Source organism: Paenibacillus sp. 7516 (genome assembly GCF_002272715.1).
Taxonomy (GTDB): Bacteria; Bacillota; Bacilli; order Paenibacillales; family Paenibacillaceae; genus Paenibacillus; species Paenibacillus illinoisensis_A.
Map to the genome: position 1 here is coordinate 57,672 of NZ_NPBI01000036.1, position 46,729 is coordinate 104,400.

Annotated in this window: 47 protein-coding genes (1 of these 47 running past the window's edge); 38 read left to right on the plus strand and 9 right to left on the minus strand. The window is 47.3% G+C overall.

The features are described 5' to 3' along the window. The 6 genes from CHI14_RS25145 to CHI14_RS25170 all read left to right on the plus strand — a co-directional run. Nucleotides 1-101: the end of a DUF6138 family protein gene (locus CHI14_RS25145; protein ID WP_095292293.1), read on the plus strand. It extends 1,597 nt beyond the left edge of the window; only the last 101 of its 1,698 coding nucleotides appear in the window; the start codon falls outside the window, past its left edge; it ends in the stop codon at nt 99-101. A gap of 48 nt (nt 102-149) precedes the next feature. After that, nucleotides 150-1,193 (plus strand): hypothetical protein, encoded by a 1,044-nt coding sequence (locus CHI14_RS25150; protein ID WP_095292294.1) that lies wholly within the window; start codon nt 150-152, stop codon nt 1,191-1,193. 252 nt (nt 1,194-1,445) lie between these two features. After that, the gene (locus tag CHI14_RS25155; protein WP_095292295.1) at nt 1,446-2,273 is read left to right on the plus strand and encodes a hypothetical protein; all 828 of its coding nucleotides are present in this window, start codon (nt 1,446-1,448) and stop codon (nt 2,271-2,273) included. A gap of 38 nt (nt 2,274-2,311) precedes the next feature. Continuing rightward, the gene (locus tag CHI14_RS30570; protein WP_246058541.1) at nt 2,312-3,274 is read left to right on the plus strand and encodes a hypothetical protein; all 963 of its coding nucleotides are present in this window, start codon (nt 2,312-2,314) and stop codon (nt 3,272-3,274) included. Next, nucleotides 3,275-4,012, plus strand: a complete 738-nt coding sequence (locus CHI14_RS25165) for a hypothetical protein (protein WP_095292297.1) — start codon at nt 3,275-3,277, stop codon at nt 4,010-4,012. 17 nt (nt 4,013-4,029) lie between these two features. Further along, the gene (locus tag CHI14_RS25170) at nt 4,030-4,296 is read left to right on the plus strand and encodes a DUF4176 domain-containing protein (protein ID WP_095292298.1); all 267 of its coding nucleotides are present in this window, start codon (nt 4,030-4,032) and stop codon (nt 4,294-4,296) included. 88 nt (nt 4,297-4,384) lie between these two features. On the opposite strand, the gene CHI14_RS25175 is transcribed toward CHI14_RS25170, so the two are convergent. The 3 genes from CHI14_RS25175 to CHI14_RS25185 all read right to left on the minus strand — a co-directional run bounded on the left by CHI14_RS25175 (nt 4,385) and on the right by CHI14_RS25185 (nt 6,688). Then, nucleotides 4,385-4,660: a WXG100 family type VII secretion target gene (locus CHI14_RS25175; protein WP_095292300.1), complete on the minus strand. Its 276-nt coding sequence runs from the start codon at nt 4,658-4,660 to the stop codon at nt 4,385-4,387. A 198-nt stretch (nt 4,661-4,858) separates the two neighbouring features. Then, nucleotides 4,859-5,965 carry a stalk domain-containing protein gene (locus tag CHI14_RS25180; RefSeq protein WP_249281234.1) on the minus strand — a complete coding sequence of 369 codons (1,107 nt, stop codon included), beginning with the start codon at nt 5,963-5,965 and terminating at the stop codon, nt 4,859-4,861. Between the two features lie 516 nt (nt 5,966-6,481). Next, nucleotides 6,482-6,688, minus strand: a complete 207-nt coding sequence (locus tag CHI14_RS25185) for a hypothetical protein (protein WP_095292370.1) — start codon at nt 6,686-6,688, stop codon at nt 6,482-6,484. 335 nt (nt 6,689-7,023) lie between these two features. On the opposite strand from CHI14_RS25185, the gene CHI14_RS25190 reads away from it, so the two are divergent. From CHI14_RS25190 to CHI14_RS25210, 5 genes are all read left to right on the plus strand, one after another. Then, the gene (locus CHI14_RS25190) at nt 7,024-8,658 is read left to right on the plus strand and encodes a copper amine oxidase N-terminal domain-containing protein (RefSeq protein WP_095292372.1); all 1,635 of its coding nucleotides are present in this window, start codon (nt 7,024-7,026) and stop codon (nt 8,656-8,658) included. A gap of 195 nt (nt 8,659-8,853) precedes the next feature. Then, nucleotides 8,854-9,306, plus strand: coding sequence for a disulfide oxidoreductase (locus tag CHI14_RS25195; RefSeq protein WP_095292301.1), 453 nt, complete (start codon nt 8,854-8,856; stop codon nt 9,304-9,306). Nucleotides 9,307-9,323: 17 nt separating this feature from the next. After that, the gene (locus CHI14_RS25200) at nt 9,324-9,782 is read left to right on the plus strand and encodes a FixH family protein (RefSeq protein ID WP_095292303.1); all 459 of its coding nucleotides are present in this window, start codon (nt 9,324-9,326) and stop codon (nt 9,780-9,782) included. A 298-nt stretch (nt 9,783-10,080) separates the two neighbouring features. Beyond that, nucleotides 10,081-11,526 carry an alpha/beta hydrolase family protein gene (locus CHI14_RS25205; protein WP_095292304.1) on the plus strand — a complete coding sequence of 482 codons (1,446 nt, stop codon included), beginning with the start codon at nt 10,081-10,083 and terminating at the stop codon, nt 11,524-11,526. Between the two features lie 22 nt (nt 11,527-11,548). After that, on the plus strand, nt 11,549-11,947 hold the full coding sequence (locus CHI14_RS25210) for a MerR family transcriptional regulator (RefSeq protein WP_095292306.1): 399 nt from the start codon (nt 11,549-11,551) through the stop codon (nt 11,945-11,947). Nucleotides 11,948-11,995: 48 nt separating this feature from the next. On the opposite strand, the gene CHI14_RS25215 is transcribed toward CHI14_RS25210, so the two are convergent. The 4 genes from CHI14_RS25215 to CHI14_RS25230 form a co-directional block, all read right to left on the minus strand. Further along, nucleotides 11,996-12,673 carry a succinylglutamate desuccinylase/aspartoacylase family protein gene (locus CHI14_RS25215; protein ID WP_095292307.1) on the minus strand — a complete coding sequence of 226 codons (678 nt, stop codon included), beginning with the start codon at nt 12,671-12,673 and terminating at the stop codon, nt 11,996-11,998. Nucleotides 12,674-12,767: 94 nt separating this feature from the next. Further along, a complete protein-coding gene (locus CHI14_RS25220) occupies nt 12,768-13,736 on the minus strand; it encodes an ABC transporter ATP-binding protein (RefSeq protein WP_095292373.1) in 969 nt (322 codons plus the stop codon). A gap of 20 nt (nt 13,737-13,756) precedes the next feature. Then, complete coding sequence (locus CHI14_RS25225) at nt 13,757-14,557, minus strand: ABC transporter permease (RefSeq protein WP_095292309.1); 801 nt, start codon at nt 14,555-14,557, stop codon at nt 13,757-13,759. Continuing rightward, the gene (locus CHI14_RS25230) at nt 14,554-15,330 is read right to left on the minus strand and encodes an ABC transporter permease (protein ID WP_095292310.1); all 777 of its coding nucleotides are present in this window, start codon (nt 15,328-15,330) and stop codon (nt 14,554-14,556) included. The genes CHI14_RS25225 and CHI14_RS25230 overlap by 4 nt, the downstream gene beginning before the upstream one ends. A gap of 305 nt (nt 15,331-15,635) precedes the next feature. On the opposite strand from CHI14_RS25230, the gene CHI14_RS25235 reads away from it, so the two are divergent. The 10 genes from CHI14_RS25235 to CHI14_RS25280 all read left to right on the plus strand — a co-directional run bounded on the left by CHI14_RS25235 (nt 15,636) and on the right by CHI14_RS25280 (nt 24,692). Next, nucleotides 15,636-16,478, plus strand: a complete 843-nt coding sequence (locus CHI14_RS25235; RefSeq protein ID WP_095292313.1) for a DegV family protein — start codon at nt 15,636-15,638, stop codon at nt 16,476-16,478. A 218-nt stretch (nt 16,479-16,696) separates the two neighbouring features. After that, the gene (locus CHI14_RS25240) at nt 16,697-17,365 is read left to right on the plus strand and encodes a response regulator transcription factor (RefSeq protein ID WP_481856454.1); all 669 of its coding nucleotides are present in this window, start codon (nt 16,697-16,699) and stop codon (nt 17,363-17,365) included. Continuing rightward, complete coding sequence (locus CHI14_RS25245) at nt 17,365-18,294, plus strand: sensor histidine kinase (RefSeq protein ID WP_212677027.1); 930 nt, start codon at nt 17,365-17,367, stop codon at nt 18,292-18,294. Before CHI14_RS25240 ends, CHI14_RS25245 begins: the two co-directional genes overlap by 1 nt. Before the next feature lie 125 nt (nt 18,295-18,419). After that, the gene (locus tag CHI14_RS25250; RefSeq protein WP_095292317.1) at nt 18,420-19,343 is read left to right on the plus strand and encodes an ABC transporter ATP-binding protein; all 924 of its coding nucleotides are present in this window, start codon (nt 18,420-18,422) and stop codon (nt 19,341-19,343) included. Continuing rightward, entirely contained in the window at nt 19,336-20,034 is a 699-nt protein-coding gene (locus CHI14_RS25255) for an ABC transporter permease (protein ID WP_170948270.1), read from the plus strand. Before CHI14_RS25250 ends, CHI14_RS25255 begins: the two co-directional genes overlap by 8 nt. A gap of 105 nt (nt 20,035-20,139) precedes the next feature. Beyond that, nucleotides 20,140-20,952, plus strand: coding sequence for a bifunctional hydroxymethylpyrimidine kinase/phosphomethylpyrimidine kinase (gene thiD, locus CHI14_RS25260; RefSeq protein ID WP_095292321.1), 813 nt, complete (start codon nt 20,140-20,142; stop codon nt 20,950-20,952). Nucleotides 20,953-21,190: 238 nt separating this feature from the next. After that, nucleotides 21,191-21,871: a response regulator transcription factor gene (locus CHI14_RS25265; protein ID WP_095292323.1), complete on the plus strand. Its 681-nt coding sequence runs from the start codon at nt 21,191-21,193 to the stop codon at nt 21,869-21,871. After that, nucleotides 21,868-23,625 carry a sensor histidine kinase gene (locus tag CHI14_RS25270; protein WP_095292325.1) on the plus strand — a complete coding sequence of 586 codons (1,758 nt, stop codon included), beginning with the start codon at nt 21,868-21,870 and terminating at the stop codon, nt 23,623-23,625. The genes CHI14_RS25265 and CHI14_RS25270 overlap by 4 nt, the downstream gene beginning before the upstream one ends. 21 nt (nt 23,626-23,646) lie before the next feature. Then, nucleotides 23,647-24,192, plus strand: coding sequence for a CDP-diacylglycerol--serine O-phosphatidyltransferase (pssA, locus tag CHI14_RS25275; protein ID WP_095292327.1), 546 nt, complete (start codon nt 23,647-23,649; stop codon nt 24,190-24,192). A 14-nt stretch (nt 24,193-24,206) separates the two neighbouring features. Beyond that, the gene (locus CHI14_RS25280) at nt 24,207-24,692 is read left to right on the plus strand and encodes a DedA family protein (protein ID WP_095292328.1); all 486 of its coding nucleotides are present in this window, start codon (nt 24,207-24,209) and stop codon (nt 24,690-24,692) included. A 715-nt stretch (nt 24,693-25,407) separates the two neighbouring features. Here the strand turns inward: CHI14_RS25280 and CHI14_RS25285 are convergent. Continuing rightward, on the minus strand, nt 25,408-26,598 hold the full coding sequence (locus CHI14_RS25285) for a cation:proton antiporter (protein WP_095292330.1): 1,191 nt from the start codon (nt 26,596-26,598) through the stop codon (nt 25,408-25,410). 406 nt (nt 26,599-27,004) lie between these two features. Between CHI14_RS25285 and CHI14_RS25290 the strand changes: the two genes are divergently transcribed. From CHI14_RS25290 to CHI14_RS25305, 5 genes are all read left to right on the plus strand, one after another. Further along, nucleotides 27,005-27,559: a DUF420 domain-containing protein gene (locus CHI14_RS25290; RefSeq protein ID WP_095292377.1), complete on the plus strand. Its 555-nt coding sequence runs from the start codon at nt 27,005-27,007 to the stop codon at nt 27,557-27,559. Between the two features lie 69 nt (nt 27,560-27,628). Then, on the plus strand, nt 27,629-28,372 hold the full coding sequence (gpmA, locus tag CHI14_RS25295; protein WP_095292332.1) for a 2,3-diphosphoglycerate-dependent phosphoglycerate mutase: 744 nt from the start codon (nt 27,629-27,631) through the stop codon (nt 28,370-28,372). A 206-nt stretch (nt 28,373-28,578) separates the two neighbouring features. Beyond that, the gene (locus tag CHI14_RS30215) at nt 28,579-28,746 is read left to right on the plus strand and encodes a hypothetical protein (protein WP_153980001.1); all 168 of its coding nucleotides are present in this window, start codon (nt 28,579-28,581) and stop codon (nt 28,744-28,746) included. Nucleotides 28,747-28,896: 150 nt separating this feature from the next. Then, the gene (locus CHI14_RS25300) at nt 28,897-29,805 is read left to right on the plus strand and encodes an aldo/keto reductase (RefSeq protein WP_095292334.1); all 909 of its coding nucleotides are present in this window, start codon (nt 28,897-28,899) and stop codon (nt 29,803-29,805) included. An 85-nt stretch (nt 29,806-29,890) separates the two neighbouring features. Beyond that, entirely contained in the window at nt 29,891-30,217 is a 327-nt protein-coding gene (locus tag CHI14_RS25305) for a thioredoxin family protein (RefSeq protein ID WP_095292336.1), read from the plus strand. Between the two features lie 71 nt (nt 30,218-30,288). On the opposite strand, the gene CHI14_RS25310 is transcribed toward CHI14_RS25305, so the two are convergent. Continuing rightward, complete coding sequence (locus CHI14_RS25310; protein WP_249281236.1) at nt 30,289-31,077, minus strand: undecaprenyl-diphosphate phosphatase; 789 nt, start codon at nt 31,075-31,077, stop codon at nt 30,289-30,291. 241 nt (nt 31,078-31,318) lie between these two features. Between CHI14_RS25310 and CHI14_RS25315 the strand changes: the two genes are divergently transcribed. The 12 genes from CHI14_RS25315 to CHI14_RS25370 all read left to right on the plus strand — a co-directional run. After that, nucleotides 31,319-31,951 carry a TetR/AcrR family transcriptional regulator gene (locus CHI14_RS25315; RefSeq protein WP_095292339.1) on the plus strand — a complete coding sequence of 211 codons (633 nt, stop codon included), beginning with the start codon at nt 31,319-31,321 and terminating at the stop codon, nt 31,949-31,951. A 131-nt stretch (nt 31,952-32,082) separates the two neighbouring features. Continuing rightward, entirely contained in the window at nt 32,083-32,910 is an 828-nt protein-coding gene (locus tag CHI14_RS25320) for a substrate-binding periplasmic protein (RefSeq protein WP_481856455.1), read from the plus strand. Nucleotides 32,911-32,940: 30 nt separating this feature from the next. After that, complete coding sequence (locus tag CHI14_RS25325) at nt 32,941-33,585, plus strand: amino acid ABC transporter permease (RefSeq protein WP_095292343.1); 645 nt, start codon at nt 32,941-32,943, stop codon at nt 33,583-33,585. Between the two features lie 16 nt (nt 33,586-33,601). Further along, complete coding sequence (locus CHI14_RS25330; protein WP_095292344.1) at nt 33,602-34,348, plus strand: amino acid ABC transporter ATP-binding protein; 747 nt, start codon at nt 33,602-33,604, stop codon at nt 34,346-34,348. 55 nt (nt 34,349-34,403) lie between these two features. Further along, nucleotides 34,404-34,826, plus strand: coding sequence for an OsmC family protein (locus CHI14_RS25335; RefSeq protein WP_095292346.1), 423 nt, complete (start codon nt 34,404-34,406; stop codon nt 34,824-34,826). Nucleotides 34,827-35,132: 306 nt separating this feature from the next. Next, nucleotides 35,133-36,923, plus strand: a complete 1,791-nt coding sequence (locus tag CHI14_RS25340) for a sensor histidine kinase (protein WP_095292348.1) — start codon at nt 35,133-35,135, stop codon at nt 36,921-36,923. Then, a complete protein-coding gene (locus tag CHI14_RS25345) occupies nt 36,916-38,505 on the plus strand; it encodes a response regulator transcription factor (protein WP_170948271.1) in 1,590 nt (529 codons plus the stop codon). The genes CHI14_RS25340 and CHI14_RS25345 overlap by 8 nt, the downstream gene beginning before the upstream one ends. A gap of 189 nt (nt 38,506-38,694) precedes the next feature. After that, the gene (locus CHI14_RS25350) at nt 38,695-41,577 is read left to right on the plus strand and encodes a glycoside hydrolase family 2 protein (RefSeq protein WP_095292351.1); all 2,883 of its coding nucleotides are present in this window, start codon (nt 38,695-38,697) and stop codon (nt 41,575-41,577) included. Nucleotides 41,578-41,856: 279 nt separating this feature from the next. Next, nucleotides 41,857-42,840: an ABC transporter permease gene (locus tag CHI14_RS25355; RefSeq protein ID WP_095292353.1), complete on the plus strand. Its 984-nt coding sequence runs from the start codon at nt 41,857-41,859 to the stop codon at nt 42,838-42,840. A gap of 15 nt (nt 42,841-42,855) precedes the next feature. Then, complete coding sequence (locus CHI14_RS25360) at nt 42,856-43,758, plus strand: carbohydrate ABC transporter permease (protein ID WP_095292355.1); 903 nt, start codon at nt 42,856-42,858, stop codon at nt 43,756-43,758. A 186-nt stretch (nt 43,759-43,944) separates the two neighbouring features. Then, entirely contained in the window at nt 43,945-45,633 is a 1,689-nt protein-coding gene (locus tag CHI14_RS25365; RefSeq protein WP_095292357.1) for an ABC transporter substrate-binding protein, read from the plus strand. Between the two features lie 382 nt (nt 45,634-46,015). After that, a partial coding sequence (locus CHI14_RS25370; RefSeq protein ID WP_141236729.1) for an extracellular solute-binding protein occupies nt 46,016-46,729 on the plus strand: 714 nt, incomplete at its 3' end.

Consider the following 46,729-nt stretch of genomic DNA (forward strand, 5'->3'; position numbering starts at 1 on the left):
CGATCTGGGGCAAGGCGGAGAAGCTAGCAGGTCTGGCCCGCAAGGCAGAAGGGAAACGGAAAGAGCTGCTGCTAGAGCTCCTGCAGGCTGCAGGTAAATAGGAGCTTAGCCATCAAGGGGTGAAAGAGCATCTGGAAAGGTGGAGAGCCATGGAAGCACTGACTCGTGCCATATGGGCAGGGTTATCTGTTCAGGAAAAAGAAGAGCTGCTGCATGGGATGATTGCCTTATGTCCGGCGGGTATGGAATACATCGGTGTAAGAACGTTTGAACGGTTCGGTCAGCGAACTGAAACGGGGGTATTTATGCATGCTGGGCGAGAGTTTGTGTTTGTACCTGGAGACCATGCGACCTTAGGGTGGAGTCAGTGGCAGGATGGTATGAATGAGGAGACTTCGGCAGATCTATCTGAGGCGGTAAGTGAGTATGGCGTAGAGGACGTGGATACTTTTCTGGCGAGCCAGATGTCACCGGTGAGAGAAGCAGCTATTGCTCCCATGCTGGTGGAGTGCCATATACAATCACTTGGCTGGATTGAAGCTACCGAAGAAGAAGCATTTACAAGGCATGGATCTGAGTTTGCAGCAGAGCTTGAGCGATTCAAGCATTCTGATCCTAAGGCATTGGAGCAGTATCAGACATTTCGCCTGGAGCGTCAAGGTGAGGATGTCCGCATACAGCTATACAACGAGGAGCTTACAATTGAAGCCTTGCTGGAGGAACAAGCTGAAGCGGGTTTTGGTTTGCTCACCGAGGATGAATGGGAGTATTTGTACGGGGGAGGCTGTCGTACGTTATTTCCCTGGGGCGACAGTTTCGATTATACGATGAAGTTGAAGCATTTTGGACGCTTGGAAGGGCTGAGTGAGATCGTCGGTGAATCGGTCGAGACGGATCCGTCGCTCGTTGAAGAGGATGAAATGCCTTATGATTTGGAGCAGCCCAATTTTTTTGGACTCCAGTTTGCCGGAGATCCGTACAAAGTTGAATTGACGATGGATTGTTCTGGAGGAGTATTGCCCAAAGGCGGCGATGGCGGCGAGATGATCTGTGGCGGCATGGGTCCTTTGGTTGGTTATCTTCCTGCGTCTGCTGCATATTATCGTAACAGCAATGCTAGTGAACTGGACTGGGAAGATTGGATGGATTCCATGTATTATAGAAGAGTTATTCGTTTAACCGATCCGACCTGAAGACGATAAGAAGCAGCAGGGAATATTCGGTCCTTGCTGTTTTTTTGTTTGTAGCTTCTCATTGAAATTTTAAAATTCTGAAGTGATTCAACCCTGTGCGGTTCCACAGCTTAGTGGGTAAATATAATCAGGTTGAACGTCCCAAGAACAGGAGTGGGGGCGCATTGAGCCTGAATGCCTATCCTTTTACAATAAACAGATAGGCTCTTCCATTGGAGTTTGATAGATAAATCATGGAAAAGAGGAATGACTGTGCCTACATATACTTCATTTACCTGCTCTGGCCGGGAGGCTCTGTTTCTGTTTCAGATCATGAATATCCCGGAAGCTGAAGTACTCTTCGCACATCTGAATGATGCTGCATTACAGGGTGAGCAGGCCCGACGTACATTTGAAAAAATAAAAACCGATCTGATCAAGGATGGCGTTATTGAATCTGAAGATAATGACATTACCATACATCCGCAAGTCCATCAGCTGCTCCAGAGCTGCAAGCTCAGCAGCGCAGTGATGAAGCTTCATCTGAAGACATCAAGCTCAGAACAGCGTGGATCAACTCTGACCTATGGCTTCATTTCCGGAACAAACATCGTTGAATGGCTCTGGGATCCTGAACGGGATCAGGTGACCCTGACTTCATTCGAAAGCTTGCAGGACTTGCTTCGTATTATGGGCAATCGGATTGAATTGCCTGACTCTGCCGAGGAATCCATCCATACCCCTATTCAGAAGCACACACTGCAGCAGCTGCTGACGCTGGATAACGAATCAGGCATCGAAAGGGTAACCTACACCTTACGCCAGGACCTGCATGCACATTCGGCTGCAATTCACGAACTGGCCCAAGCGTTTGTTAACATCCAGAAACAAGGGCAGTTTGAGGTGTCCACCCGCGGAATGCAGAACAAGCCACAGACCATTTATTTTATGGGTAGTTGTGCAGGTAATTGGCTGTTCATCGAAGACAAGGAAAATGAAAGAAAAGAACGATGTACAGCATTCAAGATAACAGAAGAAGAGCTGATCCAGAGCCTTTTTTTGCTAACGACGCGTTCGTTGTCCATTTTGCCTGCAGTTTAATCCCATAGAACGCAGGTATGCTTAAGGGGGAGAATAAGTTGACCAAGATTATTATGAAATCGGAGTACCTGAACTCGCTGGCACAGCAGATTGAACAGGTTACTGCACAGCTGCAGCAGGTAGATGGTGTTCTCCAGCGCTCCATTCAGGGAGCGGCTTGGCAGTCGGGGAACCGGCAGACCATTATCGGCTTGTATCAGTCGCACCAGCAGCGGTTTCAGACTGCCGGACAGAGCATGCAGCAGCTGGCTGCATATGTGAAAACCACTCGTGAGCGAATGGAGCAGGAGGATCAATCCGGGGGTACTTTTGGGCTGACGGGCATTAATCTACTGGCACCATTCGATGGGCCTGGCAGCACGGTAGGGACGCTGACTGCTGCTGCGGCTGTTGCCAAACTGGGGTATCGAGTCAGAAATGGTTATATGGTGAAGCAGCAGCTTGATCGGAATACGCCGCGAATTTTGGTTCGTGAAAGCTATGATTCCGTCAAAAATAATCCAGTAGTCAATGGCAGACCCCGTGACTATAAAATTCATTATGTTCGTGACATTGAAGCCAAAATAGCCAACGGAACAGCCACACCTCAGATTAAGGAAATCGCCTCGATGATCAAGCCAGGTTATGCGGTCAGGTCAGCATTGACGGATAAACTGGGCTGGGCCAGCGTCGGCATTGATGTGTTTACAGACACACAGGAGAACATCAGTCAGAACGCATCCACTGACAAAATTGCCGGGGATATCATCGGAAACGTTGTTGTTGGTGGGGCAACGACAGTAGGAGCAACCCTGCTGACCGCTGCGATTCTGCCTGCGGCGGCACCCGTACTTGCCGTTGGTGCGGTTGGTTTGGGCGTATCCGTAGGTTTGACGTATCTCGCAGAAGGGGTAACCATGAACATGGATCTGGATGGCGACGGGCAGGATGATTCCGTGAAAGACGTGGTGAAACACGGAGCGAAGAAGGCCTGGTCTACCGTATCAGGATGGTTCAAATAGATGGCACGTCAGAAACGTTCCACATCATCTACGAACAATCCAGTTGCAACAAGTGTAGAAGGAACCTCTTACCACCCGGACGCGTTTGAAAATTATCTTGCGGTATATGCATCGGATGGAATTCGTTTCAGCGCAGGTACACTGGTGCTCTTTTTTCTGAACGTCTTCCTGCTCATCCCGGTTTTTAGTATCCCGTTCCAGTCTTTATATGCTTATATTCTGCTGCCTCCTCTGGCAGTCATGAATGTATGGGCCGTAGCCCTGATTGCGGCACCGCGCAGACTGCAGCTGAATTATGTTTTGTTCCGCGGCGTATTTGGAATTGTCTGTTCTTTGGGATTCATGATCATCGTGCAAAAGTTCGCTTATGGCATGCTTGGACTGACAACCCCATGGTATGCGATCGGGTCGTTTGCAGTATACGGTTTCGCCTTGTATCAGTATGCCAGGTTCCATCTTCGTAAGCTGCAGCAGCCTCCACATCGACCAAAAGCGGGTACAGGCTCACGTATGCCTGTCGCGACGCTGACCATGCTGACTGGCGCCGGTTATCTGGTGGCCAATCTATCATTGGCCTTTGTCACGCAGCAGACGGTTGCGGTGGTCCTGATGTGTGTCTATATTATGCTAGCTTTTGTTGTATTTCACTTTATCATGGATGTGCATCGGTATTACTGGTTGCGCCGGGTACTGCATGCCCCGAAGGAAACCAATGCCCATAAAGCGCAGAATAGTTGAAGGAGGTTACATACCATATGGAAAAAGATACATTGACTTTACTGCCCAACGGCTCCGTGATCCGGCTGAAGGAAGGCACCAAAAAGCTCGTCATTTATGGACGCAAGCAGATGTTAATGACAGAACCGCCTCGTCAGTTCGATTACATTGGATGTTTGTACCCGGAGGGATATATTAATCCGGATTATACGTATGTATTCAATCATGAAGATATCGAAGAGATTATTTTCAGAGGGTATGTGGATGAGGAAGAAGAAGCATTTGCTGGGAATCTGAATGATTAAATCATGGGTTTGATTTGAAAAAAATAAATATGAACGTTGCAGAAATATGCAAAGTGAAAATACAACCTTAACGGATAACGGATCAGTCCTAGCGTGACTGATCCGTTTCACGGAAGCGGGTTGCCGTCTGCTGCAGACTGGTGCTGGTCTCCTGCAAACCAAGCAGATAATTGCTGATCGATGTCATACTGTCGTTGATCCGCTGCATGAATTCACGCTGCCGTTCACCTTCCCACTGGCCTTCGGCTTGATCCACCATCGTTCTCAGCTGTGCCAAAATATCATTACCGTTCTGGGAAGCCTTGCTGAATTCACCTGCCAGCTGCTGCAGCTCCTCAGGCGAAAGATCTATTCGCTGGTTCATTGTTTTTCCCTCCCTATCTGTTCATGGCTCTATTTAAATGTGCATATACCATTCATTATAACCGTATCTTGAGCGAATTGAAGCTGGACGAAAGCCTTGTTTTCATAACAGCCATACTGTCTGGACTAGGACAAAACACACATCAAAGCTGCCCCCGTTAATAGGAGCAGCATGATGTGTGTTTTGGTATGTTTCGTTTTATTTCAGTTTTTGCACGGACACGGCCATTTGTTCCAGCTGGGTGTGTGTCAGTGCATTATTTGGTGAGCTGAGCGTAACATAGCGATCATCCAGTTGGAATGTCAGCATATCCGTTTTGTCCGGTGTATACCACTTGGCATTTACGCCGTTAGACAGTTTGACTTCTTTGCCATCATAGCTGAACGAGTAGTCTTTCGGCGATACCGTCACATTCATATGGCTGAATACAAAGTTAACGCCATCACCGCCGGCATTCACACTTTGGAATGCATCTCCGGCAATCATGTGCTGAGGCGCGTAAGCCGTCTCAAAGCCATCGAATTTCGCAAATTCTTTACGAATGGTAGCTGTTTGTTCCTTGGTGTAATTTACATTGGCAAACCCGGTGATGCCTTGATCGTTGTTATTCACCTTTTGGACAGATACGGCCACCTGAGCAAGCTGTGCCTGAGTCAACTTATGGTCAGGGGAGCTAAGCGTTACATAACGATCATCCAATGGGAAGGTCAGCATGCCCGTTTGATCCGGCGTGTACCATTTGGCAGTTACGCCATTGGACAATTTCACATCTTTGCTGTCATAGCCATCCGAGTAATCACGTGGAGATATGCTTACTTTCATATGGGTGAAGACAAAGCTCACACCATCGCCCCCGGCGCCAACGCTTTTAAACGTATCACCTTGGATACTTTGCTGAGGTGCATAGGCTGTTTCAAAACCATCGAACTGTGCAAATGCTTTTTGAATTGCTTCCTTTTGTGCTGCACTATAGGTTACATTGGACAGGGCAGAAGGATTGCTAGCTGCTTCCCCGATGATAACCTGACCTTTTTTGCCGTCGTACGATACAGGAACATGCAGCGCATCCGCAATGGCACGTACAGGCAGGTAGGTTGAATTGTTGTAAGTAATCGGTGCAAGTTTATTCCCATTGCCATCCGTTGGAGTATAAGCTGCTCCGTCTACATTGAAGCTGATGCCATGATTAAGATAAGCGGAGATTTTCTCCAGATGAGTACCGGCAAATACACCAGCAGCTCCTGTTAATGTCATGCCAAGTACCATCATCGCTGCAGCAGATTTCTTCAGGTTTTTTTTCATCATGTATAACTCTCCTTTAGGCTCAGTGTATAAGTTGATCTGATAGAATTTACACTTTACCACTTCGATTGCAGTACCATCTTCCGATCCCTCTTATCCCCAGATTTGTTGACTTATTTTAAAAGGGTAAATCCGGTGATAAAGGTGACCGCTTCGCTTCTTCAGATTGGTTCTGCACTCTATGTTACCGTGTGAAATGTCAGGATCAACTTATATGATTGTCATTTGTAGGGCTCGCTGTCCCTTATGGCTTTATATTAAACCCGGAAGTTATCCATAATAATTCTGAATTATCTCCAACTTGTAAACATTGCAAATCTATTTAGGTGAAAAGAATAAGGAACGGAGAGAGGAGTTATGACTGACATTCACTTTGATTCGGAGATTTGAAGTATGTGGTGTACATGGGGGCGGTGTTCAGGGAGAGGGGAATGGATTCCCCAGCCATCTTATATGTAGAACGAACGATTGAAATGTTGAACAGATATAAAGTCATACTTGATTGAACCCGGAGGTCGTTTAGTTTACAAGGTAAAGGATCAGTCCGCCCATGCCAAGCACGATGGCACCAACGTATACATAGGTTAACCGGCTCAAATTCTGTTTGGTTCGGCGGTCGTATTCGGGGTTGCTGGTCTGATTGGCTTTGGAATTTCCGATGATCAGGGTGGCAATGCCGCCGAACAAGGCAATACCAATAATTAAAATATAAGGCAGCCAACTCATGAGTGAACCTCCTTCAAAAGGCATATAATCATCTCCTTTATTGTACCCCAGGATCACCTGGGATGTAAGGTTTTATTTGAGAGAATAAGGGAAAAAAGCAGATGACTTACAGTGGGTATACTCAATTCCAACAAGAGATCACAATAAATTTAAATCATTTTGAGCATGAAAAAAACCAGTAGTGATGCGGATTCGCGGCTCTTCCAAACGGAGGCCGTGAATTTTTTTTGCCTATGGGGTGATCCAGATTGGGGATCCCTGCGTTACACCCTTTGAAAACGACGACGAGGAAACAAAGCATACAAATTATATGGAGGAGTGAATACGTAATGAAAATGAAAATGAAGAAGTTTATCGCACCCATGCTAAGCTTGACGCTCTTGATGCCGGGAATCGCAGGGGCTGCTTCCGCGCCAAAGACACCAATGACTACGATGAAGGCATCCGTGAACACACCTGCTGCTGACCTTAGAGCCAACTTGGATCACCTACTTTCGGAACATTTTGCACTGGCGGTAACAGCTATGGCTAAAGCATATGACGGAGCAAAGGATGCAGACGCAGCTTACAAGGCACTCGACCAAAATGCCCTGGATATGCAGCCGGCTATCGCCTCCCTGTACGGTGATGCAGGTGCGAAGGAATTCGAACGCATCTTCCGTGCTCACAACAAGTACACCGACGATCTGGTGAAAGCAACGAAAATGGGTAACCAGGCTGGCATCAAACAAGCACAGGATAACATCAATGGATTTGTCGATGAGTTCTCCACATTCCTGAACACCGCAACAGAAGGCAAATTGCCAAAAGCGGCAGCCAAAGAAGCACTGAAGGTACATGAAGATCTCGTGCAAAACGTATTCGATGAATATGTAGCCGGAGATTACAGCGATGCATACAAGGCGTACCGCGAAGGTTTCAAGGAGATGTTCGACGTAAGTAAGGCGCTCTCCACGGCAATCACGACACAAATGCCTGAAAAGTTCGAGAACACCAAAGCCGATACGAAAGCAGCCGATCTTAGATCCGCTCTGAATCACCTGGCCTCCGAGCACTTTGCGCTGTCTGCCCTGCAAATGCAAGAGGAATACGATGGACGCACAGCAGCCTCGAATGCTCTAGTTACAGCTGAAGCTGGGAACACAGCTGATTTCAAAGCAGCCATTGCTTCCATCTACGGTAATGACGGGGCCAACGCTTTCGAGAAAATTTGGGTAACCAATCATGTTAATGCACAGAGTGACTATGTAAAATCTGTTAAAAACAATGACGCAGCAGCTCGTGCAGCGGTGGAGAAGCGTATTGATGGTTTCACCACAGAATTCGCTGCATTCCTGGATTCGGCAACAGCAGGCAATCTGCCTAAGGCAGCCGGACAAGAAGCACTGACTACACATGAAGAGCAAGTACAGAAAGTTCTCGACCAATATGCAGCCGGCAATTATGATGCTTCGTATACAACGAATCGTGAAGGTTTCAAAGTGATGTTTGGTGTAGGTCAAGCCCTGGGCAATGCGATCGTGACTCAGAACAATGACAAATTTCAGGAGCCGATGACACCTGCCCCAACACCAACGCCAGCTCCGGATATGACCACTGTTTGGATGAAGCTGAACAGCAAAATGCTGAAAATTAACGATAAAACGACCAACATGGACACTACACCCGTGCTCTGGAAAAACACGACGTACATTCCACTTCGTTTCCTGAGTGAAGGAATTGGCGCAACGGTGAAATGGGACAAAAAAGCCCAGGAAGTTACGGTTATGGCTGGTGATGATACCCTCGTATTCTGGGTGAACAACAAAGTCATGGAAGTGAACGGTATGAAGAAGAACGTAGGCTCCACCGTGTTTGTTAACAAAGATGGACGTACCCAAGTACCCCTGCGTTTCATTGCTGAACTTCTGAACTGGGACGTAAAATGGGCTCAAAAGGATGGTTCCATCACATTGACCAAATCGATGTAATCGTAGGAAGTCGACCAACGAACAACCAGAAAGAAGCAGGAGGGCTGCCCGAAAGGCAGCTCTTTTGTGTTTCACCAATTTATTCAAATATTTGGTATAATGATCATCATGTAACACCCTACATAACGGCTTGAATAGCCCTTGCGTCATGAATGAGGTATTATGATATTTCAAAATGCAGAGGAGGCCAGATGAATGAGTGCATCATCAAAACCTGAGCGACCGGCGAGACATGTGGATACCCGGCTGTTTATTGCTTGGGCCGTATCCGTCATCGCGACGGGAGGAAGTTTATATTTCAGCGAGATTAAGGGATATATCCCTTGTGACCTGTGCTGGTTCCAGCGAATCTTTATGTATCCACTGACCATAGTGCTTGGGATCGCCTATTTCAAGGATGATGTAGGGATCACCAAATATGTGCTTCCGCTTAGTTTCATTGGCGGTGGAATCTCGTTATACCACGTTACGATTCAGCGGATCTATTCGGCTACTGGCAATTCCGTCGCTTGTGGGCAGATTCCTTGCTATACCGACTATTTGAACTGGTTTGGTTTCATCACGATTCCATTGCTTGCGCTGATTGCGTTTATCATCATTATTGTAATGTTGTGGGGAATTGGCAAAACACCAAAATCTTCTTCATAAGAAAGGACAGATGATGGATGAGTGGACAAGTCCGTTGGTTCATGCCGTTAATTATCATTCTGCTCCTTACGACTGTGGGCTGCTCTAACGATGAGCCATCCCAGAGTACGGATACGCTGGAGATGATTAAGGTGCAGCTCATGGTACCGGATAAGGTGTCCATCCAGGATGATGTTGCCCTGCAGATTAAACTGACGCAGGGTGGTCAGCCCGTGGATGATGCAGACCATGTGCAATTTCAGGTATGGAATGAAAAAGATGAACCAGCAGCATCTGCTGTGGATCAAGGAATGAATCCTGAGGATCTAGAAGCTCAGGGAGCGATTACGGCCCAATCCACAGGGGATGGAATTTACGAGGCCAACTATGCGTTCGAAGAAACGGGCGTATATGTCGTACAGGTCCATGTAACCGCTGGGGCCATGCATGCGATGCCGAGAACCAAGGTAACTGTAGAGAGCGCTTCAGGCAATTAAAAAAGAATGCTCAGTTGAACATGAAAACCCGCCAGACGAGGTACAAGCCAATCACAGGGCTGCTGTACCACGTATGACGGGTTTTCTAATGATGACTGTTATTGGCTGCTTCATGACTACTGATATGTTCTGCTTAAATATTCTAGATATTGCTTGCGTGTAAGACCTTCAGCACGTTCCCGAGCTGGAAGAGATCATATCAGCCCCTTTATGATATAATTCGAAAGTTTAACCTTGACCTTGAAGTATGCTTCAAGGTTTATCCTTGTTGTATTACAGAGATGTTGGAGGTTGAACGATGAGAATATTGGAATGGATTTTAGTACTTGTAACGGTTGTGGTCGCCATATTGATGCTGGTTCGTCCGAGGCGGGGGATGAGGATGGCTATGATATCTGCTTTGGTTTTGTTTACTGCGCTGCACGGTGTAATAGAGCAGTTTCGAGTGCAAATGCTGCCTACATATCTTTTGGTCCTGGTTCTTTTGGTTATGATCGTTGTTCGCCAAAAGAATCACAGATCATGGATCAAAGCCACGCTTTCTTCTATCATGGTATTGGTACTTAGTGCTGGTTCAGTGGCACTGACCTGGTTACTTCCGGCTTTTACAATGCCTGAGCCAACCGGCCCGTATGCCATAGGTACATTCCAACAGCAGCTCGTGGATGAATCCCGTGAAGAGACGAAGTCGGCTGAGCCAGGAGACAAGCGGGAACTTATGATCAATGTCTGGTATCCAGTGGATCACGAAGCTGCCAAGGGACTTCCGCTGGAGCATTACCCCGCAGAGCTGGGTGAAGCCATCAGCCTTGTGTTCGGTATTCCACCACAGGTGTTTAGCTATCTGGACACGATTCCTACACATGTGGTCACGGGTGCAAAGGTATCGGCCGCAGAGAGCAACTATCCTGTGCTGCTCTTCTCGCCAGGGGTTCGTTCTGCCCGTTTCCAAAGTATGACCGCTATTGAAGAATTGGTTAGCCATGGGTACATTGTTGTGGGGATAGACCATCCGTACACATCAGCACAAGTTACGTTTCCGGACGGACATGTCGTGGCGTATGAAGCTAATCCCGAATTCGATACGTCAGAGGAACTGTATCAGTATAATGTCCAAGGAGTAAGCATTCGTGCTGCAGACGCAAGCTTTGTGCTGGATACACTTACATTATGGAATAGTCATGATCCGAACAGGCTGCTCGAAGGCAAGTTGGACCTGGATCGTGTAGGCATTTTTGGTCACTCTTACGGCGGGGCAACCACAGCGGAGGCTCTGGCTCAGGATGATCGGTTTAGCGCAGGGCTTAGTCTGGAAGGCGGTTTTTGGGGTGAAGTGTCCAAGGCCGCTCTGAAACAGCCGTTTATGTATATCATGTCAGGTGAGACAGCCAAAAGTTTTGCACCGGATGCCACCGAAAAAGACAACGTGTTTTATCCGGAGTTTGAACCGGATTTGGATCATGTCATGACACATAGCTTGAATGATACCTATTACCTGACTGTGGATGGTTTTTTCCACCAGAGCTTCACAGATATCTCGTTGATCTCGCCTCGAATGTTTGCCAGGGGGATGACGCCCGAGCATAATGTGGATATCACGAGATCATACACGCTGGCATTCTTCGACCGCTATCTTAAAGGAGAGCAGCCGGTGCTGTTGGAAGGACCATCAGACCGGTTCCCGGAAGCAGCATACGATACCAAATATACAAGCATAGGTCATAAACAGGTGAAACAACATTAAGAGGAAAGGTGGGACAGGCTTTATGGGTACCATGACGAGAGGCGAATTGGCGAAACGGACAGGAATAAGCATGGCAGCCATCCGTTATTACGAGAACAGTGGCATACTGCCTGCTCCCCGCCGGGCATCTAACGGATATCGAATATATACAGAGGATTATCTGGTCAAAATCAAATTTATTCAGGATGCACAGGCACTGGGATATTCGCTAAAAGAGATTCAGGAAAACTTGCAGCTGCTTAGCCAGGAGGATATGGAAAGTGAGCAGCTGAAAATGCTGGTACGCGACCGAATCAAAGACATTGAGAGTCACATCACGAATCTGCAGCGTATGCAAACGTTCCTTGAAGCCCTGCTCATGACATCGGAAAAGGATATCCATAACTACATTCAATCTTTCCGTAATAATAAAGACGAGTAATATAATAACCTCCCTTCCACATCAGATGGAATTGGGAGGTTACTTATTTCATATAAACCCTGCTTCCCGCAAAAAGTGGTGTACAATTCTCGTCTGGTACTTGATCCGTACGGATCGCTTCAGGCTCCAGCAGGTTTCAACGGTGACGGAACGAGCCTGCAGCAGTCTGGCGGCAGCTGTCCGGGCAGATCCGGGAAGCTCATGCTGCTTCAGGTTGAAATGCCGATCACGAATGGCGATGGAACGATTCATGTGTTCAATAATTCTTCTGCATGCCGGAACGGCACGGCTTCCGGGATTGGTGATCAGGGTTTGCCCCAATACACGGGAGCTAAGCTGGGACAATCCGTTAGCCTCGTGCAGGTCGATCCACCAGTCTGGCCCATGTTCACGTGCCAGACGAAAGACGGCAGAAGCAAGTGGATGCTTCGCTTTGGCAGATAAGCGAAGGGGAAATGTTCTGTTCAGATCGGGATTGCCCCTGATTTTTTTGTCATAAGCCTTCTGGTTCACTCTTGGAATAATAATGAGAAGACCGCGCTGAATGGATAGTCGTCCTGCTGCGCAATCGTCGGCGAGTTTTTGCGCAGCAGCCATGCTTGCGGTTTCGTTTCCATGAATGCCGGAAGTGACAACCATCACGGGGCCAGACGCTGCACCACGCACCATGTAGTAGGGAGTAGAGTATGTGCTGGACGCTGTCAGTACATGTTTAGTGACAAGCATGAACCTCACCTCCGTTACCACAGTACGTCATGTCCTTCTTGCATGTAACGGCACCCGAACAGGCCCTCATCCAGATCTGTCCAAAATGGGCCAATCAGTATACCTGGTGGATAATATCTTCGAAATCAGGTTCCTGCATCTCCACATCGATAATCTCGCCCCATTGTTCCAGCAGCTTCAGAATATTCATCGTACTCCATTCTTTCCGGTTCACTTGTACAGTAACGACCAGTCCGTCCACACCTGTAATCTGGATGGCAGGAGGTATGGTTTCCGGAATATGAAACTCCCCTCGGTAAGTCACCCGGATAATCGTGGGCAGACCAATCGTGTCCCGCAGAGAGGAGATCGTACCGTCATATGTGAGCCGCCCATGATTAATGACCATCACCCGGCTGCATAACTGCTCGATATCATCCATATCATGCGTCGTCAGCAAAATGGTTTTGCCAAACTCTTCATTTAATGTCCGCAGAAACTGGCGTATGTTCCGTTTGGCGTTCACATCCAGCCCAATTGTGGGTTCATCGAGAAAAAGCAGTTCCGGATCATGCAGCATGGAAGCTGCCAGATCTGCTCGCATCCGCTGTCCAAGTGAGAGTTTACGGACAGGAGTGGCCCAGAAGGATTCAAGGTCCAGCAGTTCGGCGAACTGGGACAACCGTTTCCTTTTGAGTTCAGCAGGTACGCCGTACATTTCAGCCAGAATATCATACGAATCCTTCACAGGCAGATCCCACCAGAGCTGGCTGCGTTGACCAAACACTACCCCCAGTCGTCTTACCGTTTGCAGCCTTTCCTGATGCGGGTTCATGCCGGCTAACCTTACCTCCCCGGAAGTCGGGTGGAGGATGCCAGTCAACATTTTGATGGTGGTCGACTTGCCGGCACCATTCGGCCCGATGTATCCAACGAACTCTCCTTGTGGAATGTCAAAACTGATGTCACGTACGGCCTCTTTGGATACGTATTCGCGTGAAAATAGCGTCCGAAGTCCGGAGAACCGGCCTTCCCGAACGACAGGCGTTTTAAATTCCTTCTGCAGTTGTCTCGCTGTGATCATGTTCATGGTAAGATCCCTCCTTAGCTTCCCGTGCTTTGATATTTGGTGATACCGTATTTCCAGAAGCGCAGACTGGCAGCCAGACACAAAGCAGCTACAGCCGCAATCGCTGCAAGCACCCATGCTCCTCCTTGACCCCGCAGTAGATACAGGGAGGGGATGTAGTTGACGAATCCAACCGGGATGACCGTCAGAAGAATGCCGGACATCCACTTGGGATATAACGTTAGCGGATATTGGGCAGCCGTACGGGCTGCATCTTCGGTGATTGTCTGCAGTTCCTCAATCCGTGTGGTCCAGAATCCCAGCGTCGCTGTAGCCAGTCCAATGGAGAAGAGGATGATGGCTCCAGTCAGAATAATCAGGAGAGAGAGGGGAATGACCGTCCAGCCAATCTGCCCGCTGTGCATCATGCCTGCCAGAGACCAGCATAGAATGAATCCTCCCTGAAGCACTTCGCCGACCATGATGCGGAAATTTTGCGGCAGCAGGGCAAGTAATACGGGCATGGGCCTCGTTAACAGTTGATCCAGTTCGCCGCCGACTAAATATTTCTCCAGATGATGAACCTCATTGCCGAAGGTACGGTACAGTGTTTTGGATAACGTCATGATCGCGAACAGATAACCGATCTCATGGAGAGACCAGCCCTTAATCGCACCAAACTGATGCAGCACCAGCGCAACCATGAGAAATTCGGAGATCTGAATCAGTGCGGCCAGAACGGAAGCCAATATAAAATTGAACTTGTACTGCATCCGGCTGCGGATGCTCGTTCGAATCAGTATTTTATATAGATGGTACCAGGAAGTTCGCTTCATCCGCCCTGCACCTCCACTTTGCGGCGCATCACACGGGTGATGACCAGACAGATCAGGGTCATAAGCACACACCAAAGCAAGGTTCCCCAGAGCAAGGAGCCAACTTCAAAACCGAGATAGATTCGGGTAGGAACATAGAGCAGAAAGGGATAGGGTGATAACCAGGCCAGACGTTCGAGCCAGTCAGGCAGCCATTCGAGCGGGATGAAGAAACCAGCCAGCAAATTCATCAAGGCATGATTGCCCCAGTGAAGCCAGGATGATTCGGTCGTCCAGATGGCAGTAACCCCAATGATGTAATTCATGCAGATGGATAAGTAGGATGCGCCGGCAAGACCAAGCGCTGCAAATAACAGGGTTGAGACCTCCGTAGGCCATTGCAGGGAAAAAACGATAGAGAATAGCAGGTAGATTGGAATGCTCTTGTACACGAACTGGTAGGCAATCTGTCCCCATTCGCGTGCCATAAGGTGAGTAAACAGATGCACCGGCCTCATCAGATCCAGCGCGATCTGCCCTGTCCTGACCGTAAGGGGAATTCCGAGCCCATTGGTGAGAAAACCCGAGATCCAGAGAGAGGATTGCGTAAACGCAATGTAACTGACCATCCCCTGTGTCCCGTATTCCCCGAGAGAGTGATCGGCCCCGATGCCGATCCAGAGGCAGGCATACATGTAACCGAACATGGCGCTTGCCAGGTTATGTACCATGTGTGCCCCGCGGTATTGCAGATTCCGGGCGTAGGCTTTGGAAGCCAAAGTGAGATAAAGCATTTGACACCTCCGATAAGTGGATTGAACGGCGGTCCCGTTCACTTCAGTCAAGGCGAAAAAGAGAGAAGGACAACAGCATACCAATTTATTCCTTCACAGGCAAGACATTTTTTTGGGATATCCCGGAAGAAACAGGGCTGTTCAATAATGCGCCACAAGACAGCGGTTCGCCCGGTCCTTTATAATTAAGGAGTAATGACGTAAACGTTTACAATATGAGCTATTCAAATTTAAAATAATCCGCCGGGCATGTGCCTGACGATGGAGGATACAGCTTCAACAATCCGGCAAGAGAGAAGGTTGGAATGAAAAAAATTGCATGGGTTACCGACAGTACCAGCACACTCGACCCACTGTTTGCAGAGCAAAATCACGTATACATTGTACCGCTGCGCGTTGTATTTGGAGAGGAATGCTACCGGGAGACCGAGGACATCTCATCCGAACAGTTCTATGAGAAGCTTGCAGAGGCTGCAAGGGCAAGCAGCTCTCAGCCGCCTATAGGTGAGTTTATCGAACTATATGAATCGCTAAAAGGTCAGTATGATGAGATTATTACCATTCACTGCTCAACTGCACTTAGCGGAACGCTGCATACTTCAATGCAGGCAGCAGAGATTGCTGGAGTATCGATAACGGCAATTGATTCCAGAGCGGGAGCCTACCCGCTGCGGGAGATGATTTTGCAAGGCGTGGAAATGCAGAAAAAGGGATGTTCAATATCCGAAATCAAGCTTCACATCGAACAGATGATGGATAACATGTCCTTTTACCTCATTCCGGCCAGTCTTCAGCATCTTCACCGCAGTGGGCGCGTGTCAGGCACACAGCTAGTTCTCAGCCAATTGTTGAAAATTCACCTGCTCTTGCGGTTTGAAGAGGGCAAGGTCGTCGTAAACGAGAAGATTCGTACCTTCAAGCGAGCCAAACAGCGCATGTTAGAGGTGCTGAAGGTCGACATGGAGAAAGTAAAACATGTGTGTATCATGCATGCCGATAACCAGGAAGAAGCCATCACCATCAAGCAGCAAATTGCCGATTTGCTGCCCCGATTGAAGACGGAAATCATGCCTTTTATCCCTGTGGTAGGTATTCATGCAGGTGCAGGTACGATTGGTCTGTGCTGGATACGCAGTGAGACGACATAGATGGATTAATGATCGAAAAGGTAGGGGAGTCACCTCGTGTACAGGTGGCTTCCCTGCCTTTTTTGTACCTATTTTAGATGACGTTCGAAGAAGTGGCGCTTCCGCATTGCCAATTTAGGTGAACTGTGAGGTAATAAAAGAAAACAAAGAAGTTGGGGGAAAATCACGTGTCGAGTTACCGTTTGCTGCTTGTGGAAGACGATCATTCAATTAGTGAGATGGTTGGACCATATCTGGAGAAAGAGGGCTACAGCGTCACGTACGCATATGACGGATTAGAGGCAGAGCACAAGTTTCAACAAGCGGATCCTGCGTTTGATTTGATCATTCTGGACCTCATGCTGCCGCACCGAAGCGGCATGGACGTACTGCAGACCATCAGAGCTGCCAGTCTTGTCCCTGTCTTAATATTATCTGCAAAGGATGGGGAAGTGGACAAGGCACTGGGGCTTGGTTTCGGTGCAGACGACTATTTGAGCAAGCCGTTCTCCCTCATCGAATTGACCGCGCGAATCAAGGCGGCAATTCGCCGCGCCAACTATACGGTACCGCCGGTTACCTCGACACCAGCCAAGGATCAACGGATTGAAATTGGCGGGCTGGTGGTGGATATGGAAACCTATGAAGTGGAGCGGGAAGGCACCCCTGTAAGACTGACATCCAAGGAATTTGGCATTCTTAAGTTGTTTGTTACGCATCCTGGCAGAGTGTTTACGAAGGCACAGATTTACGCATCTGTCTGGAACGATCCGTATTATGGGGACGAAAATATCATTAACGTACATATGCGGAGGCTGCGCGAAAAGATCGAGACAGATCCATCGAATCCGCAGTATATCAAAACGTTGTGGGGGATCGGTTATAAGCTGGAGGTGGAGCCCAAGTGATCATCCTATTGGCCATCTTAACCGTTGCTCTCCTCATGCTTGTCATTTTACTCGCTGTGAAGCTGAATAAGCGCAGCCGGCAATTGGCATATATTCATCAGAAGCTCGGAGGCATTCTGGAAGAGGGGACATATGAGCGTTTGCTGGTCTTTAGCAGCGATGCACAGATTCGCCTCCTGCTGGGGGATATCAACGAATTGCTGGATTACGCACACCGAACCGGTGCCCGTTATGCCAATCAGGAGAAGGAGATCCGCAATATGCTCTCCAACATCTCCCACGACTTGAAGACCCCTCTCACGGTAGTGATGGGTTATAGTGAAACGCTGCTCCATAGCTCTTCATTAACCGATCAGGAACGGGAAGGTATGATCAGCAAGATTCAGGATAAAGCGCAGGAGGTGCTGCGTCTGATCCATTCCTTCTTTGATCTGGCGAAATTGGAGTCAGGGGATACCGAGCTTGCATTGACTCGAATAAATCTTAGTGAATTATGCCGGGTGAAGATGCTCTCCTTTTATGAAATGTTAACGAATCAGGGTCTGCAGGTGGAGCTGTCCATTCCTGAGAGTGATCTCTTCGTGACCGGCAATGAGGATGCACTCGACCGGGTGCTGGATAATCTGATTACTAATGCGATGCGGTACGGGGCGGACGGTAAGGTATTGGGTCTGCTGCTTGAACCAACGAATCATGGAGAGGTCATGCTGCAGATTTGGGACAAGGGTAAAGGCATTCCGGAAAAAGAACAAGCCCGTGTTTTTGAACGCATGTATACGCTGGAGGATTCCCGTAACCGTCTCTATCATGGAAGCGGGCTTGGCCTCACCATCACGAAGCGACTTGTCGAACGGATGGGGGGACGCATTGAGCTGCGGAGCGTACCCTATGAGCGGACTTCATTTAAAATCTCTCTTACATCTCGTTAGTTGCCTTTTTGTGTGGATGGGGGAACTTAAGTTTTTTGTAAGATTTGATTAATAAAAAAGCAGACTTTTCTCTTTACAATACAGATATAAGAACCCGTCAGGGGTCGTAAAGGAGAACAGAAGAGATGAGATATATTGCACGCACCATCGGTGTGACCAAAACCTATGCAGGCACGGAGGTCGTATCCAACGTCAATATGAATATCAAGCAAGGTGAAATATACGGATTTTTAGGGCCGAACGGAGCAGGGAAAACGACAATAATGAAAATGTTGACCAATCTGGTTAAGCCTACCGTAGGGGAGATTGAAATGTTCGGGGAGAAACTTACCCCTGACTCTTATGAAGTGCTTAAGCGAATAGGCAGCATTATTGAATATCCTTTTTTCTACGATAAATTGTCCGCTAGGGATAACTTGGAGCTTCATTGCGAATATATGGGATTTCATAACAAGAAGGTTATCGGCGATATGATGGAAAGTGTAGGTCTGAAGGATACCGGCAAGAAACCGGTACGTGATTTCTCCCTGGGGATGAAGCAGAGGCTGGGTATTGCCCGTGCATTGATTACAACGCCGGAATTTCTTATCCTCGATGAACCTATTAACGGGCTCGACCCGGTGGGCATCAAGGAGATGCGTGATTTGTTCAAGCGTCTGAGTGCAGAGTATCGAATTACTCTTCTGATCTCCAGTCATATCCTGGGCGAGATTGAGCAAATTGCTGATACGGTAGGGGTAATTCGTGGCGGTCGTCTGGTCGAGGAAGTGTCGATGGAGAGCTTACGTGGGAAACATAGCGAATATATCGAACTGCAGGTTATTGATGGACGCAAGGCGACTTATGTTATTGAGCAGCAGCTCGAGTTGAAAAACTATAAATTGGTTGACGATCGTACAGTTCGCATTTATGACCCTGGTGTATCTGCATCCCAATTAACAGGCAGTCTGGTTCAGCATGGTGTTGAGATTGAGTCGATTATCAAGCGGTCCCATTCGCTGGAGGAACACTTTCTAAACCTGGTGAAGGGGGATGGGGACGTTGCTTAAACTTATTTTTCTCGAAATGCGAAAACACCGGTTTGCTCGTAATTTCGGATACGCAGCTATCGCCAATGTGGGGATTCTGTTGTTTCTGATCATGATTGGTGTGGTGGACTGGGGAGCAGAAGATTATGCCTTCACCACGTATCCTCTCTCCTTTATGCTGATTGATACATTTGCCCGGGCAACCTTTATTATTTTTGGAGGGGCACTGATATCGAAGCTGATTATTAGCGAATATAGAAACAAAACGATGAATGTGATGTTTACCTATCCAATAAAACGTCACAAAATTATTGCAGCCAAGCTGATTATCGTATTTGCGTTTACCTTTTTCATGATTATGTTTACCAATTTGCTGATGGGAGCAATCCTGCTGACAACAGATCACTTTTATCCCTTTATTGCCGATGAGCTGACGGGTAATCAAGCACTTCAATTGCTGATCAAATATACGATTAGTTCGCTGTCTGCTGCTGCAATGGCATTGATTCCACTATTGTTCGGCATGCGAAAGCACTCGGTCACGGCAACCATGGTGTCGTCTATTTTCCTGGTTTTCGCAGTGTGTTCCGGCGTGAATGGACCAAGCGTTTCCATCAATTCCATTATCGTGATTCCATTAACTCTGGGCGCCATCGGCCTTTGGATTGCTTCCCTGTCCATGGTTCGGCTGGAGACAAAAGATGTGAACTAAAGTGCTCGCAAAACCATGCTTCGTATGGCTTCAGATGCCATTGACATCCGCTCGTACAAGGGATAGGATAATGTCAACTGAAACATGAAGGAGAATGCGACTACCATGACGATTCCAAAAACATTGACAATAGCCGGCTCGGATACAAGCGGCGGTGCAGGAATTCAAGCTGATTTGAAAACATTCCAGGAGCTTGGTGTGTACGGGATGACCGTTCTGACTACGGTTGTGGCGATGGAGCCTGAAACATGGGACCACCAGGTTTTCCCTGTGGCTCTGGATGTAGTGGAAGCACAGCTCCGTACCGTTCTGGACGGAATTGGTTTTGATGCGATGAAGACGGGAATGCTGGGTTCCGTAGATATTATTGAACTGGTAGCGAAGCATGTTCGCCGCAGCGGTCTGCCGCAGATCGTAATCGATCCGGTAATGGTCTGCAAAGGTACAGATGAGGTGCTGCAGCCTGAGAATACGGAAGCAATGATTGAATTTTTGCTGCCGGGTGCTGACCTTGTTACTCCAAACCTGTTTGAAGCTTCCCAACTGGCCAAGAGCGGACCGATCCGTTCCAAGGAACAGATGGAAGCAGCAGCTGCTGTAATTCACAACCATGGGGCGAAGCATGTCCTGATCAAGGACAGAGGCGTCATTACCCCAGGCAAAGCGATGGATCTTCTCTATGATGGCAAAAACTACGAATGGTATGAAGCCGATGTTGTTGGTTCCGGTTATACGCATGGGGCGGGTTGTACAACCTCTGCAGCGATTACCGCTGGTTTGGCGCGCGGTTTGTCTGTAAAAGAGGCTGTACGTGAAGGCAAAGCCTTCATTACTCAAGCGATTGCTGGCGGATTCCCGCTTAATCGTTTTGTTGGCCCGACGTTGCACGCGGCACACCGCTTGGAGCAGCAACGCTAATAGCGGGTGCGGTAAGCGATACCGGGAAAGAGAACTTGGATTCAGCTGAAGGGTGGTTGTCAATGGGCGAAGGTGGCTCGTTGGCAACCGCCTTTTTGTGTGGATTGCTGCGAATTTAGTAACTTATATGGGGTATTAATCGTATATAACATGGAGTTCATTCCAGAACATGGATGGACACACGAACGACACATGGAATCGGTATGTTAACAGAAGAAAGATAAAAGGAGAGTCGGCCATGGTGAGAACAGTGCTTCTCGTGGAAGACGAAAGCCGCATTCGTGAAATTGTGGCCGATTATTTTATAAAGGAACAATGGAATGTAATCGAGGCGGAGCATGGAATTGAAGCACTCCAACTGCTGGATCTGCATGAAGTGGATCTGGTCATTCTGGATGTGCTGATGCCTGAAATGGATGGATGGACGCTCTGTGAGCATATTCGGTCTCAATCCACCGTACCTATTATAATGCTGACCGCAAGGTCTGAAGATGATGATAAGATCCACGGATTTAACCTTGGTGTCGATGACTATGTAACGAAGCCGTTCAGCCCTCGTGTGCTGGTTGCGCGTGCGGAGACATTAATGAAGCGAGTCGAAGGTGCAATCAGCAGGGAACAGGGTGTGATCCGGTTTGGCCACGCATTGCTTGATCCTTGGGCGAGACGACTGGAGATGAATGGAATGGAGGTAGAGCTTGCTCCCAAAGAATATGAGTTGCTGCTCTACCTGGCACGCAATCAGGGAATCGTTCTATCCCGGGATGCGATCCTTAATCGGGTCTGGGGATATGACTTTGATGGTGATTCCCGCGTTGTGGATACGCACATTAAGAAGCTGCGCAGCAAACTAGGGGATGAAGCCAAGTGTATCCGGACAGTTATTGGCACGGGATATCGATTCGAGGCTGAGGCATGAGACGTAATGGCGTAACGATGAAGCTATTTCTGGTTATGGCCGGTTTTCTGCTCCTCTTATATGGAACATCAGTGACTGCACAGTTGGTCTGGTTCCCGGACTTTTACCAGCATCAGAAGATCAGCAGCATGAAGAAAAAACTGGCCAAATTTGAACAGCAGTATTCCAGAGGGCATTGGGATAGTATACAACTGGCCAAGGAAACCGGGAAGTTCATGCGTCAGAATCAGTCGCATCTAGTGATTTTGACAAGCACGGGCAAACTGGTCAACGATCCGTTTCATATTACCCTGCTTCGCGAGGATGGCAGTCAGGTGAAGGTCTCCCTATCCCTGTTCATCAATAGTGAGAACGCGGGCTGGATTGCCACTCATCTGAAATATGGCCAGGAATTGACCGTCACAGGTCCGGCCAGCGGGTTGAACGAACCGATGGTCTATCCGTTAAAAATCCAGGACAACAATTCTGCCGCGCGAGGTACGGAGGATTTTCAGGAGCTCTCTGAGCCGGTTCAGGAATGGTCTGGCGTATTGACGGAAGTGGTACTTCCCAATTTGGGAACATGGAGTCAGCGTCAGGGATTGCTTGTGCAGGCACTGGACAGCCGCTTCCCACTCTCAACGGAGGACCAGCTCAGTTTGGCGAGTGGCAAGATGCTTAATGAAGAATGGACGGATAGCTGGAGTGGTGTTCGGAATGTGATTACCATTGCTCCGGTCCACAAAAACGGGCCGCAGCAGCAGCTTATTTTTTCCCTGACTTCTCTGCAGGAGATGAGGGAAGCGAATGAAGCAACACGTTTGTTCTATGCATATTTTGGTATGGGTGCATTTGTACTGATTCTGTTTCTTTCCCTGTTATTGTCCAGAATTGTCACAAAACCCTTACTGGCCTTGAACCATGTGGCCAAAAAGATGTCGACGCTTGATTTCTCCGTGAAATCACCGATCAAACGCAATGATGAAATTGGCAGCTTGTCCGATAGCCTGAACGCTCTGTCCACCACATTGGGGCAGACGCTGGAGGAACTCAGACAGGCGAATCGTCAAATGCGGACCGATATGGAGATGAAGCAGCGGATCGAACAGCGGCAGCGTGAATTTTTTGCCGATGCATCGCATGAACTCAAAACGCCTATCAGTATCATCAAGGGATATTCCGAAGGGCTGAAGGATGGAGTCAGCGAGAACAAGCGGGAGCGTTACATTGAGATCATTGCGGATGAAGCGGTCAAAATGGAGACGATGGTTGAAGAAATGCTGGATCTCGTTAGGTTGGAATCCCAGGCGATCAAGCTAAATACCGGTGCAGTTGTCCTTGGAGACATGATCGAGGAGATTGCCGGGCGTCTCGGCCCGCAGCTGAAGGAAAAAGGCCTCGAAATCGTGCTTGTCTCCACCACAGAGCAGACCGTTGAAGGAGATCGAAGTAAGCTGGAGCAAGTGATCTATAACATGATGATGAATGCTATACGTCATGCGCTGCCGCAGACCGATATAATGATAGAGATCAGCAGACTGGAAGGGCAGGTAAGAATCTCCATCGAAAATAAAGGCGAAGGGATCTCGGAAGCTGAACGCCAGTATATCTGGGAGAGATTTTATCGGGTAGAACGATCACGGAATCGCAAAATGGGAGGAACAGGCCTGGGCCTGGCCATCGCGAAGCAGATTCTTGATCTGCACGGATGCAGTTATGGAGTGGAGAACACGCCGGACGGAGTCCGCTTTTATATTATTTTTCCTAATGCTTAGTACGAAAGGGAGTCAAGTCTTATGAAATCTTTACCGTCCATTTTAACATTGGGCAATTTAACTTCTGGCATGCTCGCTGTCATAATGGCCATTCATGGCGAGTTCGCACTGGCCGTGACAATGATTTGGGTTGCCATGTTCTTTGATCTGTTTGACGGCTTTGCCGCACGAAAATTGCATTGTGAGGGAGAGTTCGGCAAGGCGCTGGATTCTCTGGCTGATGTCATTTCCTTCGGAACAGCCCCGGTGCTGATTCTGTATCTGAATTCCATGAACGAGGTCAGTGTGCTTGGCATGGCATTGACGGCATTGTTTCCGGTATGTGGCGCCTTGCGCCTCGCTCGTTACAATTGTCAGAAGACAGCAAGTGTAGGTTTTGTAGGAATGCCAATTACGTTTGCAGGCGGACTGATGTCCTTTTTCGCGCTCTGGAGTCCTTATTTCACCCACGGTGTAGCTTATCTTGTTATCGTTGTATTATCCGGTCTAATGGTCAGCCAAATTCGATTCCCATCTCTGAAACAGGTGTTGGCGCCTCATGAGAAGGACGTCGTGGAACCGAAATAAGGAGCGAGTCAGTCATGGAAATTGCTAAAGAGTTTATTGGTCAATATGGATATTTTGCAATCTACGGATTGCTCGCTCTGGGTGTCATCGGCATGCCCATTCCGGATGAGGTGATGATGACCTTTGTCGGTTATCTTGCCTCCATCTCGGTCCTGAACTATTCCGTTTCGATCATTGTCAGCTTTGGTGGCGCATTTACGGGAGGACTGCTCAGCTACGCGATTGGCAAGAAGGCGGGCAGACCCCTCGTTGTAAAGTATGGCAAGTGGGTAGGGGTGAACCCCAAACGGCTGGGGAGGGTAGAGGGCTGGTTCCTGAAATATGGGTACTGGTCCATTATCCTCGGCTACTTTATTCCTGGCATTCGTCATCTGATGTGCTGCTTCTCCGGCATCAGCCGCATGGCCATCGGAAAATATGTAGTGATCTCCGGGATCGGGGCATTCATATGGTGCGTCGTGTTTATAACGATCGGTTTCTACGTTGGTGTGTTAACTTAAATTGGGACAACCTGTTGTTTCGGGTTGAGGATAAAGACCTCTTGTAAATGGAGCGGTCTTTTTTTGTTTTTCTAGATGTTTTATATCACCTCCGACGGAAGTCACCTAGCTGCAAATGTAACGAACTGGAGTGTGTTTATCAAAAAAATATTAGCCATATAAAAATTCTAAAGAACCTCATTATCCTTATCTCATGAATAAGTGAAGTTATAGCCGTAATAGGTCCGATACCGTTGTTTGCCACTAGCCACATGCAATAATTGTTGTTCTGTTAAACTGCGAAGCACTCGGCGGGCATGCTGATCCGTGAATCGCAGGTTTCTATTCTTGAACGCACTCAATGATTACGTTCCTTCTCTAAAAGAGAGTTCATCCATTCTTCGTAAGCCTGATCAAATTCAATACCCATCTTAATCATTTCCTCCTTATGTAGGTTGAAGAAGTATTATAAAATGCAAAAGCCGCTCTGAACATTTCCCTCCTTTTTGGATTAAAGGTGAAAATGTGTCAAAGCGGCGTGTGTGCTTCACGGCCTAATTTTCTTTATTAAAGACAAGTATAACGATAGAAACTGGACTATTTCAATATTCAATATTGTAAAAGATAGTCATTCCGAAGTACTACTGTTGGAAAATACTGCAGTCGTTGATCCAACGCAATACATCCTCCTATTTTGTGTCCATATCTATTTCTACGATCCATTTGTTTAAATGTACTATCCGTTTAGATGGGCTTTCTCAATCCCTTGTTCAATACGATTTTCACCCTTTTTGCGAGCAAAAGTTATTTTGAGCAATGGTGGTGTAACAAGTGTAGTTACGATAACCATGATGACAACACTGGTAAAATATTCAGGATCGAGCAAGCCGGAAGCGAGTCCGGTTGAAGCAATAATCAATGCAACCTCTCCTCTGGATATCATCCCTGAACCAATGGCTAGAGATGAAACCCGATCAAATCCGGTAAGTCGTGCGCCGGCTCCGCCACCAAGCAGCTTTGTCACAATCGCAATTAAGCTGATAGCAATGATAAACCAGATTTGGGAACCGACACCGTCAAACGTAACATTGAGTCCGATACTCACAAAGAATACGGGCACAAAAATACTGTAGGCAATCGGCTCAACTTTGCTTTCAACTTCATGTTTGAAAGTGGTTTGGGAAATAGCAATACCAGCGGCAAATGCACCAATAATCCCCGCAACACCCATCCATTCTGCGAAATAGGAAAATCCGAAACAGATGATTAATCCTGTAGTAATGACAGTCTCTGTAACTTTGAGAGGTGCCATCCACTTCATGATTCGAGGGACAAGGAACCAGCCTGCAGCAATAATAATAACAAAGAATAACAATTTTTTACCAATAAGCAGACTGATTGACGTGTCACCTGCACCTGTTCCGAGCAAGCTCATCATAACTGCGAGCAGGACAACAACCAGAACGTCATCAACTACAGCTGCACCGAGAATTGTAGTACCTTCACGCGAACTGAGCTGATCCATATCCTTGAGTGTCTGGACCGAAATACTCACCGACGTAGCACAGAACAGAAGTCCGAAGAAAAGAGCGTGAGTCTGAGACATGCCAAAGGCAATGGCAGAACCGTAACCTCCGATAAATGGAAGAATAATACCTCCAACGGCAACAGCGAAAGCTGCCTTCCAGTTTTTCTTCAGTTGCTCGAGGTCCGTCTCAAGACCGGCAATGAACATTAACAGAAGTACACCAATCTCCGCCATATAATGAACGAAATCAGTTTGTTGGACCCAACCCAGAATGGCAGGTCCAAGAACAACACCTACAATCAGCTTACCCAATACGGATGGTTGACCGAGTCTAACGGACAGGTCCCCAGCCAGTTTGGTGAAAATCAAAATTAATGCAAGTACCAAAACAAATTCCATAAGTGCACTCCTCTCCAACAGTAGCGTCTATAGGATTTCCTCACCAAGAGCACTTGATTCCATTGTCATGACACAAAAAAATGGCATAGAAAGGCGCAAATAACAGTGCCCTAATATGCCATAAAAAGACAAGGAGGGGCCCTTGGTGACAGGCTCCTCCGATTTCAACGCGTATGTGATTATTTAATTTAATTATACCATAAACTCTGTTTTGGGTAAACCGATGACTGCCGGCATTCGGATGAAAACAAACTGTTAAGGGCATTTTATATGGGATCGGAAGCTTTTTGTTCAGAGTGTTGTCACTTAACAGGGGACAGGCCGCGAGATATAATGACATAGAACATAGAAGTTAGCATATGAGGAGGATTTTGCTTTGGGCAAACATAACAAAGGGGATTCGAATATGCAATCCAATTCGGCCGCCCCGACAAGTAATAAAAATTTTGCAGGTATCATTATTACCATTTCCATTCTTGCCAATGTCATTATTTTATTGTTGTTCTTCGCACCTTCGATCGGATACAAAGGGGATGTCGCCTTTGATATCACGGTGCTGCCGCGGTTCAATGCGGTGTTTAACAGTTTCACTTTCATTTTCCTGCTGGCCGCGCTGATTGCTATTATCAAAAAGAACGTAAAGCTCCATAAACGGTTTATTCTTGCTGCGTTCTCAACAACATTGCTGTTTCTTGTCACGTATTTGTCGTTTCACTATCTCTCTCCGGAAACGTCCAAATACGGCGGGGAAGGCATTGTTCGCTCCATTTATTTCTTTATTTTGATTACTCACAGTGTTCTTGCAGCCATCATTGTGCCGCTGGCTTTGTTCACGCTCGTGTGGGGCTGGACAAACCAATTGAAGAAACACCGCAAAATTGCGCGCTGGACGATGCCGATCTGGCTGTATGTTAGTTCCACAGGGGTAGTCGTTTACCTGATGATGGCTCCATACTATTAATGTAGTTCATGTTCTGAGGCATATCTCGCCGCACATGCGGGTAATGATTTCGAGGAAGGAGGTACGGCAATGTACAGAGTGGTATTAATTCGTCATGGACAGAGTATGTGGAATGTAGAGAACCGATTTACAGGCTGGACTGATGTAGACCTGACCAAGGACGGATACGGTGAAGCCCGCAAAGCTGGCAAAATCTTAAAGGAACAGGGTTTTGATTTTGACTATGCATATGCTTCGGTACTTAAACGTTCCATTCGAACACTGGACATTGCGCTTGATGAGATGGACCGGATGTGGATTCCGATCTCAAAGACATGGAAGCTTAATGAACGTCATTACGGTGCTCTGCAGGGCTTGAATAAGCAGCAGACTGCAGTCAAATACGGAGAAGACCAGGTAATGGAGTGGAGACGATCTGTTAGCGTATCTCCGCCGCCGCTGGATGAGACGGATGATCGTTATGTGCAGGATGTGGACAAGTACAAGCGTCTGGGTTGTACCATCCCTCGTACCGAGAACTTGATGGATACGTCCAAGCGGGTGCTGGAGTACTGGAACAGCGAGATCAAACCCATGGTGTCAGCCGGGAAAAGGGTACTGATCTCTGCGCACGGGAATACACTTCGTTCACTCGTTATGCATTTGGATGAGATGTCGGAAGCCGATGTCATGGCTCTCAACATTCCTACAGGCATCCCCCTTGTCTATGAGCTGGATGAAAATTTGCATCCCATCGGACATTTCTACCTGACTGCAGATGGTTCGACGTACAAACATGAAGAAATGACCCATGTTGCACCTCCGTCAGATTGATCTCAAGTTAAAGATATAATAAAGTGACCTCTGATTTTTAGGGGTCATTTTTTATGTTATCAATTTGGCTGCCGGCATTCAGGAGGTTTTCCTGCATCATCTCTCAGGAGATATGACTGGCGTGACATAGCCGTTTCGTTTTCCTCACAAAGGGTAAATTTCAAGCAAGACACGATGTACATCAATCCCTTAAGGAGGAGAAACACATGTCTAAAAAAAGCGGAATTATAATGACGGCCATTGGTGCAGGCGTAACCTATCTGATGAGGAACAAGCAGGCCAGAGATAAACTGTTTTCAACGGTTTCCGGCATGATGAAAGGCTCAAATTCTTCAAATGGTAGCAAAAAAGTACAGCGAGTAGACATCAATTAGACTCACGTTGTGAGTACATTAGCGAGGCCCGGAGCACTTCAAGTTCCGGGCTTTTCTGTGTTTATTCCCATTGCATCCTCAGATGCGATTTTTACCAGGAAGAATGATACAATGGATACTTGCAGAACGTATGAAAGGGGATGTACACACATGAAGAAAAACCGTCTGGGCTCATCTGAACTGTACGTCGGAGAAATAGGACTGGGCTGCATGTCGCTCGGAACCGAAATAGAGCCCGCCATAAATCTGATTCATGAGGCACTGGACCGCGGCGTCAATCTGCTGGATACAGCTGACCTGTATGATGCAGGACGTAATGAGGAAATTGTAGGAAAAGCAATCCAGGGACGCCGTGAGCAGGTGATCCTGGCAACGAAGGTGGGCAACCGCCGTTTGCCAGGGAAAGAGGGCTGGTCATGGGATCCGTCCAAAGCGTATATCAAGCAAGCTGTCCATGATAGCCTCAGACGACTCCAAACGGATTACATCGACCTGTATCAGCTGCATGGCGGTACATTGGATGATCCGATTGAAGAGACGATTGAAGCTTTCGAGGAGCTGAAGCAGGAAGGGCTGATTCGGTATTATGGCATATCGTCCATACGACCTAATGTAATTCGGGAGTATGTAAGAAGATCATCCATTGCCAGTGTTATGAATCAATACAGCGTCGTGGATCGCCGGGCAGAGGAGGAAGTGCTGCCCTTGCTTGAACAAAAGGGGATCAGCGTCATTGCCCGCGGACCTGTTGCCAGCGGAGTACTCGCGGATTCCGGTGCTTCCAAGGTAGAGAAGGGTTATCTGGATTATACGCCGGATCAGCTGCTTGCCATTCGTGAAGGCTTGAGCCGCCTCGTTACCGACGAGCGGAGCATGGCGCAAACTGCGATCCGATACGCCTTGTCCCATCCAGCAGTGGCTGCCGTCGTCCCTGGAGCAAGCTCCCGAACACAGCTGCTGCACAATATTGAGGCTGCGGCATCTGCACCTCTTACGGATGCGGAAATTCAAGAAATAAGGGAGCATTATCCGGCCAATCAGTACAAGCAGCACCGATGAACATCCAGTCTGCCTATTGCAATTGTAACTATTAGAGGTACAATAGAGGTCAACCATTAAGATTTTTACAAGGGAGAGAAGACATATGGAAAGAATTCAAAGTGAACAACAATACCGTGATACCATTAATTCAGACGGGCTGACCGTCATCAAATTCGATACAAACTGGTGCCCGGACTGCAAAAACCTCGACCGTTTTATTGGCGCAGTCATCGATCAGCACTCGGACAAAACCTTCTATGCAATGGATGCGGAGGAATTCCAACCGCTTGCTGAGGAAAATGCGGTACGCGGCATTCCAAGTTTGCTCGTGTTCCAGAACGGCAAGAAGATTGCCCACCTGCATAGCAAATGGGCAAAAACGCCTACACAAATCTCCGAGTACCTGGAGACGCTTGAATCCAAAGTATAAGGATATGAAGAAGGCGACATCGATTCCGGTAGGAACCGATGTCGCCTTTTTAAAATTATTTTTTACGGTAACTACATCATCAAAATGAAAAAGAATACGGCTGCCAGTACAAAGCGATAGATCGCAAAGACGGTCAGGCTGAGCTTTTTCAAAATGGACAAGAATGTCTTAATGGCAAGCATCGCTACGATAAATGCAGCGATAAATCCTATTGCAAAGATAGGGAAGTCGCTACCGTTCAGGTGATCGATGCTCTTGTAGAGGTCGTATCCTGTGGCTCCTATCATGATGGGAACGGACACCAGGAAGGTAAATTCAGCAGCAGCAACACGGCTTACCCCTGCGAACAATCCACCAGAGATCGTTGAACCGGAACGCGAGAAACCTGGCCACAATGCCAAAATCTGAAAAAGTCCCACGACAAATGCCTGTGTATACGTAATATCGTCCACATCATGTGTTGTGATTCGATCACTGCGGTGGCTCCAGCGCTCAGCTACAATCATCAAGATCCCACCGATGACCAAACTGTACAATACGGTCTCTGGCCCAAATAGATGTGCCTTGATCCAGTCGCGGAAAACAAGTCCAATGACTACAGCCGGTACCATCGCCAAAAAGATATGTACAAGATTCAGACGTTGGGAGTAGCTCCTTTTGCCTCCGGTGAAGCGGAACATATCAATGAATTTGTTCCAATAGAGCACAACGACAGCAAGTACAGCACCGAGCTGAACAACCACTTCAAACGTTTTGACTGACTCGTTGTCCTCCGATAATCCCAGCAAGTGGGCGGTCAGAATCATGTGTCCGGTTGAGGACACGGGCAAAAACTCAGTCAAACCTTCGATGATGCCCATAATAATGGATGATAAAATGTCCAATGCTCTTCCTCCTTGAAATGCAGATGCAGAAGGTGGTCTGCTCTGCTTGACTGACAATGCTTGTTCAGCAGAACAAGGCTATCATCTATTATGATCAGAAACGTGTCCAACTTCAACTTATGCATTGAATTGATTGTTTAAAACCATATTGACAAAAACCTAGTTATCCCATAGGATATAGTTAACTGACTGACTGATCAATCGGGAGGGTATTGAAATGTCCAAAGTAAATGATAAGGAACCCGGAGAAGAACGACGGGATCAGATTATACGTATTGCGATGCAGCGATTTGCGACTCATGGGTATCACCAGACCAAGATATCGGATATCGTTCGTGAAGCTGGTGTAGCTCAAGGGACGTTTTATTGGCATTTCAAGAGTAAGGAAGCCATCGCTGAAGAGATTGTGTTAACAGGCAGAGAGAAACTGCTTGAAGCTATCGGTCAGGGTTATCGCAAGGATGCAGGATCGGTTGAGGATATGGTCAAGGCGTCAGAGCGATTGTTCATCAGCTTGTTCTCTTTTGCGGCAGACAACCGCTACTTTATGGAGCTGCTGCTGAAAGGTATCGTGACCGAAGAATCGGTACGTCGTCTGGTCGAGGAGACACGTGGTGCTGTGGAGTCAGCGTTCCGCCATAACATGGAACGTGCCATTGAACTTGGCATGCTGCCATCTTCGATGGATGTGCCTGTACGGGCTGCTCTACTGGTGAGCATGATCGAAGGCATGATCTCTCGCTGGCTGTTTGGTTCTGCGGAGCTGCATGAGGACATATCGGCTAGGACAGCTGAATCGCTCGCTGCGGAAGCATCCAGCTTTGAATTTTACGGTTTGCTGGGCACGTAATGATGTGCCTGTACCGAGGGCTTTTTTACATGATTGAGACAGAAGCAGGGAATAATGGATACAACTATTAACCACATGAATGAGAGGAAGTTAACATGATGAATAATGGAACACCAAGTAACGGCCAAAAGATGCGCAAAAGTTGGATGCTGACGGCAATTATGCTTATGGTTGTACTGGTTGTAAGTGCATGTGGAAGCAAAACAACCGACAATGGCAGCAGTAATGGAGCACAAGCAAGTAATGAATTAGAACAGATTAAGTCAGCGGGCACCATGAAAGTAGGGATGATGGGTACATACCGTCCATACAACTTCCTGAATGACAACAAGGAGATGGATGGTTTTGATGCAGATATCGCACGTGAGGTTGCCAAGCGCCTCGGGGTTGAAGTTGAATTTGTCTCCCAGGAATTCTCGGGCCTGACACCAAGCCTGCAATCGAAAAAGATTGATGCTATTATCAGCCAGATGACGATCACTGATGAACGGAAACAGGCGCTCGATTTCAGTGAAGGGTATATCACAAACCAAGTCAAAATCATTGTGAAAAACGATAATAACGATATTACCAAACTTGAAGATTTCAAAGGAAAAACGATTGGTGTAGGTCTGGGCACAAATGATGAAACTTATCTGCGTAATGAAGTGCTGCCGAAAGTGGGAGACTTCACCATTAAGACGTATGACGATGTCATCACATCGCTTAAAGATCTGGACGCAGGACGCATTGATGCAACAATCAACAACCTATACGCACTTAAACCCATTATTGATTCCAACGGATTCAAGATTAAGGCTGTAGGTGAACCGATCAAGAGTGACCAAGCCGGTATTGCTGTTCGGAAAAATAATCCGGAACTTGTTGCAGCGCTGAACGAAGCTCTTCAAGGCATGAAGGATGATGGCACGTACAATACCATTTTCAAAAAATGGTTTGGTGAAGAGCCTGCGCAATAATGACCGGCAAGGCGAAGGGAAGTTTGATCCATGGAACTGGTATTTGAAAATATCCCCTTCTTTTTGAAGGGGGCTTATTACACGCTTTATGTGACCATAATCTCAATGTTTTTTGCATTTTTGATCGGTGTGATTGTTGCTGTTGTCCGACTGAAAGGCCCGCTATGGCTTCGGATGATCGCAAGATTCTATGTATCCATCATGCGGGGAACCCCGCTATTGGTGCAATTATTTGTTATCTATTATGGATTGGTCGATTATGGCGTAACCCTGGGATCGCTCACAGCAGCATGTTTTGGACTCAGTTTGAATGCAGGTGCGTTCCTGTCTGAGACATTCAGGGGCGCCATTCAGGCTGTGCCGAAAGGGCAGACAGAAGCTGCTTATGCAACGGGGATGACCCCTTTTCAGACGATGAGACGGATTATATTCCCGCAGGCAGTTCGCATTGCCATTCCACCGATGGGGAATACCTTTATTGGTATGCTGAAGGAAACATCACTTGTGGCAACGATCGGTGTAACGGAGCTTCTGCGCTCAGCACAGCTGCTGGTATCCCAATATGCTTTAAACATGCCGTTTTATCTCGCTATCGGGGTGATCTACTGGATTATGAGTATCGGCTTCTCGGCCATTCTGGAACAAGTGGAGCGCCGGTTGGCCCGGGCTTACTGATGGAGGGAGAGAACCGATGATTACAACGACAGGACTAAAGAAACATTTTGGAAATCATGAAGTACTTACGAATATTGACCTGCACGTGAATGAAAAAGATATCGTAGTCCTGCTAGGACCGAGTGGTTCCGGCAAAAGCACGCTGCTTCGCTGTCTGAATGGACTTGAGGAACTATCTGGCGGAAAGATCGAAGTGAACGGCATCATCGTAGACAGCAATGATCCGCTGCGAGTTCAGCGCTCACGGGTGCTTGAGATCCGCCGTCAGACTGGCATGGTGTTTCAGCAATTCAACCTGTATCCGCACAAAACGGTACTGGGAAATGTGATGGAAGGCCTCGTGACCGTGAAGAAAATCAAGCGCGACGAAGCGGCCGAACGCGGCCGCATTCTGCTGGATCGTGTAGGACTGTCGGACAAGCAGGATGCTTATCCATCCCGCCTGTCAGGTGGACAACAGCAGCGGGTTGCGATTGCTCGTGCACTTGCCATGGAACCGAAAGTGATGCTGTTCGATGAGCCGACTTCAGCCCTTGACCCCGAACTTGTAGGCGAGGTTCTTTCGGTCATGAAGGAGCTGGCACAGGAAGGCATGACGATGCTGGTGGTCACGCATGAATTGAAGTTTGCCCGGAATGTGGCCAATAAGATCGTTTTTATGGCAGACGGTTCGATCGTGGAAGAAGCCAGTCCACAGGCGTTTTTCGAACATCCGGAACAGGAACGAACACGAAGATTTTTGCAGCAAATTACTGAATTCTAAGTATTCACAGATATGTGCAGATTGTAAACCATTTTAAGAAAGAAGGATTAACAATATGAATGTAACAACCGTATGGAAAGGCAAACGCGCGTTTACTTCCGAAGGACCCTCTGGTTATGCTGTAGGCATGGATGCCACGGCTGCTTATGGTGGTGACAGCAAGGGTGCTACACCGATGGAACTGTTGCTTGCAGGCCTTGGAGGATGCATGGGGATCGATATTACGATGATTTTGGATGCCTTCCTGGACAAAATCACTGGAATTGAGATTGTAGCTCAGGGTACACGCAGTGAAGGGATGCCCAAAGGTTTTACGTCCATTGACCTGATCTTCAAAGTCGACGGAGATATCCCGGATTATCGCATCTGGAAAGCCATCCAAATGGCTGAAGAAAAATACTGCGCTGTATCGGCTTCATTGAGCGCGGATATTCATCCTAAACTGATTCTGAATGGGGTAGAGACACCCCGTCCTTAATTGATCAATAGCTTCAGCAAAAGGGTCTCACGTTCATATCGCCATCTGTTTGCGATGCAGCATGTCTGCAAACCCGGCCGCCATGCCCATGGCGGCCTTTTTATTACTTTTGTATGGTGAATACATCATTTGGTCACTGCAATTGAGCAGGAATGTATGCTAATCTAAGGGAATAATTGCCGAGATCACAAACCTGGAAATAGAAGAGCTTATACGGGTTGTATGGTATGATAAGTGGAAATGCAGGAATTAGTTGATTTTGCCATTTATATGTAAGCGCTTATATAGACAATGGAAGGTGCAGATATGTTAAGAAGGTTTATACGTGTATCGAACAATCTCAAACTGAAGCATAAACTGCTGATTTCCTATGTACTTGTGGTCATGATTCCCGTTCTGATCATTGGTCTTGCCGTGACCGGGTATTTCCGGCAGCAGGCACTGGATAATGCGATCGGGCAGACGATCAACAACGTGGACAAGATCAAGAGCCAGACAGCCACATTGCTGCGTGTGCCGACGGATATTTCCGATATTCTGATGTTCAACAACGAACTGAAGGAGATTGTGAACAAGCGCTATTCCAGCGTAATGGAATTGACTTCTGCTTATTTGGCCTATAAGGATTTTCAGGAATACAAGCGACAATACCGTGAGGTGGCAGGCATTCGTTTTTATTCCGATAACCCCACCTTGATCAATAATCTGGAGTTTATCCCGTTGAACGAGCAGACGAAGGAAAGCTACTGGTATCAAAAAGCGCTGTTATCGACGAACACAGGATGGTTCTACATTCCGGACAAGGAAGATAATCCGGTTCACAAACTCAGCCTGGTGCGCAAAGTGCCTTTTCCTGAATATCGCACCGAGGGAGTACTGCTGATTGAAATCAATCAGGATGAGCTCAACGAGTTGCTTCGACAAGAACCCTTTGAAACGCTGATTGCAGATGAGCAGGGTTATGTTGTGGCTGCCAAAAATACGGATCTGGTTGGCAAAACGCTGGACGAGCTGGATTTCGGCGTCGATTTACAGAATCAGGCCAAGGGAACACTGGAAGCTGATTTTCAGGGAGAGCCGTCCAATATCGTTATCGATGAGCTGCGCCCTGTGTCGAGTATGAACAGCTTGAAGGTGATCTCCGTCTTCGAGACCAAAGATATCGTCAAGGATGCGAATACGATCAGTCTGATCGGTATGCTCTTTATCTCCCTGGTCTTAATCATTGCACTCTTACTTGTATATATTATTTCATTCCTTACTTCGAACAGGCTGCTTCGTCTTAGCAAGCATCTGAACAAGCTGGCCCTTGGGGATCTGAATGTGACGTCCAGAATCGACGGAGACGATGAAATTGGACAATTATCGAGACAATTCAATTACATGGTCAAAAGCATAAACGAACTAATGACTCAGGTCGTTGAAACGACCGAGCAGAACAACCAATTGGAAATCGCGCAGAAAGAGATTAAACTAAAAATGATGGCGAGTCAGATTAATCCTCACTTTTTGTTTAACGCCCTGGAGTCTATTCGCATGAAAGCTCATATTAAAGGGGAAGCCGAGATTGCGAATATCGTCAGACTGCTCGGCAAACTGATGCGCAAGAGCCTTGAAATCGGGAGTGGCAAAACGACCTTCCAGGCTGAGCTCGAGATGGTAAGCTCCTACCTGGAAATACAGAAATTCCGATACGGAGATCGGCTTGCCTTTCAGATTCATATCGATCCCGGAGCAGAGAAGATATACATTCCGCCTTTGATCGTTCAACCTCTGGTGGAGAACGCCATTGTGCATGGATTGGAAAATAAAGAGGGAACGGTCCATGTAAATATAGATATTCGTCTGGTGAATGATGTGGTACAGATTCGCGTCAAGGATGATGGTGCCGGTATTACACCAGAGCGTCTTGAAGAGGTTATGCAATTTATCCGTGGACCGGAGGAGCAGGAGAAGAGCCGGATCGGTTTGCGCAACGTGCATCAACGGTTAACGCTGACGTACGGTGAACCGTACGGATTGCAGATTACGAGTGTATATGGGGAAGGAACAGAGATTGCTTTTGACTTACCTTCAGGAGGGGAACAGCATGTATAAAGTATTTTTGGTGGATGACGAACCGAGCATACGCGAGGGACTGACAACGATCATTGATTGGGCCGAGTATGGATTTGAGGTGATCGCTACCGCCGCCAGTGGACGGGAGGCCATTACTCGATTTGATGAGCTCAAACCTGATCTGACCATTATCGATATCCGGATGCCGGGCATGACTGGACTGGACGTAATCGAAGAGGTGCGGAAACAGCATCCTGGATCACATTTTTTAATTTTGAGTGGTTATGCCGATTTTGATTATGCCAAAAAAGCAATCAGTTTTGGTGTGGATGGATACTTGCTCAAGCCTGTGGATGAAGAGGAGATTATTGGTGAGCTTCAGCGTATTGCTGCAGTGCTTACACGTGAGCAAGAGGCCCTGGCACGTCATGCAGGTGAAGATACGGCATATCGGGAGCATCAGATCGAAGCGCTTCTATTTGATAATCTGGAAGGTGTCGGTCCCATTGATGAGGATGCCCTTGGATTGAAGTGGCCGCAATATCAGGTTGTGCTGTTAGAGATGCATACTGCACCTGATGTACAGCGTGGAGGTGTAGTTAAACGCAAACTGGCAGAGGCCTTTGATCAAAAGGATCGGGGAATCGTCTTCTCCTATCATTCGGGTCTTGCCTTATTGTGCAAGGATCCGATCTCATCGGCTTCGTCTGCCGAGCATCTATATGATGAGCTGAAGCGGCTCCTCGGTGAATGGAACATTACGATGTACGGGGCAGCAGGCGAACCGGCCAATACCACTTCCGAGATTGTCAGATCCTATAAACAGGCTAACGGACTGCTGGCAGAACGTTTTCTATTCACCGAACAACGGATTATGTTGTGGAATGAAGAGCTTGCTGCTGAAGGAACCGTTGCTTCCATGATCGGCGAAGATGAAAGCGCTGAGCCTGAAGAATCGGAACTGGCAGACAAGCTGTATTATGCGCTCGACATACGCAGCATGGAATCTGTAATTCGGGTGATGGGTGAGATGGAAGAGCGAATTGTCCCTTACCACCGGACAGAGCAGGCAATCAAAACAGCGTTCTCTCAGGTATTCTCCATGGCTATCAACAAACTGGCTGCCTCAAACCAGCATATGCAGTCAATCATGCAGGAACATTCTGTCCTGATCAACGAAGTATATCATCAATTAACGGTATCTGATCTGAAGGCGATGGCAGAAGGCCATCTAAGCCGTCTTATTCAACGTATGGGCGGTGGCAGTAAAGATACGGCACTAAAACAAATGATCGATTTTATTCGGCGTAATCCCGGGGAGAATCTCAAGCTGGAGGTTCTAGCTGAGGTGTTTAACTATAACAGCAGTTATCTGGGCAAACTGTTCAAGAACCACACAGGAGAGTATTTCAACGCATTCCTGGACAAGGTTCGTATGGAAAAAGCGAAAGAACTGCTTGATGAAGGGTTAAAGGTTCATCAGGTCGCCGCAAGAGTGGGGTATGCTAACGTGGATTATTTTCACGGTAAATTCAAGAAATATGTAGGAGAGTCTCCTTCAGCATACAAACATGCCAGATCCCAATTTAAAGACCAGCCAGAAGAGCCTGACGGCGTATAGTCGCAGGTAAAATAGCTTGCTTTTATATGTTAATTTCCTTTTCTTTAGATATAAAACGTTTTCGGGCTTTTTCATAGTCTTCATTTGCATCATGATATAGTCCATCCTCTTCCTTATATAAGCAATGGTGTTCTTCCATATGTACGTCTTAAACTGGATGTATCTAATTCCGGACAAGGAGACAATCAGATGAAACCATCGGATATAAAAGCTGTTCGCCATACGTTTGACCTGAAGGGGACCTGGAAGTTCTGTCTCGAAACAGACCCTGCCAATGGCGGGAGACCGCCACTTTCTGATGAATCCATATGGGGAACGATTCAGGTTCCAGGTTCCTGGGAAGAGCAGGGGTATGGGAGCGAGCCGGATTATCTAAGGATGGATACATGGACCAAAATACGTGAATACGAGGGTGCTGCCTGGTACTGGGCCGTAGTAGATCTTCCAGTGTCAGAGCCGGACTGCAAGTATGTATTGAGACTTGAGGGAGTCAGATGGACAACAGATCTCTGGGTAAATGGACAACATGCCGGGCAGCGTGACAGTCTGCTTGTGGGGCAGGAATGGGACATTACCTCCCTACTCCATTCAGGAGGGCAGAACCAGCTGGAATTACGTGTGGATAATACGATGAAGCTGCCTTTGGCCGGAAGTCATATTCATTCCATCCACACGGCTACAGCGTGGGGTGGAATTACAGGCGGAGCCTATCTGGATCGACTACCGTCTTGTCGAATCAAGCAATTGCATATCCAGCATGACGCCGAGAACGGGATCGTAACGATCCGATATAATGTAAGCGCTAGCGAGTCTACCCTATCCAGCACATGTCAACTTCACGTGGATATTAGGCACCCTGATGGAAGCTGGCTTCCGAGGCAGAGCCGCTCCATCGCTTCGATGTCTCTTCCGAATGAGGACCAACAATTCGAAGGGAGTTATGGCACGGAGCAGTGGGATCTGGATCTTGGCCAAGAGAAGGACATTGCCCTGTGGTCGGATAGATCTCCGAGGTTATATCAGGTCGCTGTCTCCTTGCAGAATGAGGGACGAGAGCTGGATCGGGTGGAACGGACATTCGGCATGCGTTTTTTCAAAGCAAATGGAAAAAAGCTTGAGTTAAACCGTGTGCCTGTATTTTTGCGCGGATACGTGGATTGCTGCATTTTTCCGTTAACGGGTTATCCGGTCTGGGACAAGCAGCATTATGTACAGCAGTTCCGTACGGCAAAGTCTTACGGATTCAATCATGTACGTCTGCATGGCTGGAGTGCACCCCGGCCGTTCTGGGAGGCAGCAGATGAAGAAGGCATGCTTGTCCAGGCGGAACTTCCGCATTGGTCACGGTGGTTTGAGAATCGTGACGTGAAGGCACCGGCAGAGATCATGCTATTTTTAACCCGGGAATTAAAAGGATTATTACATTCCTTGCACACACATCCTTCCTTTGTCATGTTTTCCTTGGGAAATGAACTGATTGGGCCTAACGGACATCCTGAATTGAATGATTTGGTAGAGCTCGCTCGTTCTCTTGACCCTACCCGGTTATATACGGATAATACGGGCTTTGGTCAGCTGCCGGCTCAAGGCCGAAATGCTGACTTTTATATTCAGTCATTGAACTGGCATCCTCCACTGGAGTCCGAGCTGTCTGCCGTACCGGACACCACGCTGGATTACCATGAGGTCACCCGGCTTACGAACAATCCAGTCGTTGGGCATGAACATGCACAGTTCACCATGTATGTACGCCCCCAGGAGCGGGAGAAGTACACGGGCGTCCTGCGCCCAAGCTGGTTGGAATCCATCGAAGAGTCAATTGCACGCAGAGGCCTGGCGGATGATGTGGAAGATTTTCAGCACGCAAGTGGCATACATCTGATGCGGTCGTTAAAGGAAGCAATGGAGCGAGTTCGCCGTACACCAGATGCAGCGGGCATACAACTGCTTGATATCCGGGACTTTCCTGGACAAGGACATGCGACCACGGGAGTTCTGGACGTATTTTGGGAGAGCAAGGGAATAGTGGAACCAGCAGCATTCAAGCAGTTTAACGAAAGCATTGTGCTCTTGCTGGGTAGCAGACAGCGGACCTACTATGCGGGGGAACCCGTCCATATTGAAGCCAGCATATCTCATTATGGAGAGAAGCCGATTGCCGATGCCTCGATCCATTGGAAGCTAATTCGTAATAATATCATTGAGGACGAGGGCGAGTGGACACATGGAGATATCAGCTGCGGCTCCGTTGTTTCGCTTGGGCGTCTGACCGTACAGGCACCTAAGCATGGGGCTGCTGCCTTTGTCATTGAAGCTGAGATCAGATCGGGCCATTCGGAGCTCGTTGCAGATAATGTCTGGTATGGTTGGTCATTTCCTCACTATCATCCTCACGACCGATCTCATCGGATCTGGAACTGTGTGGAGGAGCTGCAACCCTTTTTACTGGATTCCCACCATCGCCAGGTGGACCATCTGGATGGGAAAGACTTGATCAGCCAAAGTCAGATAGACTTGGTAATCATCTCTTCACTTACACCTAATGTACTTGATTATCTGATAAATGGTGGCAGTGTCTGGCTTCAGGTCAAACCGGATGAGCTATATGAAGCTGTAGACACCAAGTATCTGCCTGTATTCTGGAATTATCTCATGTTTGCAACACAATCTGGAGCCACAATGGGAATGAATTTGCAGGAAAAGGTACCTTTGCTGGGCCGTTTCCCGCATGATCAGGCTTCGGATTGGCATTGGTACCACCTGGTGAATGGAACTCCTGCGATATGCCTTGATTCGCTGCATGGAGTACGTCCATCTATTGAAGTAATTGATCATTTTCACAGAGCGAAACGATTGGCATATGCTTTTGAGGCCAGAGTGGGGCGGGGGAAATTGCTAGTATCATCTTTGCCGTTTGCCAATGTTTCCTTAATGAAGCGCCCTGAAGCGGCCTTCCTGTTTCAGGAGATGGTCGCGTACTTGCTGGGAGATCAATTCGATCCTGTTGCCACGATATCTGCAGCTGAATTGCTTGGCATCGTCAAGCTGCAGACCATTCAGTTCACATTATGAATGAGAGGACCTAAACCAGGTCCTTTTTCTATTCTCTAAAAGTGAAGGTAAACGATTTCTATAAAACGTTTTCAGAAAATAACATTTTAGATTATCTTTACCTTTTTATGGCGTAAATTGTAGATGAAAGGCTTTAAAATACCTAATTTTGAGCAGATAATGTCGAATTCTGTGGGTGGATATCTAATTTTTATATGATTTTCTCTAAAATCCAGATGGTATTTTGAAAACGCTCTATCAGTTATGATTGATCTATAAAACAGAGGAGGGGGAACGGAGATGGAAACGCTAACAAAAAAATCCGCTTCCGCGAAAAGAAGCAGTAACCCCAAGCCGCCAACGAACAAACGGCGGAACGGAATTTGGGATAGCATCAAGCAGCAGAAGTATCTCTATCTCATGTCACTGCCATTCGTAGTTTGGGTTTTTGTATTTAACTATCTGCCGCTATGGGGATGGACGATGGCTTTCCAAAATTTCAAACCAGCCAGATCGTTCAGCGACCAAGAATGGGTTGGTTTTAAACACTTTGTAGAGCTGTTTAGCGATGAACGGTTCTATCTGGTACTTCGAAATACGCTTGCAATGAGCTTGATGGGGCTGATTGTCGGTTTTGTCGTGCCGATTTTCTTTGCAATTCTCTTGAATGAGCTCAAAGGCATGTTCTTCAAACGTGCGGTGCAAACGGTATCATATCTGCCTCACTTTGTATCTTGGGTCGTAGTTGCAGGGATTATTACCAAGATGCTTTCCACCGATGGCGGGATCATCAATGACATTTTGGTAGGTCTGAATATTATCGATCAGCCAATCCAGTTCATGGCGAAGGGGAACCTGTTCTGGTACATTGTAACCGCTTCAGATATGTGGAAGGAAACCGGCTGGAATGCCATCATCTATCTGGCGGCCATTACCGGTATTGACCAGGAACTTTACGAAGCTTCCCGAGTAGACGGTGCGAACCGCTGGAGACAGATGTGGCACATCACACTGCCAGGTATTCGGACTACAATCTCCGTGCTATTCATCATGTCCATCGGACACTTGATCAGTATCGGTTTTGAGAAGCAGTTCTTGCTTGGTAACAGTTTGGTGACCGACTACTCCGAAGTACTTGATCTATATGCGCTCAACTATGGTTTGAACATGGGACGATTCTCATACGGTACAGCGATAGGTATATTCAACTCCGTTGTCAGTATCATCCTTCTGTTTACAGCGAACGGGTTGTTTAAGAAATTCACCAAAGAAAGCATCATGTAGGGAGGGGGGAACACTATGGCGAACAAATCATTCAATGCTACACGGGGCGATAAACTGTTCGATATATTCAATATCATTGCTATGGCGCTGGTACTGATCGTGACGCTGTATCCATTCCTGAACGTGCTTGCGATCTCCTTGAATAACTCAACAGATACGGTACGTGGCGGAATTTACTTGTGGCCGCGGGAATTTACACTGGAAAACTACAAAACGATCTTCCAATATGACGGGCTGCTGCAAGGTCTGCAGGTTTCCATTATGCGTACGATTGTAGGTACACTGCTCGGTCTGATCAGTTCCTCGATGATTGCCTTTACACTGGCTCGTCCGGACTTCAAATTGAGAAAATTCGTATCCACTGCACTTGCACTTACGATGTATTTCTCCGGGGGTCTGATTCCGGTCTACATCCTGATGCGTGACTTGAACCTGATCGGTACGTTCTGGGTGTATGTATTGCCAGGCATGATCAGTGCGTTCAACGTATTCGTTATTCGTTCCTTTATTGACGGACTGCCGTATGCGCTTCAAGAATCGGCGAAACTGGACGGTGCCAATGACTTTAAGATTTATTACAAAATCATCCTGCCACTCTGTAAACCGGTTCTTGCAACGATTGCATTGTTCCTGGCCGTAGGCCAATGGAACGCATGGTTTGATACGTATCTGTACAACGGTTCCAAGGCACATCTCACAACACTCCAGTATGAGTTGATGAAAGTACTGCAAAGTACACAGCAAGGTTCTGGTGCTGGACGGAATGCCAATGACATGGCACAGCAGATGACGCAGATTTCACCGGAATCCATCAAAATGGCCATTACGATCGTTGTTACCGTTCCAATCCTGGTTGTATATCCATTCCTGCAAAAGTACTTCGTAGGTGGTATGACACTGGGCGCAGTAAAAGCATAATAATCAACATTATAGAGCTGCCAAAAAGAGCAGCCGTAAACTAAAAAAAAGCATCAGATGCCCGAGGCGTGACCAATTGGTTTGCGCCTCACCGTATAGGGCTGCGGAGCGGCATTCATGAAGCTATAGACAGGGACAAAAAAGTCCCGGATAAGACAGACATATGAAACAGGGAGGATTACCATTATGGCAAGTTTTAAAATGAAAGGGGCACTGGCTCCTGTACTTGCGATGTCTTTGCTCGCAGGTTGTGGCGGTGGAGGAACTGGCGGCGAAACGTCGTTTAAAGACACAAGTGGTGAAACGACTCCGCTCACATTCAGCTTTTTTAGCGTCGATCCCAGTCCAAACTGGAATGGCATGAAGGATGAGGTTGGCCAGGTTATCACGGAGAAAACAGGAGTAACACTTAACGGTGAATTTGCCGTCAGCGGTGGTCAGGACAAAATATCCTTAATGGCAGCGAGCGGGGATTATCCCGACATCGTGTCACCCAAAGGAGAGCTTAGCAAGCTGGTGGATGCAGGAGCAATGTTGGATCTGACAGATCTGATTGACCAGTATGCTCCCAATCTGAAGAAGCTGTATGGTAATTACATGGACCGGTTGAAATACAGTAATGAGGATCAGGCCATTTATGTGCTGCCAACGTATTACGCGGTAGACCAAAAGTACTTTGATGCAGGCGGCGGGTTCGGTATTCAGCACCGTGTATTGAAAGAGCTTGGCTACCCTGAGGTACGCACACTCGAGGACTTCGAAAATGTGCTGAAGGCATACAAAGAGAAACATCCGACGATTGATGGACAACCAACGATCCCGCTAACACTTGATGCGGATGACTGGAGAATCATGATCACGGTAACGAATCCGGCTTTCCTCGCAACAGGTGCACCGGATGACGGTGAATACTACATCAATCCGGAAACATACGAAGCAATGCTTCACTACAAGCGTCCGGAAGAAAAAGAGTACTTCCGTTGGTTGAACAAAATGTACAACGAGGGATTGCTTGATCAGGACAGCTTCGTACAAAAAACGGATCAGTATAAATCCAAAATCGCAAGTGGACGTGTGCTTGGTGTAATTGACCAGGATTGGGGCTACTCCGATGCTGAAAACGCATTGAAAGCAGCAGGCAAGCCTGAAGCGACATATTCACACTTCCCGGTGACCCTGTCTGAGGACATCAAGGACCATTCCTACCAGGATACGGGATTCGTATCCGGCTGGGGTGTAGGTATTACAACCACGAATCCGGATCCGGTCCGTACGATTAAATTCTTCGATTACCTGGCTTCTGAAGAGGGTCAAGTGCTGATGAACTGGGGAATTGAAGGCCAGCACTACGAAGTGAAGGATGGCAAGCGTGTCATTCCTGCCGATGTTCTGGACCAAAAGACAAACAATGCTGCCGTATTCCAAAAAGAGACGGGAATTGGTCTCTACACGAATATGTCGGGTCACTATGGAGACGGGGTTAAAGATTCGACGGATAACTATTACACCACGAATTTCCCTGAACAGATCGTAGCAGCTTATTCCGAGCCAGAGAAAGAAACACTGCAAGCATATGGTGTTACAACTTGGAAGGACTTGTACCCAAGTGAAGATGAGTTCGCGGTTAAGCCATGGGGAGCGGCTTACAATTTGCCAACGCCAGGTGACTCCGATTACAACGTCATCTTCCAGAAAACGCAGGATATTATCCGTAAACGAATTCCGGAGGCAATTCTCAGTTCCCCGGATCAGTTTGACGGCATCTACGATGCGATGATTGCAGAAGTGAACAAGGCCGGAGCAGAAAAAATGGAGCAACAATACACCGAGCTTGTCCAAAATCGCGTTAAATTGTGGAATGGTGAAGCTCAATAATTGTTCGATAGTGAATCATTCATTTTTTGAAGAGAGGAACCCAGAAACCTGGGTTCTTCTTTTTGTGCTAAAACGTTTTCCGAAAAACGTTTTCAAAATTGTGAATTCACTATTGACAAGGACTTTCCGAGCGATTATGATTCAAGTATGAAAGCACTTACATCACTGGTATGACAGACCTAAACGGCTTTCCCTTCAAGTCAGAAATAAAAAGATATTTCAGGGTTATAAATTTTTAAAAGGTAAAATTAAACTCATTTAGTAAGCGCTTTTAAAGTAATAAAAACTAAAGTTTTACATTGAGATTATTCACTTTCCGGTATGTGCAGGTCAGCCTGTTATACAATAGATAGCTTCATTTTATCCATAAGGGGGATTATACATGAAGGGCAAAACACCAAAAACATTCGCAATGCTTCTACTCGCAAGTGCACTTGCCATTACGGCAGGCTGTGGAGGAGGTACTACTGCTTCAGAAACACCAGAGGATACAGGGGATACAACCAGTCCAATCACGTTTACATTCTTTGGTGCAGATGCAAGTCCAAACTGGAACAATATGAAGGATGCAGTTGGCCAAGAGATTACCAAACGAACAGGTGTTACGATTGAGGCAGAGTACGATGTGAATAATGGCGGGGATCAGAAAATACCTTTGATGGCTGCCAGCGGTGATTACCCAGATATTATCTTTCCTAAAGGGAACTTATCGAAGCTTGTTGACGCAGGTGCTATGCTTGACCTTACCGATCTGATTGAAGAACATGCACCAAACCTGAAAAAAATCTATGGCGATCAGATGAATCGTTTGAAATACAGTCTCGAAGATCAGGCCATTTATGCCATTCCGACGAACATGGGCGTGGATAACGTTTCATTTGATGCAGGCGGCGGGTTTGAAATTCAACAAAAGGTCTTGAAAGAGCTTGGATATCCAGAAGTAAAAACACTTGAGGATTACGAAAACGTATTAAGAACCTACTATGAGAAACATCCAACGATTGACGGTCAGCCAACCATTCCTCTGACATTGAATGCGGATGACTGGAAGATCATGATTACGGTAACCAACCCGGCGTTCCAGGCAACAGGTGCA

Excerpts from the sequence above, each read along its gene's own strand:
- CHI14_RS25350 (WP_095292351.1), top strand. The coding sequence starts at position 38,695 with ATGAAACCATCGGATATAAAAGCTGTTCGCCATACGTTTGACCTGAAG.
- CHI14_RS25325 (WP_095292343.1), top strand. The coding sequence starts at position 32,941 with ATGGAACTGGTATTTGAAAATATCCCCTTCTTTTTGAAGGGGGCTTAT.
- CHI14_RS25345 (WP_170948271.1), top strand. The coding sequence starts at position 36,916 with ATGTATAAAGTATTTTTGGTGGATGACGAACCGAGCATACGCGAGGGA.
- CHI14_RS25290 (WP_095292377.1), top strand. The coding sequence starts at position 27,005 with ATGCAATCCAATTCGGCCGCCCCGACAAGTAATAAAAATTTTGCAGGT.
- CHI14_RS25280 (WP_095292328.1), top strand. The coding sequence starts at position 24,207 with ATGGAAATTGCTAAAGAGTTTATTGGTCAATATGGATATTTTGCAATC.
- CHI14_RS25320 (WP_481856455.1), top strand. The coding sequence starts at position 32,083 with ATGCGCAAAAGTTGGATGCTGACGGCAATTATGCTTATGGTTGTACTG.
- CHI14_RS25215 (WP_095292307.1), bottom strand. The coding sequence starts at position 12,673 with ATGCTTGTCACTAAACATGTACTGACAGCGTCCAGCACATACTCTACT.
- CHI14_RS25265 (WP_095292323.1), top strand. The coding sequence starts at position 21,191 with ATGGTGAGAACAGTGCTTCTCGTGGAAGACGAAAGCCGCATTCGTGAA.
- CHI14_RS25355 (WP_095292353.1), top strand. The coding sequence starts at position 41,857 with ATGGAAACGCTAACAAAAAAATCCGCTTCCGCGAAAAGAAGCAGTAAC.
- CHI14_RS25230 (WP_095292310.1), bottom strand. The coding sequence starts at position 15,330 with ATGCTTTATCTCACTTTGGCTTCCAAAGCCTACGCCCGGAATCTGCAA.
- CHI14_RS25305 (WP_095292336.1), top strand. The coding sequence starts at position 29,891 with ATGGAAAGAATTCAAAGTGAACAACAATACCGTGATACCATTAATTCA.
- CHI14_RS25165 (WP_095292297.1), top strand. The coding sequence starts at position 3,275 with ATGGCACGTCAGAAACGTTCCACATCATCTACGAACAATCCAGTTGCA.
- CHI14_RS25340 (WP_095292348.1), top strand. The coding sequence starts at position 35,133 with ATGTTAAGAAGGTTTATACGTGTATCGAACAATCTCAAACTGAAGCAT.
- CHI14_RS25225 (WP_095292309.1), bottom strand. The coding sequence starts at position 14,557 with ATGAAGCGAACTTCCTGGTACCATCTATATAAAATACTGATTCGAACG.
- gpmA (WP_095292332.1), top strand. The coding sequence starts at position 27,629 with ATGTACAGAGTGGTATTAATTCGTCATGGACAGAGTATGTGGAATGTA.
- CHI14_RS25310 (WP_249281236.1), bottom strand. The coding sequence starts at position 31,077 with ATGGGCATCATCGAAGGTTTGACTGAGTTTTTGCCCGTGTCCTCAACC.
- CHI14_RS25365 (WP_095292357.1), top strand. The coding sequence starts at position 43,945 with ATGGCAAGTTTTAAAATGAAAGGGGCACTGGCTCCTGTACTTGCGATG.
- CHI14_RS25220 (WP_095292373.1), bottom strand. The coding sequence starts at position 13,736 with ATGATCACAGCGAGACAACTGCAGAAGGAATTTAAAACGCCTGTCGTT.
- CHI14_RS25330 (WP_095292344.1), top strand. The coding sequence starts at position 33,602 with ATGATTACAACGACAGGACTAAAGAAACATTTTGGAAATCATGAAGTA.
- CHI14_RS25210 (WP_095292306.1), top strand. The coding sequence starts at position 11,549 with ATGGGTACCATGACGAGAGGCGAATTGGCGAAACGGACAGGAATAAGC.
- CHI14_RS25240 (WP_481856454.1), top strand. The coding sequence starts at position 16,697 with ATGGTTGGACCATATCTGGAGAAAGAGGGCTACAGCGTCACGTACGCA.
- CHI14_RS25300 (WP_095292334.1), top strand. The coding sequence starts at position 28,897 with ATGAAGAAAAACCGTCTGGGCTCATCTGAACTGTACGTCGGAGAAATA.
- CHI14_RS25285 (WP_095292330.1), bottom strand. The coding sequence starts at position 26,598 with ATGGAATTTGTTTTGGTACTTGCATTAATTTTGATTTTCACCAAACTG.
- CHI14_RS25335 (WP_095292346.1), top strand. The coding sequence starts at position 34,404 with ATGAATGTAACAACCGTATGGAAAGGCAAACGCGCGTTTACTTCCGAA.
- CHI14_RS30215 (WP_153980001.1), top strand. The coding sequence starts at position 28,579 with ATGTCTAAAAAAAGCGGAATTATAATGACGGCCATTGGTGCAGGCGTA.
- CHI14_RS25150 (WP_095292294.1), top strand. The coding sequence starts at position 150 with ATGGAAGCACTGACTCGTGCCATATGGGCAGGGTTATCTGTTCAGGAA.
- thiD (WP_095292321.1), top strand. The coding sequence starts at position 20,140 with ATGACGATTCCAAAAACATTGACAATAGCCGGCTCGGATACAAGCGGC.
- pssA (WP_095292327.1), top strand. The coding sequence starts at position 23,647 with ATGAAATCTTTACCGTCCATTTTAACATTGGGCAATTTAACTTCTGGC.
- CHI14_RS25180 (WP_249281234.1), bottom strand. The coding sequence starts at position 5,965 with ATGATGAAAAAAAACCTGAAGAAATCTGCTGCAGCGATGATGGTACTT.
- CHI14_RS25250 (WP_095292317.1), top strand. The coding sequence starts at position 18,420 with ATGAGATATATTGCACGCACCATCGGTGTGACCAAAACCTATGCAGGC.
- CHI14_RS25200 (WP_095292303.1), top strand. The coding sequence starts at position 9,324 with ATGAGTGGACAAGTCCGTTGGTTCATGCCGTTAATTATCATTCTGCTC.
- CHI14_RS25185 (WP_095292370.1), bottom strand. The coding sequence starts at position 6,688 with ATGAGTTGGCTGCCTTATATTTTAATTATTGGTATTGCCTTGTTCGGC.
- CHI14_RS25360 (WP_095292355.1), top strand. The coding sequence starts at position 42,856 with ATGGCGAACAAATCATTCAATGCTACACGGGGCGATAAACTGTTCGAT.
- CHI14_RS25175 (WP_095292300.1), bottom strand. The coding sequence starts at position 4,660 with ATGAACCAGCGAATAGATCTTTCGCCTGAGGAGCTGCAGCAGCTGGCA.
- CHI14_RS25270 (WP_095292325.1), top strand. The coding sequence starts at position 21,868 with ATGAGACGTAATGGCGTAACGATGAAGCTATTTCTGGTTATGGCCGGT.
- CHI14_RS25315 (WP_095292339.1), top strand. The coding sequence starts at position 31,319 with ATGTCCAAAGTAAATGATAAGGAACCCGGAGAAGAACGACGGGATCAG.
- CHI14_RS25190 (WP_095292372.1), top strand. The coding sequence starts at position 7,024 with ATGAAAATGAAGAAGTTTATCGCACCCATGCTAAGCTTGACGCTCTTG.
- CHI14_RS25235 (WP_095292313.1), top strand. The coding sequence starts at position 15,636 with ATGAAAAAAATTGCATGGGTTACCGACAGTACCAGCACACTCGACCCA.
- CHI14_RS25205 (WP_095292304.1), top strand. The coding sequence starts at position 10,081 with ATGAGAATATTGGAATGGATTTTAGTACTTGTAACGGTTGTGGTCGCC.
- CHI14_RS25195 (WP_095292301.1), top strand. The coding sequence starts at position 8,854 with ATGAGTGCATCATCAAAACCTGAGCGACCGGCGAGACATGTGGATACC.
- CHI14_RS25170 (WP_095292298.1), top strand. The coding sequence starts at position 4,030 with ATGGAAAAAGATACATTGACTTTACTGCCCAACGGCTCCGTGATCCGG.